At 70.1% G+C, this 53619-nt stretch carries 60 protein-coding genes and 1 pseudogene (2 of these 61 cut by a window edge); 18 read left to right on the top strand and 43 right to left on the bottom strand.

The annotated features are described in order from the left end of the window. On the bottom strand, window positions 1-60 hold the 5' portion of the coding sequence (locus IEY89_RS09390) for a hypothetical protein (protein WP_189146825.1). 195 nt of this gene lie to the left of the window's left edge; the window shows 60 of its 255 coding nt (coding positions 1-60); it begins with the start codon at window positions 58-60; the stop codon falls past the left edge of the window. Between the two features lie 123 nt (window positions 61-183). Between IEY89_RS09390 and IEY89_RS09385 the strand changes: the two genes are divergently transcribed. Beyond that, a complete protein-coding gene (locus IEY89_RS09385; RefSeq protein ID WP_189146824.1) occupies window positions 184-396 on the top strand; it encodes a hypothetical protein in 213 nt (70 codons plus the stop codon). 118 nt (window positions 397-514) lie between these two features. Here the strand turns inward: IEY89_RS09385 and IEY89_RS09380 are convergent, their stop codons facing one another. The 20 genes from IEY89_RS09380 to IEY89_RS09285 all read right to left on the bottom strand — a co-directional run bounded on the left by IEY89_RS09380 (window position 515) and on the right by IEY89_RS09285 (window position 12474). After that, complete coding sequence (locus tag IEY89_RS09380; RefSeq protein ID WP_189146823.1) at window positions 515-883, bottom strand: hypothetical protein; 369 nt, start codon at window positions 881-883, stop codon at window positions 515-517. Next, complete coding sequence (locus IEY89_RS09375; RefSeq protein WP_189146822.1) at window positions 883-1398, bottom strand: hypothetical protein; 516 nt, start codon at window positions 1396-1398, stop codon at window positions 883-885. Before IEY89_RS09375 ends, IEY89_RS09380 begins: the two co-directional genes overlap by 1 nt. Before the next feature lie 8 nt (window positions 1399-1406). After that, a complete protein-coding gene (locus IEY89_RS09370; RefSeq protein ID WP_189146821.1) occupies window positions 1407-1553 on the bottom strand; it encodes a hypothetical protein in 147 nt (48 codons plus the stop codon). Continuing rightward, on the bottom strand, window positions 1550-2350 hold the full coding sequence (locus IEY89_RS09365) for a hypothetical protein (RefSeq protein WP_189146820.1): 801 nt from the start codon (window positions 2348-2350) through the stop codon (window positions 1550-1552). The genes IEY89_RS09370 and IEY89_RS09365 overlap by 4 nt, the downstream gene beginning before the upstream one ends. Further along, window positions 2347-2712 carry a DUF6907 domain-containing protein gene (locus tag IEY89_RS09360; protein ID WP_189146819.1) on the bottom strand — a complete coding sequence of 122 codons (366 nt, stop codon included), beginning with the start codon at window positions 2710-2712 and terminating at the stop codon, window positions 2347-2349. The genes IEY89_RS09365 and IEY89_RS09360 overlap by 4 nt, the downstream gene beginning before the upstream one ends. Further along, complete coding sequence (locus IEY89_RS09355; protein WP_189146818.1) at window positions 2709-3041, bottom strand: hypothetical protein; 333 nt, start codon at window positions 3039-3041, stop codon at window positions 2709-2711. Before IEY89_RS09355 ends, IEY89_RS09360 begins: the two co-directional genes overlap by 4 nt. Then, the gene (locus IEY89_RS09350) at window positions 3038-3529 is read right to left on the bottom strand and encodes a sigma-70 family RNA polymerase sigma factor (RefSeq protein ID WP_189146817.1); all 492 of its coding nucleotides are present in this window, start codon (window positions 3527-3529) and stop codon (window positions 3038-3040) included. Before IEY89_RS09350 ends, IEY89_RS09355 begins: the two co-directional genes overlap by 4 nt. A 96-nt stretch (window positions 3530-3625) precedes the next feature. After that, window positions 3626-3835 (bottom strand): hypothetical protein, encoded by a 210-nt coding sequence (locus tag IEY89_RS09345; RefSeq protein WP_189146816.1) that lies wholly within the window; start codon window positions 3833-3835, stop codon window positions 3626-3628. Between the two features lie 68 nt (window positions 3836-3903). Continuing rightward, window positions 3904-4521 carry a hypothetical protein gene (locus IEY89_RS09340; protein WP_189146815.1) on the bottom strand — a complete coding sequence of 206 codons (618 nt, stop codon included), beginning with the start codon at window positions 4519-4521 and terminating at the stop codon, window positions 3904-3906. Then, the gene (locus IEY89_RS09335) at window positions 4518-4718 is read right to left on the bottom strand and encodes a hypothetical protein (RefSeq protein WP_189146814.1); all 201 of its coding nucleotides are present in this window, start codon (window positions 4716-4718) and stop codon (window positions 4518-4520) included. The genes IEY89_RS09340 and IEY89_RS09335 overlap by 4 nt, the downstream gene beginning before the upstream one ends. A 9-nt stretch (window positions 4719-4727) precedes the next feature. Further along, the gene (locus IEY89_RS09330) at window positions 4728-5249 is read right to left on the bottom strand and encodes a single-stranded DNA-binding protein (protein WP_189146813.1); all 522 of its coding nucleotides are present in this window, start codon (window positions 5247-5249) and stop codon (window positions 4728-4730) included. A gap of 431 nt (window positions 5250-5680) precedes the next feature. Next, a complete protein-coding gene (locus IEY89_RS09325; protein WP_189146812.1) occupies window positions 5681-7792 on the bottom strand; it encodes a hypothetical protein in 2112 nt (703 codons plus the stop codon). Beyond that, a complete protein-coding gene (locus IEY89_RS09320) occupies window positions 7789-9267 on the bottom strand; it encodes a hypothetical protein (protein ID WP_189146811.1) in 1479 nt (492 codons plus the stop codon). Before IEY89_RS09320 ends, IEY89_RS09325 begins: the two co-directional genes overlap by 4 nt. A 79-nt stretch (window positions 9268-9346) precedes the next feature. Beyond that, window positions 9347-9772, bottom strand: coding sequence for a hypothetical protein (locus tag IEY89_RS09315; protein WP_189146810.1), 426 nt, complete (start codon window positions 9770-9772; stop codon window positions 9347-9349). Further along, entirely contained in the window at window positions 9769-10086 is a 318-nt protein-coding gene (locus tag IEY89_RS09310; protein ID WP_189146809.1) for a hypothetical protein, read from the bottom strand. Before IEY89_RS09310 ends, IEY89_RS09315 begins: the two co-directional genes overlap by 4 nt. Further along, window positions 10083-10718 (bottom strand): hypothetical protein, encoded by a 636-nt coding sequence (locus IEY89_RS09305; RefSeq protein ID WP_189146808.1) that lies wholly within the window; start codon window positions 10716-10718, stop codon window positions 10083-10085. Before IEY89_RS09305 ends, IEY89_RS09310 begins: the two co-directional genes overlap by 4 nt. Continuing rightward, entirely contained in the window at window positions 10715-10936 is a 222-nt protein-coding gene (locus IEY89_RS09300) for a hypothetical protein (protein WP_189146807.1), read from the bottom strand. The genes IEY89_RS09305 and IEY89_RS09300 overlap by 4 nt, the downstream gene beginning before the upstream one ends. Next, window positions 10933-11532 (bottom strand): hypothetical protein, encoded by a 600-nt coding sequence (locus IEY89_RS09295; protein ID WP_189146806.1) that lies wholly within the window; start codon window positions 11530-11532, stop codon window positions 10933-10935. Before IEY89_RS09295 ends, IEY89_RS09300 begins: the two co-directional genes overlap by 4 nt. Further along, complete coding sequence (locus IEY89_RS09290) at window positions 11529-12116, bottom strand: GIY-YIG nuclease family protein (protein ID WP_189146805.1); 588 nt, start codon at window positions 12114-12116, stop codon at window positions 11529-11531. Before IEY89_RS09290 ends, IEY89_RS09295 begins: the two co-directional genes overlap by 4 nt. A 67-nt stretch (window positions 12117-12183) precedes the next feature. Next, on the bottom strand, window positions 12184-12474 hold the full coding sequence (locus IEY89_RS09285) for a helix-turn-helix domain-containing protein (protein WP_189146804.1): 291 nt from the start codon (window positions 12472-12474) through the stop codon (window positions 12184-12186). A gap of 221 nt (window positions 12475-12695) precedes the next feature. Here IEY89_RS09285 and IEY89_RS09280 point away from each other — a divergent pair, with 221 nt between their 5' ends. The 5 genes from IEY89_RS09280 to IEY89_RS09260 all read left to right on the top strand — a co-directional run bounded on the left by IEY89_RS09280 (window position 12696) and on the right by IEY89_RS09260 (window position 18272). After that, complete coding sequence (locus IEY89_RS09280) at window positions 12696-13580, top strand: helix-turn-helix domain-containing protein (protein WP_268240725.1); 885 nt, start codon at window positions 12696-12698, stop codon at window positions 13578-13580. Between the two features lie 3 nt (window positions 13581-13583). After that, window positions 13584-15143, top strand: a complete 1560-nt coding sequence (locus tag IEY89_RS09275; RefSeq protein WP_189146802.1) for a site-specific integrase — start codon at window positions 13584-13586, stop codon at window positions 15141-15143. 868 nt (window positions 15144-16011) lie between these two features. Continuing rightward, the gene (locus IEY89_RS09270; protein WP_229695118.1) at window positions 16012-16416 is read left to right on the top strand and encodes a hypothetical protein; all 405 of its coding nucleotides are present in this window, start codon (window positions 16012-16014) and stop codon (window positions 16414-16416) included. Between the two features lie 41 nt (window positions 16417-16457). Next, window positions 16458-17297: a hypothetical protein gene (locus IEY89_RS09265; protein WP_229695117.1), complete on the top strand. Its 840-nt coding sequence runs from the start codon at window positions 16458-16460 to the stop codon at window positions 17295-17297. A gap of 117 nt (window positions 17298-17414) precedes the next feature. Then, on the top strand, window positions 17415-18272 hold the full coding sequence (locus IEY89_RS09260) for a hypothetical protein (RefSeq protein ID WP_189146800.1): 858 nt from the start codon (window positions 17415-17417) through the stop codon (window positions 18270-18272). A gap of 806 nt (window positions 18273-19078) precedes the next feature. Here the strand turns inward: IEY89_RS09260 and IEY89_RS09255 are convergent. The 15 genes from IEY89_RS09255 to IEY89_RS09185 form a co-directional block, all read right to left on the bottom strand. Then, window positions 19079-21925, bottom strand: coding sequence for a helix-turn-helix transcriptional regulator (locus IEY89_RS09255; protein ID WP_189146799.1), 2847 nt, complete (start codon window positions 21923-21925; stop codon window positions 19079-19081). A gap of 82 nt (window positions 21926-22007) precedes the next feature. Then, window positions 22008-22226, bottom strand: a complete 219-nt coding sequence (locus IEY89_RS40495) for an NmrA family NAD(P)-binding protein (RefSeq protein WP_229695116.1) — start codon at window positions 22224-22226, stop codon at window positions 22008-22010. A 452-nt stretch (window positions 22227-22678) separates the two neighbouring features. Further along, window positions 22679-23155 carry a MarR family winged helix-turn-helix transcriptional regulator gene (locus tag IEY89_RS09245; RefSeq protein ID WP_189146798.1) on the bottom strand — a complete coding sequence of 159 codons (477 nt, stop codon included), beginning with the start codon at window positions 23153-23155 and terminating at the stop codon, window positions 22679-22681. A gap of 11 nt (window positions 23156-23166) precedes the next feature. Next, window positions 23167-24228 (bottom strand): alkene reductase, encoded by a 1062-nt coding sequence (locus IEY89_RS09240; protein WP_189146797.1) that lies wholly within the window; start codon window positions 24226-24228, stop codon window positions 23167-23169. 92 nt (window positions 24229-24320) lie between these two features. Continuing rightward, a complete protein-coding gene (locus IEY89_RS09235; RefSeq protein ID WP_189146796.1) occupies window positions 24321-25226 on the bottom strand; it encodes an NADP-dependent oxidoreductase in 906 nt (301 codons plus the stop codon). A 170-nt stretch (window positions 25227-25396) separates the two neighbouring features. Next, entirely contained in the window at window positions 25397-26536 is a 1140-nt protein-coding gene (locus IEY89_RS09230; RefSeq protein WP_189146795.1) for an XdhC family protein, read from the bottom strand. A gap of 154 nt (window positions 26537-26690) precedes the next feature. Then, window positions 26691-28886, bottom strand: coding sequence for a xanthine dehydrogenase family protein molybdopterin-binding subunit (locus IEY89_RS09225; RefSeq protein WP_189146794.1), 2196 nt, complete (start codon window positions 28884-28886; stop codon window positions 26691-26693). Further along, window positions 28883-29863, bottom strand: coding sequence for an FAD binding domain-containing protein (locus IEY89_RS09220; RefSeq protein ID WP_189146793.1), 981 nt, complete (start codon window positions 29861-29863; stop codon window positions 28883-28885). The genes IEY89_RS09225 and IEY89_RS09220 overlap by 4 nt, the downstream gene beginning before the upstream one ends. Window positions 29864-29876: 13 nt before the next feature. Beyond that, complete coding sequence (locus IEY89_RS09215) at window positions 29877-30527, bottom strand: (2Fe-2S)-binding protein (RefSeq protein ID WP_189146792.1); 651 nt, start codon at window positions 30525-30527, stop codon at window positions 29877-29879. 336 nt (window positions 30528-30863) lie between these two features. Further along, on the bottom strand, window positions 30864-31277 hold the full coding sequence (locus IEY89_RS09210) for a (R)-mandelonitrile lyase (protein ID WP_189146791.1): 414 nt from the start codon (window positions 31275-31277) through the stop codon (window positions 30864-30866). Window positions 31278-31479: 202 nt separating this feature from the next. Next, window positions 31480-32247, bottom strand: a complete 768-nt coding sequence (locus tag IEY89_RS09205) for an SDR family oxidoreductase (RefSeq protein ID WP_189146790.1) — start codon at window positions 32245-32247, stop codon at window positions 31480-31482. Window positions 32248-32338: 91 nt separating this feature from the next. Then, the gene (locus IEY89_RS09200; RefSeq protein ID WP_229695115.1) at window positions 32339-32551 is read right to left on the bottom strand and encodes a hypothetical protein; all 213 of its coding nucleotides are present in this window, start codon (window positions 32549-32551) and stop codon (window positions 32339-32341) included. A 20-nt stretch (window positions 32552-32571) separates the two neighbouring features. Continuing rightward, window positions 32572-33081: a cyclophilin-like fold protein gene (locus IEY89_RS09195; protein WP_229695114.1), complete on the bottom strand. Its 510-nt coding sequence runs from the start codon at window positions 33079-33081 to the stop codon at window positions 32572-32574. Window positions 33082-33097: 16 nt separating this feature from the next. After that, on the bottom strand, window positions 33098-33763 hold the full coding sequence (locus IEY89_RS09190; RefSeq protein ID WP_189146789.1) for an SDR family oxidoreductase: 666 nt from the start codon (window positions 33761-33763) through the stop codon (window positions 33098-33100). An 84-nt stretch (window positions 33764-33847) separates the two neighbouring features. Beyond that, on the bottom strand, window positions 33848-34864 hold the full coding sequence (locus IEY89_RS09185; RefSeq protein WP_189146788.1) for a zinc-dependent alcohol dehydrogenase family protein: 1017 nt from the start codon (window positions 34862-34864) through the stop codon (window positions 33848-33850). Window positions 34865-35035: 171 nt separating this feature from the next. Between IEY89_RS09185 and IEY89_RS09180 the strand changes: the two genes are divergently transcribed. The 5 genes from IEY89_RS09180 to IEY89_RS09160 all read left to right on the top strand — a co-directional run bounded on the left by IEY89_RS09180 (window position 35036) and on the right by IEY89_RS09160 (window position 41049). Then, window positions 35036-35917: a helix-turn-helix domain-containing protein gene (locus tag IEY89_RS09180; protein WP_189146787.1), complete on the top strand. Its 882-nt coding sequence runs from the start codon at window positions 35036-35038 to the stop codon at window positions 35915-35917. 164 nt (window positions 35918-36081) lie between these two features. Beyond that, window positions 36082-37068, top strand: coding sequence for an aldo/keto reductase (locus tag IEY89_RS09175; RefSeq protein ID WP_189146786.1), 987 nt, complete (start codon window positions 36082-36084; stop codon window positions 37066-37068). A gap of 139 nt (window positions 37069-37207) precedes the next feature. Beyond that, a complete protein-coding gene (locus tag IEY89_RS09170; protein ID WP_189146785.1) occupies window positions 37208-37429 on the top strand; it encodes a hypothetical protein in 222 nt (73 codons plus the stop codon). A gap of 222 nt (window positions 37430-37651) precedes the next feature. After that, window positions 37652-37939 carry a hypothetical protein gene (locus tag IEY89_RS09165; RefSeq protein WP_308437425.1) on the top strand — a complete coding sequence of 96 codons (288 nt, stop codon included), beginning with the start codon at window positions 37652-37654 and terminating at the stop codon, window positions 37937-37939. A 548-nt stretch (window positions 37940-38487) separates the two neighbouring features. Then, complete coding sequence (locus IEY89_RS09160; protein WP_189146784.1) at window positions 38488-41049, top strand: GH32 C-terminal domain-containing protein; 2562 nt, start codon at window positions 38488-38490, stop codon at window positions 41047-41049. Between the two features lie 274 nt (window positions 41050-41323). Here the strand turns inward: IEY89_RS09160 and IEY89_RS09155 are convergent, their stop codons facing one another. Next, entirely contained in the window at window positions 41324-42205 is an 882-nt protein-coding gene (locus tag IEY89_RS09155; RefSeq protein ID WP_189146783.1) for an SPL family radical SAM protein, read from the bottom strand. Window positions 42206-42525: 320 nt separating this feature from the next. Between IEY89_RS09155 and IEY89_RS09150 the strand changes: the two genes are divergently transcribed. The 4 genes and pseudogenes from IEY89_RS09150 to IEY89_RS09135 all read left to right on the top strand — a co-directional run bounded on the left by IEY89_RS09150 (window position 42526) and on the right by IEY89_RS09135 (window position 44777). Beyond that, entirely contained in the window at window positions 42526-42909 is a 384-nt protein-coding gene (locus IEY89_RS09150) for a VOC family protein (protein ID WP_189146782.1), read from the top strand. Window positions 42910-43053: 144 nt separating this feature from the next. After that, a complete protein-coding gene (locus tag IEY89_RS09145) occupies window positions 43054-43836 on the top strand; it encodes an MBL fold metallo-hydrolase (protein WP_189146781.1) in 783 nt (260 codons plus the stop codon). Window positions 43837-43886: 50 nt separating this feature from the next. Further along, window positions 43887-44279: a nuclear transport factor 2 family protein gene (locus IEY89_RS09140; RefSeq protein WP_189146780.1), complete on the top strand. Its 393-nt coding sequence runs from the start codon at window positions 43887-43889 to the stop codon at window positions 44277-44279. Window positions 44280-44352: 73 nt separating this feature from the next. Continuing rightward, a pseudogene (locus IEY89_RS09135) lies at window positions 44353-44777 on the top strand (PPOX class F420-dependent oxidoreductase). A gap of 86 nt (window positions 44778-44863) precedes the next feature. On the opposite strand, the gene IEY89_RS09130 reads toward IEY89_RS09135, so the two are convergent. Next, a complete protein-coding gene (locus tag IEY89_RS09130; RefSeq protein WP_189146779.1) occupies window positions 44864-45379 on the bottom strand; it encodes a MarR family winged helix-turn-helix transcriptional regulator in 516 nt (171 codons plus the stop codon). Between the two features lie 606 nt (window positions 45380-45985). Between IEY89_RS09130 and IEY89_RS41885 the strand changes: the two genes are divergently transcribed. Further along, window positions 45986-46294 (top strand): TetR family transcriptional regulator, encoded by a 309-nt coding sequence (locus tag IEY89_RS41885; RefSeq protein WP_373287212.1) that lies wholly within the window; start codon window positions 45986-45988, stop codon window positions 46292-46294. Beyond that, window positions 46291-47607, top strand: coding sequence for a cation:proton antiporter domain-containing protein (locus IEY89_RS09120; RefSeq protein ID WP_189146778.1), 1317 nt, complete (start codon window positions 46291-46293; stop codon window positions 47605-47607). Before IEY89_RS41885 ends, IEY89_RS09120 begins: the two co-directional genes overlap by 4 nt. A gap of 36 nt (window positions 47608-47643) precedes the next feature. Here IEY89_RS09120 and IEY89_RS09115 read toward each other — a convergent pair whose 3' ends face one another. Beyond that, on the bottom strand, window positions 47644-48054 hold the full coding sequence (locus tag IEY89_RS09115) for an SHOCT domain-containing protein (RefSeq protein ID WP_189146777.1): 411 nt from the start codon (window positions 48052-48054) through the stop codon (window positions 47644-47646). Window positions 48055-48117: 63 nt separating this feature from the next. Next, on the bottom strand, window positions 48118-49518 hold the full coding sequence (locus tag IEY89_RS09110; protein ID WP_189146776.1) for a DUF2252 domain-containing protein: 1401 nt from the start codon (window positions 49516-49518) through the stop codon (window positions 48118-48120). Between the two features lie 204 nt (window positions 49519-49722). On the opposite strand from IEY89_RS09110, the gene IEY89_RS09105 reads away from it, so the two are divergent. Then, a complete protein-coding gene (locus IEY89_RS09105) occupies window positions 49723-50163 on the top strand; it encodes a DUF7144 family membrane protein (protein ID WP_373287211.1) in 441 nt (146 codons plus the stop codon). Window positions 50164-50424: 261 nt separating this feature from the next. Here IEY89_RS09105 and IEY89_RS09100 read toward each other — a convergent pair whose 3' ends face one another. From IEY89_RS09100 to IEY89_RS09090, 3 genes are all read right to left on the bottom strand, one after another. Beyond that, window positions 50425-51204, bottom strand: a complete 780-nt coding sequence (locus IEY89_RS09100) for an expansin EXLX1 family cellulose-binding protein (protein WP_229695113.1) — start codon at window positions 51202-51204, stop codon at window positions 50425-50427. Window positions 51205-51357: 153 nt separating this feature from the next. Then, window positions 51358-52014 (bottom strand): helix-turn-helix transcriptional regulator, encoded by a 657-nt coding sequence (locus tag IEY89_RS09095; protein ID WP_189146774.1) that lies wholly within the window; start codon window positions 52012-52014, stop codon window positions 51358-51360. Window positions 52015-52136: 122 nt separating this feature from the next. Further along, window positions 52137-53619: the 3' portion of an MMPL family transporter gene (locus IEY89_RS09090; protein ID WP_189146773.1), read on the bottom strand. The gene runs 815 nt beyond the window's last position; the window shows 1483 of its 2298 coding nt (coding positions 816-2298); its start codon lies beyond the right edge, outside the window; its stop codon occupies window positions 52137-52139.

The raw sequence follows: 53619 nt of genomic DNA, 5'->3' as shown, positions 1-53619 counted from the left end.
GATGCCAGCCGGGAGGGGGACGCGGCGCTCATGCTTCGTTCGTCGAGCAGGATTGTCCATGAGGACATGGCTGTCCTCTTGGTGCGTGGGTTGCTCCACCTGATCGCGTGGTTTGTCCGGCGTCCGTTGCCCGCGTAGAGGTATGCGGGTGCGGGTTGCTACGGCCTGGGTGAGGCTGTCCCCATGGCTTCCGTGATGCCCGTGGTCGTGTATCCGCCCGACGAGGATGGCGGCCGGCGCGTGCGTGTCGACGGCGAGATCCTCGGCCGGGCGTACGGGCTGGGGGACATTGCCGAGTTCCTGCGCCGGGCGGGGATCGAGGACGTAGACGAGGCGTACGTCGAGGAGTCCGGGCTGATCGAGTGGCGGGGCGGCGGGCCGGACGTGTGGGCATGACGACGGCCCCCGGCTTCCAGATGCCGGGGGCCGTTCTGTCACTGGGGGTGGCCGCAGTCCTTGACCCACCATCCGCACGTCTTGCAGTAGTCGTAGGCGTGGGCGAGGAGGCGCCGGATCATGGTGCGTTCACCTCCCCGGCGATGTGGATGTGGGTGTGGTTGGGGCGGTCCGGGACGGCTGTTGTGTAGATCAACATCCCCTTCTGGCCTTCGAGAGGGGTGACGCTGACGAGATCGTGACCTGCGCATTCGTCGCAGGAGGGGCGGTCCTCCTGCGGTGGGGGAGTGGCGGACGAATCGGACATCCGCCGGGCCGAGCGCCACAGCAGCAGTGCGCCCACCACCCACAGCGCGAGCACTCCGACCGTGGGCGAGACGGCGAACAGTGCGGCGGTCGCGATGCCCGCGAGGACGACCAGTACGCATGCGCCGGCCGTCCGGCTCGGCTCCTCCGAGGGTTCCTCGGACTGCTTCTTCGCCGCCATCACACGACCGCCGTGTACACGGTGCCGCCGAGCCAGTTCGCGGCCTGCGCGAGAGGCACCGCGGCGAACCCTGCGACGCCTGCCGAGGTGCCGAGGGTGATGCCGCACCAGGCGCCCCGCTTCAGTTGGCCGCTCGTCTCCTCGCCGGCCTTCTTTACCGCGGCGACGAACACGACTGTGGCGATGAGCACCAGGGCCGCCCCGGGGCTGGACAGCGGTACGAATGTCTTGGCCCCGGCCTGCTGGCCGACTGACTCTCCGACACCCCAGACGAGAGCCGCGTCGCCGAGCCAGTTGGACAGGCCGAGGACGCTGCTGGACGCGGTGCCGATGAGGCCGCCGATACCGAGGGCGGTGAGGCAGCCGTAGCACCAGGCCGCGAGCCAGGGCAGCAGCTTGGATGCGTGCTTGACCGGGTCTTTCATGAGCGGTTTGCGGCCGGGCCACCAGGTCATCAGCTGGTAGCCGAGGATGCACAGGCCGACGGTCACGCCGCCGAACGTCACGTAGTTCATGGGGTCCTTCAGCGGTACATGGCCACGCCGAGCGCGGCGAGGGTGATGATCAGGGCGACGGTCCCGGAGATCTTGGGGACGTCGTGCAGCGCGATGGCGCAGAGGCCGAACAGCGCGAGGAGAGCGGCGGCGGCGAAGCAAGCCGCGGCGATCACGTGTCGTCTCGTGCGGTCCGCAGGAGGCGCCGGCCGTATCCGTCGGAGACGCGGAACTTGGTTCCGATCTCGGTTCCGGTGAGGTCCGGTTCGGTGAGCAGCCAGGTGCGGACGAGGGCGACGCGGGCCTCGAAGGTGGTGTTCTGGCTGTCGGTGGTCTCGATGTCGTCCGCGCCGGTTCCGGTGTCGGTTCTGTTCGCCGGAACTGGTTCCGGTGCCGGTTCCGCCTCGGTTCCGGTGAGGGTCGGGACTGACGCGTATCCCTCGGGAAGCCGCAGGTCGAAGGCTGTTCCGCTGGTTCCGCTCGCGAGTTCCGCCACGGGTGTCCAGGGGCCGAGGACAGGCCCGATGGGGGCAGCGTCAACCATGGCCGTCTGAGCAACGGTTGGCCGCTCAATGGTGATCGGTTCCGCTGGTTCCGCCGGGGCGGAACTCGGTTCCGGTGGGAGTTCCGTCGCGGCCTCTGACGGTTCCGGTGCGGCCTCGCTGAGCCGGTGGACGCGCCACAGCACGAGCGGGGCGATGGCCGAGACGGAGACGACGAGCTGGACGTTCACGGGAAGCAACCCGACCTCGACGAGGTGCGAGGCCGCGTTCACCGCGATGAGGACGACGACGACCGCGAGGACGTCCCGGCGGGCCCGTAGCGCGGCGAGGGCGTACACGTCCAGTGCGGCCGGCACTCCGGCGGCGACGTACGTTCCGAAGCCGCATGCGACGGCGAGTTGGTACTCGGCGGACGCGAGGACGACGAGGACCGCGACGAGCGCGGCCCACAGAAGCGGGTCGCGCTTCACTGGCCCTCCCTGTCGATGATCTCGGCGAGCTGGCGGCCGAGGGCGCGCAGCTGCTCGGCGGCCTCGATGAGGTCGTCGGCGAGCTGGTTCACGTCGTCGGGCGTGCACGTCTGCGGTTCCAGGTCGGGCTCGACGTACAGGCCGATGGCCCGGTCGGTGCTGGCGAACGGGGCCTGCGAGATGAACGCCTTGAACATCGCCTGTCCCCTGGGGGCGATGACGTGCTCGGGTCCGTCGTGGCTGATGTCGACCTTGTAGCCGGCGCGGGGGTCAGGGTGTCCGGTGCACCAGTCGGGTTCGTCGATCTCCAGCGGCTTGCGGATGAAGATGTTCACGATGGCGGTGCGGGGGTCGGTGCTCACTCGCCACCGCCTGCAGGAAGGGTGACGGCCTCGGCCCAGGTCTTGCCGGCGTCGAGGGCGGCGTGCGCCTGGTCGCTGGTGACGTACCCGGTGACGGGGTGCTCGGCGAGCCGCTCGCGAAGGTACGCGGCGTCCCATGCCGGGCCCATGCCGGTGCCGTTGTCGTCGAGGAGGCTGCGCAGGGCGATCCGGGCGTGACTGACGCGGGTGACGAGGAGCCGGTCGTGCACCTCGCTCCCGCCGATGGTGGCCGGGTGCGGGAGGTCGAAGGCTTCGAGGACGGCCGCGAGGAGGTCGCGGACGGGCTCGGGGATGGTGATGTCCGTCATCGGGTGCCACCGCCCTGGCGGATCGGGGCGGGCCTGCCCTGGACGCGGCGCAGCGCCTCGTCGGGGTCCGGGTCGGAGTCGCCGGGGCGGGGCGCAATGGTGGCGGTGCGGAAGCCGGTCGCGGCCGGGGTGTAGTAGCCGGCGCCGGGCTCCATCTCGCGGTTCGCGAACGAGTAGTGGCCGGTGTCGGCGGCCCGCTCGTGGGTGTGCCGCATGACGCGGAAGTGGTGGCTGATGGACTGGCGGGCCATGACGCGGAGGAGGCCGCCGAAGTCGCGGCCGGTGTCGAGGCGGCCGAGGTAGCGGTAGAACGCGAGGAACGTGTTCTGCGCGAGGTCGTCGACGAGGTGCTTGTCGCTGACGTCGAGACGGCGGCTGATGGTCGCGCGGACCATCGGGAGGTGCTGGGTGTAGATGGCGGTGAAGCGCTCGTTGAGCTGCTGCGCCGGGGTGCCGCGGCGGGCCGCGGGCATGGCAAGATCGGCCATAGCCGTGTCTCCTCCTGGTTGTGTCAGGTAGGCGGTGCGGTCAGGCCCTTGGCTGGGACGGGAATCCCGGCCTTGGGCCGTCTTCAGTTGTGGGTGCTACTCGGTCTTCTTCTGGTAGGCGCGGATGGCCTGGTTGACGCTGGGGGTCTTGACCCCCAGCTCTCGGGCGACGGCCGCTTGGCTGCCGAGTTCTTCAGCGCCGGCGATGAGGGCGAGGGCCCGTTCGTCGGTGGCTGCTTGGTAGGCGTCGAGTGCGGCCTTCTGGTTGCGGACGGCAGCGTCGTGCCGTTCCTTCCACGTAGTCACGTCCCTCCTTGTACCGGAGGTGACTGCCTGACCTATGTAAGCACCCCTGCTTATCTGCGTCAAGCAGGTCACGCCGACGCCTTCGGCTGGTAGTGCTTCAGCAACAACAGGTCCGTCTCGCCCTTGTACTCGCAGCCGCACCACCGGCAGCGCACCGGCCCGCCGGGCAGCCGGGAGATCACCGCGCCGCACGCCGTACCGTCGTCCACCGCGTTCACGCACAGGCCGAGCCGCTGCCGTCGGGGCACAGGATCCCCGACGATGGACCGGAGTTCGGACTCCAGGCCGCGCACCTCGCGCGCCAGATCCCCGGCAGCCGGGTAGTGGGCGACGATCCACTCCAGCTCCATGCCGAGCCACCGGCAGTCCGCAGCCAGCCCGGCCGGGGGCGGCGCCCCGTGGTCCGGCCACCGCTCCCGCTGTACGTCGACCCGCCACGAGTGGACGACCTCGCCGACGTGGTTGCTCTGCATCAGGTCGAGGACGTCCTCGTTGATCGGCGACCGCGGCCCGGCCGTGCGCGCCGTGACCAACTCGCCGAACCCGGAGCGGCTCGGCACCAGGAAGTCGACCAGCTCGTTGGCCAGGTCGGGCAGCTCTTCGAGACGCGCGGCCAGCCGTACCGCGTCCCTCGTGCAGAGGTAGCCGGCCGCGATCGGGTCCTCGCACAGGCCGCACTGGTTCATACCCGGCTCCGGTGCTGGAGCCGGTACAGGCGGAGGCTGCTGAGGTACAGGTCGCCCGCGGCGCGCTTGCGGGCGGCTTCGGCTGCGGTGTGGCCACGGCGTGCGTCACGCGCGTTCCAGAAGACATGCAGCAGGCTCACGCCCTGCGCGCCGAGGGCGACTCCCACGAACAGCATCTGGATCTCGTTGTCGGTCATCTCGGCCTCCTAGAAGGGAGGAGTCTCGTCGTACCCGGCGCCCTGCGCGGCGGGCTGCTGCTGTCCGCCGCCCCATCCGCCGCTCTGGGTCTGGCCGTTGGCGGGCTGGGCGGTGGACCACGGATCATCCGCCGCCTTCTGGGAGGCAGTTCCCTGGCCGCCGCCCGCCGGGTTCTTCTCGACCTTCGCCGTCGCTCGGGCGAGGGTCGGGCCGACCTCGTCGACGTCCAGCTCGTACACCGTGCGCTTCTCGCCCTGCGTGGTCTCGTAGGACCGTTGCTTCAGTCGGCCCTGGACGATGACGCGCACGCCCTTGGCGAGGGACTCGGCGACGTTCTCGGCGGCCTTGCGCCACACCGAGCAGGTGAGGAACAGGGCGTCACCGTCCTTCCACTCGTTGGCCTGCTTGTCGAAGACGCGCGGCGTGGACGCGATACGGAACTTGGCGACGGCGACGCCGGACGGGGTGAAGCGCAGCTCGGGGTCGTCGACCAGGTTGCCGACGACAGTGATGACGGTCTCGCCTGACATGAAGGCTCCTTCGGGATCGGGGCGGCTTGTCGCAGATCTGCGACAAGCACAGGCACTCAGGGCGGGCAGCGCCCCGCTTTTTTCGGGGCACCGCCCCGAACTTGAAAAGGGATCGGGGCAGGCCTGAAAGGCGCCTGATCTGGGCTCTCTTCTGGCGCGGGGGGCGCCTGCCCCGAAAGCCCCGCTTTTCTGGAGGCACAGGGGGGTGCCGAGAGGGGACACCTTTACGCGCTCCCCATGAGTCGCTTCGGAAGGGTGTCGGCCCCTGCGCGAGTGTCTAGGTAGGGAAATAGGGGCTTTCGGGGCAGGAGATAGAGAAATAAGAAGAAACCCCAGTTCAGGACGTGTTTCCCCCTGCCCCGATTCGTTTTCAGAATCGGGGCGGTGCCCCGAAAAAAGCGGGGCAGCCAGCTCAGAACCGGGCCAGACGTTCAGGACCATCGGGTCAGCGCCTCCGACTTCAGGTGCAGCACCCGCGGCCTCGCGCCGCCCGCGCTCACCTTCGTTGTGAGGTGGCCAGGGTCTGCGGACGGCAGCAGCTCGGCGGCCAGGAGCGCCTTGTGGACCCGACCCCGGCTTGTCTGCAACGGAGTCCGCATACGGTCCGCCTGGGCGACCGCCACCGTGTACGCCGCGCCCGGGTCCAGATAGACGTCCGTGCCGGACAGCCAGCCGATCTTTTCTCCGCGCGCGGACAGCCGATCCATGTCGTCCTGGGTCCAGCCCCATCGCGTCGCCTCCGTCCGGGGAGGGACTCCGTCGGAGTTCAGGTCGGCGAGGTAGGCGCGGCCGGACGTGAGCGCCGTACGGATGGCGATCAGGTAGATCGCTTCCGCCGACATCGCCTTCGTCTCTGCGGACTGGACCGCCGAGCCGTCGAGCAGCGCCGTACGACACCGCTTGTACAGCTCCTCCTTCTCCTCCTCCGAGACGGCGCCGATCTCCTGCGCGTACCGCAGGAACCAGCGCATCCCGAGCAGAAGGCCGGCCACGGCCTCCGGGGCGCGCGCGTGGCCGTTCAGCTCCGTCGCGAGGACGTCCCGCACCTTGCCCAACTCGGCCTTCAGGTCGCCCGGCCAGTCCTCGCCGTCCTCGTACCGGGCGGCGAGCCACTGCACGTACCCGGCCATGGCCTGCGCGTACACGCCCTCATCGCCGGTCTTCTGCGCGGGGGTCAGCCGCTCGCTGGTCACGTCGTCCTTGACGATCTCAACGAGGTTGGTACGGGCCTGGAGGGACTGCCCGGGGGGCACGTCCTCCCCGGTGCACACCACCTGCGCCCGCGGGTACAACTCCGGCCGTACGGTGCCGTCGACGCGCATTCTGGAGCGGCCCGCGCTGTTCGCCGAGCCGCGCACCAGGCGTTCGACCTTCTCGTTCAGCTTCGCCAGGTCTGTCTTGGTGGCGGCGGCCTGGGGCACGTAGTCGTCGACGACCATCAGTACGTTCGCGAGCTGGAAGGCGATCCCCTCGATGGCGTTCGCCGTCGACTGCCACCCGGTAGGGAAGCCCCGGACTGTCAGCTCGGGCCCGAAGTGCTGCGCGCAAAGGGCCGCGATGTGGCTCTTGAACGCGCCTGTCCCTCCGAACGTCCACAGCGTGGTTTCCGGCTGGAGCGGTAGCGGCGCGCGGTAGGTGGCGCACAGCTGAGGCGCCATCACCTTGTCCGGGCCCAGGTCGAACAGGGCCAGCGACGCCTTGACCGCGCCGACGGCCTGCTCCTTATCCGGGGCGGGCAGCGCGTACCTGTTCAGCTTCTCGGTGCCCAGGTCGACGGCGGTGGTCTCGTCCATGCCGTCTGCGCCGAGCGCGCCGGTCGACGTGAGGAACACGCGCCGGCCGTCGATCTCGGCCCAACCGGTGAACGCGTAGGTGGTGCGCTCCTCGACCATTCCGAGGCTCAGGTACTGGGCGGCGGCCACTACATGCGCTTCGTCGCGGGAGCACGGGTGGATGATGGCCCGGCCGCCGATCGCGTCGTATGCCCAGTCGCGGGCCCCCTTCAGCCCGGCCTTCGTCACTTGGACGGTCCCTTCCGCACCGTTGACGCTGCTGGCGACCTTGATGGTGAACAGCTTCTGCGTTTCGCTCCCGGTGTACCGGGTGATCTCCTCGGTGATCATCGGGACGAAGTTCGCCAGGTGTACCGGGCCGAAGTGGCCGTTGAAGTGCAGCCCCTCGCCGTCGGTGTAGTACGGCGCGGGTGGCGCCTCCGGGAGGCCATCGAACATGTCGTCGCGCTCGGCGCGCGCTGCTGCGGACAGGGCCGCGCGCGCTTCCTTGACTGCGTCGTTCCAGTCGGCCGGCTTTACGGCCTTCGCGGTGACCAGCGCGTTCTTGTAGATACGGAGCTTGATGTCTCCGAGAGGGATCACCCACAGGGCAATGCTGTAGATGAGGTTCTGCCGCGCCTCTTCGTTCTCGACCTTGTCGAACAGTGCGACGGTGGCGGCGAGGTCGCTGTAGTCGTACTGCTGCTCCTCGCCGTCGTCGTCCGTCGGTGCCTCGTTGGCCGTGTCCGCGGCCGTGTCGCTGGTGGTCACTTCCCGGCCTCCCGGTAGGAGGCGCGGATGATGGCCATGGCCTGGTCGTTGTCGAGTCCGGCGCGGATGGCGGCCTTGCGGAAGGCGTCGGCGATGGCCTTCGGCTCGACCTTGGCCTCACGGCCGGCCGTGAACCCGTTGCGTGCGGCCCATTGGAGGAGCCCTGCAACCCCGTCTCCCGATGCCCCGGCGACCTTGGTCACCAGCGTCCTCAGGCGCTTCGCGGGGTGCATGTAGGTGCGAGGGCGCGGCGCGGTCGTGGCGCTCTGCTGTAGCCCGGCCTCCTCGCCCTCGTGGCGCCCGGTGGCTTGCCGGACGTCGTCGAGGACGACGGCAGGCAGGGCGAGTGCGGCGGCGGTCGCACCGTCGCGGCCGTGGGCGGCGCGGATGATGTCGCGGCAGGCCTCGGACTCGTCGCCACCGTGATGGAGCGCCGCGAACAGCTGGCCCGGGGAGAGGACATGGCCGATGGCGGCTGCGGTGATGCCGGGGAAGTTGTCGCTGCGGATGGTGACGGCGGCGCCGTCCTTGTGGACGGCGATGCCGTCCTTGGAGCAGGTGTCGTCCCAGCCGGGCCGGTTCCAGCGTTGGCAGCTGCCGCAGTACGAGCAGTTGCCCGGGAGTTGCTCGGCGTAGGTGGCGCCGACGTGCATGAGGATCTCGCCGCAGCATGCGTGATCGCCGAGGATCTCCATCGGTCCCCGTCCGCTGCGCGTCGGGCCGGTGCGTGACGTATTGCCGCGCGGTGCGGAGGGCTTCGGGGCCGCGCGCTCCTTCGGCTTCGGCTTCAGGTCGGCGGCCAGTTTGCGGATGTCGTCCAGGGAGTAGCGGATGCCGGTGTCCTCGACGACCTTGCACAGGGTGGGGACGCGGCCCAGCTTGCGGTTGACGGTGCCGGGCAGGCGCAGCACCCGCGCCAAGTCCCTCACGCCGGTGCCGTAGCCGAAGCCCATCGTCTTCGCGCCGGCGAGCAGGATGTTCTGCCAGTCCCCGGCGAGCCCGGCGGCCTCCTCGAAGTCCAGGTCCTCGCCGATGACGAGCGGCCGGTCGAACTCGGTCCAGACGTACAGCCCGGCGCCCGAGTTCTCGACTCGGGTGGGCGGGGGCAGCTTCGCGAAGCGCTGGACGTCGCGTGCCTCGTCGGCGTTGCCGGGCAGGTCGGTCGCCTTGTGGAGGTCGTTGCCGAAGTCGATGTCGGACCACATGCCGAAGAGGGCGCGGGAGTCTCGGGCGCTGCCTCGGGTCCCGGCGGGGAACCGGGACGTGACGGTGGTGACGCGGCGGTAGATGCCCTCCGCCCCCGCGCGGTCCTCCGCCATGACCCAGGCGACAGCGCGGTCCAGGTCGTCGGTCTGGATGCCGGTCCAGTTGTTCTTGGAGCAGAGCGAGACGAGGCCCGGCGCCTCGAAACGGGGGGCGAGCGAGGCCCGGATGATGTCCGGGTCTGCGGCCAGCGACTCGGTGTTGGTGTTCACGAACGTGTCTCTCGATTCCCGTGATGCCGATGGTGTTCGTGATGGCGCGGCGCTACCCCCCGGCGGCGCCGCGCTCGCGTCACCGGGCGGGCTGGATCTTGGCCTTGTCGCGGGCGGCGTTGAGCTGCTGCATACAGACGGTGTCGCCGCCGCGGTCGGGATGGAGGACAGGGACGAGCGCCTTGTACGCCTTGTTTCCGAGGTCGCTGCCGAGCGCCTTGTACATGGAGTCGGCCCACGTGTCCGGGTTGCGCTCGGCCCGGGGCGGCGGGGCGCTGTACTGCCGACCGGCCCCGCCCTGGTGGGTGGTGCGGATGGTGAAGCCGGCCAGGCGAAGCGTGGATTCCAGAAGGTCGATGGCATGGAGCTCGACGACCCAGCACTTCTCCGTCTTGTCCCAGCGGCGCCAGCCGTGGGGCAGGTCCTTGATGTAGTCCTTGGCCTCGAAGGGGCTGTGCACCTTGGCGTCGAACGCGCCGACCTCGATGTGGACGACGTTGCTCACCGGGCACCTCCTACGACCTGGGCGACGGACGCCACGATGTCGGTGGTGTGCCGCTCGCAGGCCGGGAAGTCGTAGCGGATGTCGGGCCCCGTGAAGGTGCTGACGACGTTCTTCGCGGTGGCCTGGCAGCCGGGGCAGCGGTAGCCGCGCTGGTTGTGCGGCGAGTTCGGCCCGTCGGGGCAGTCGCACCAGGTGCACTGTTCGCCGTTGGCGGGCGTGATCGCGACCGGTACGAGGCTCGGGTCGGCGGCGGCGTCCCGTGCGGCGGCCAAGGTCTGGTCGGAGCGGAACGTGTCCTGCGGAGTGCGGGTCACCACCCCTCCTCCCGGTCTTCCTGGCGCTGGATCCGGACGAGTTCGACGTACGCGCCGAGCACCTCGTTCGTGTAGCGGGCCTGCTGGTCGCGGTCGAGGAGCGCCCACATCCGCACGCCGGCCACGACGGGCAGCTCGTCGGGGTAGCGCTGCTCGACCTGGAGGAACGCCGCGTACAGGTCGGACTGCTGGAACCCGTCGACGACGTCCGCGAACTGGGTCTCGCCGTCGGCGGGCAGGCGCCGTTCGATGGCGGTGTCGCCGTGGACGCGCTGGCAGTCTGGGGTCTCGGGGACCGTGGTAGCCGTGCCGACGAGCCGGAGCAGGTTGCGGACGATGGCCTTTGTCTCGGTGTTGTTGAACCGGGACGGCGCGCGCTCCAGTTGCTGGGCGAGGGCGAGCCACGCCTGATCGGGGCTGGTGGTGCGGAGGTAGGCGGTACCGCAGGTGGCGTGCCACCAGGTTCCGGAGATCTTCGTGATCTTCTGTCCGGCCGCAGGGACCGCGCCACAGCCCGGGCATGTGCTGCCCCATGCGGTGGTCTCGAAAACGTTTCCACCGGTCGAGACGACCGGGCCACCGGGGATGGGGCCCTTCGACTCGGAGAGGCTGATACGGATCGGCTCGTTCACGCCGCCACCTCCTTGATCGTGGGCTGGAAAAAGGCGGCCCTGATACGGGCCCGCTGATCATCTGAGAGCGGGGGAGCGGCGGCCACGATGCGGTCGACGCGCGCCCAGTAGGCGTCGTTGAGGGCGTCGTCGTCGAAGCGGCGGGGACGGTCGGGCCGGGCCGGGCGGCCGGAGAGGGTGTCCCCCCAGGCCGCCACGGTGTTGGTCTCGGCGCTCACGCGGTCGCCCACTCGGACTCGTCCCGGCCGAGGGCGCGACCGAGTGCGCGGGTGAGTGTGTCCCACACCCGGTCGGGGTCCCCGGTCTCCAGGATCATCCCGACTGCCACGTCCAGCGCCCTGTCGATGATCCCGCCGCTCTTCCCCTTCTCCTCGGCGATCATCCGCAAGGCGCGGACGACCTTCGGCCGGGCCGCCGCGTGCGCGTCGGGCAGCCGGTCAGCCGCGTCCGCCAGGTCCCAGCCCTTAGGGACCAGGTACGAGGCCGGGCTGTCGTCGCGGGTGACGACCCTGGGGACGCCGCTGCCGCTGCCCAGTTCGACGTCCAGACGGAGCCGGGACGCTTCCCGGAACAGGGCGGTGATGTCCGGCCCCATCCCGTCGAGGATCACCTCGCGGACGGTGTACCCGTGCTGCCGCAGCGAGTAGCGGGCGAGCCAGACGGCGGTGCCGGGGTTGGCGAGGTGCCGGTCGTAGACGAGGGTGGCCGTGCCGTCGGTGCGGCGGACGTCGCGGATTTCGGCGGCCTTGTCGGGGGAGGCGACGGAGCCTCGGCGGACCGTGAGCGTGAGGTCCCAGGGGATGGTGATCGTCATGCCGTCACCACCGTCAGCTCGGAGTACCGGGCGCGCAGCTCGGCGACCATGTTCTGGGTGAACCGCGCGGCCAGCTCGGGGGTGTACCGGTGCGGGAGGGCGGTCCGCATGGACTGGTCGACGGCGTCGGGAAGAGCGGCGATGAGCCTGTCGCGCGCGAATCCCTCGAACCCGGCTCGCAGTACTGACTCTCCGATGTCGGCGGGCAGCGTGTTGGCTGCCTGCCGGAGCCCTGCGACGAGGTCGGCCGGCATGTCGGCCGGGGGGACGCGCGGGTCCACGGCCTGCTGGGCGGCCGGGTTGTGGTCGATGTTGTAGGCCGGGGCCTCGGCCTTGATGGCCGTGGCTTCTTCGGCGAGAGCGTGGTCCCGGCTCGGGTGCCATTCGATGGTCTTCTGTCCGACCAGCGGCCACCACGGCTTGGAGTCGCGGTGCTGCTTGAAGCGCCGGTCGGGGTCGGTCGAGATGCCGATGTACAGGAGGGTCGTCCCGTCGGCGCCGTACAGGCGGTAAAGGGCGGTGGGCTCGCACTGCGCTCTCGGGTCCGGCATCGTCGCTGACACCAGGAGTTGTACCTTGGTCATTGAGACGTCTCTTTCCGGCGGCGGCACTGATGGGGTGGCTAGACCCCGGGTGCCGCCGTCTTGCTGGTTAGTGCTGGTTGGTGAGGGCGTTCTCGTCAGACGGCGTCGGGCGGCTAGGCCCGGCGCCGTCGCTGTTTTCCGGCGCGATGTGGAGGACCCGAAGCAGGTCCTCGGTGATCACGCGGTACGCCTTGCCGGCGCGGAGCACCTTGCAGGGGAACTGATCGGTCCTGGCCAGGGCATAAGCCGTGGTTCGACCGATCCCGAAGGCCCGTGCGGCGGTCTCCACGTCAACGGCGGCGGGAAGCGCGAGCAGCTCACTCCGGGTGAGCGGGCCGCGCAGGGTGGCCGTTGTCATTATTCGTGGCACTCCTTGCGGAAGTTGTTTCCTGGGGAAGTGGTGCCGAGTCTGGACCCCTCATTCCGGCCGTGTCAAGCGCTGCTGTCTTGTGCGCTCACAGAAGTCGTGACACCGTTGCTGAATCCTGACAACGCGTCTGGGCTCGCTGGCGTACGTGCCGCATAGTCCAAGTCCGTTCGGCTGGTCCGAGCCATCAATGCCGTGGGAGTCTCGCCGACATGACCCAACCCCCCGCCCCTGACTGGTCCACTCGTCTCGCCCTGTCGGTTGCTCGCGAGGTTCGGCGGCACCGGCAGAGCCAAGGGTTGAGCGCGCAGCAGCTCGCCGATCGCTGCACCGAGGTCGGCATGCCGATCCAGCGATCGGTGTTGGCCAACCTTGAGAGCGGCCGACGCACGACAGTGACGATCGCGGAGGTTCTCGTGCTTGCTGCCGCCCTGAATGTCCCTCCCGCCGCCTTGGTTTTTCCTGTGGGGCGAACGGACGTGGTGGAGGCTCTACCAGGAAAGGAAATTGACCCGCTGAATGCTGTGGAATGGTTCAGCGGCGTTAGGTCGATTGACTCAAAGGTTCCGTTCTCCAGGAACGCATTGTTCCTTTATCGGAGGCATCGAGCCCTGGTGAAGGATCTACGCGCGCGTCTCGCTCAGAGGGAAGAGCTCCGGGCGCATTATGCCCGTGCCGACGATGCAATCGCGGCTGAACGGTTGCAAGCTGCGACGGAACACTTGATTCAAGCTCAGGCGGAAGAAGCTGCTGCTCAGGATCGACTCGACCGGGCGATCTCGGAAGGTGACGAAAGCTCGCTACCTCGCGCTCATCTTCTACGGTCCGTAGTTGCAGTTAATGAGGCAATGGCTGAAAGGCGGAGAGCGGAGATGGAGGCCGGGAACGCTACGTACATTAAGATGAGTTTGGATAGTGCTGATGAGCTTATCCGTGAACGTGCGATGGACTTGGAAAAAGCCCGAATCGACATGCGGGACTGGGGCCTGCTTCTTCCTCGCCTGAGGGATGATCTACACGGAATTGTTCGCGAACTGCCGGAGGCTGAGGTGTCAGGTGTGCTGGCCGATGGCCCATTGGGCGTCGAAGGGGAGTAGTACATGCCTGCATCTCGCCGCGCTGGCGGCATCAGTAAACGCTGCGAGTGCCGCGGCCCGGACGGCAAACGGCTCGGGACGACGTGCCCACAGTTGACGAAGCGCAGCCACGGCAACCACGAGCTGCACCAGGAACTCCCCGTCGACTCCGACGGGCAGCGCCGGCGCTTCCGCCGCACCGGCTACCCCCTGGCGAAGGACGCGCAGACCGACCTCGACCGCATCCGCGCCATCCTCGAACTCGCCGGGGACGACGAGGACGGGCAATGCCGTGTCGGCGACCTCCTCGCGGGCCTGATGGCGGCGCGACGACCGATACCCGAACCGGTCGAGGTGTCCCGCAAGCTCGGCGTGGGCGTGCCCCTCGACGGGAAGATGACCATCACCGAGTGGCTCGACACGTGGGTGGCGTCCAAGAAGACCAAGGGCACCACCACCGACGGCTACAAGTCCCACATCCGCGTGCACCTCGCGCCAGGCCTGGGCCACTACCGGGTCGACAAGCTCACCGTCGCCCACGTCCAGGAGTTCTTCGACCGGATCGACGAGACCAACGAGACCATCGCCGCCGAGAACGCCGCCCGGCGTGAGCAGGAAGCGCGCGCCAAGTGGGGGAAGGCTTCCCGCCCGCCAGCCGCCGAGTCGGAGCGCTTGGCCGTCGAGCGGGAGAAGCTCGCCGCGATGCCGCCCTACCGGACCATCACCGGTCCGGCGACGAAGCAGCGGATCCGGGCGACGCTCCGTACCGCGCTGAACGCGGCGATCCGGCGGCAGCTCATCACCTTCAATCCGGCGTCCTGGGTGGAGCTCGACTCCGGGAAACGGCCCAAGGCCGCGCTGTGGGCTGAGCAGCATGTCGAGCACTGGCGCGCGACGGGGGAGAAGCCGTCGGCGGTCATGGTGTGGACGCCCGCGCAGATCGGCGCGTTCCTCGACGAGGCCGAGTCGAGCCGCCTCTACGCCCTGTTCCACCTCGTCGCGTTCCGGGGCCTGCGCCGTGGTGAGGCGGTCGGGCAGGACTGGCGGGACGTCGACCTCGACGGGCAGGCGATCACGATCGCCAAGAACATCGTGGTGCGCCAGTGGACGCCCGAGGAAGGCGTGCCGAAGACGGACAGCAGCGCGGCCACGATCGCCCTCGACTCCCTGAACGTGACTGTGCTGCGCGAGCACAAGGCCCGGCAGCCGGCCGAGCGGGTCGCCTGGAACGAGTACGCGGCCAAGGAGCGGGCCAAGGGCAAGAAGGTGGACGACTGGACGGACACGGGGAAGGCGTTCGTCGATGTCGACGGCCGGTGGCTGCACCCGGAGAAGGTGTCGGACGAGTTCCGCCGCGTCTGCCAGCGGGCAGACCTGCCGCCGATCAACCTCCGGGATCTGAGGCACTGTGCGGCGACGCTGATCCATGCGGGCGGGGGAGACCTGCACGCGATCAAGGAGACGCTGCGGCACGACGACATCCGGCTGACGTCCAACACGTACACGAGCCTGCTGAAGGAAGTCGACCTGGAGATCGCGGAGAAGGCGGCGCTGGTCGTACCGCGTGCCCGGAAGGCGAGCTGAGGCGCGGGGCAGCACTGACAACGGGCCGTCGTAGGAGTACCGTTGGGGGGACGAGGCAAGGCCTCCGACCTGCGGGTCGGGGGCCTTTCTGCTCGGCCATTGCTCGGCCGAACGCTCCGGAAGTGCCCGAAAGAAGGCGACAGAAGACGGCACGGGGAGGCGACGGAAGCGCCCCGGATCATGCCCGTGACCAGCACTAAGTGAACGACTCCGACAGCGACCGGCACAAGACGTAATTAGGCGTATCAACGTCACCGGAGACTCATAATCCGTCGGCCGTGGGTTCGAGTCCCACCCGCCCCACCTGCGCAGGATCTGACCTGCGGAAACGTTCGTTTTTGGGTGTCGGGGCGTCAAGTTTGGCTGGACGGGCTGGATCCGCTGCTCGTGGGTTGACGGTGCGGCGGTGCTCGGGGGAGATCCAACCCGTCTGATCTGCGGCTGAGTAGATGATTGAGGCTGTCGCTCGGGGCGGCTGCCTTGAGGCCGATGAGAAAACCCAGGGGCCGTACCGGGGCCGGGACCGCGGAGCCGTGGCCAAGGCGACGGTGTCTCCAGGCTGGTTCGTGTCGTTCCAACGGCAGGTTGCACAGCAAGGGCTGCTGTCCCCGACGCGGCAGTCGTCCCGGGCGGGCATGCCGGTGCCCGGCCGCGTCCAGGGGCGCGTCGGCCGTGCGGTCGGCGGGGTTGGCCCGGCGCTCGCATCCTGGTCTCGCCTGTGGACCTCGTCGCGGAGAGCAGCAGGCGTGTTTCCGCGCGCCGAAACGACGGCGGAGGAGATGCGGCGGCCGGGCGGCGATGGCATCCGTACATGGACTACGTATTCCTACCGATGTGTCCCTGGCATGTGTGCCGTTTGCTTGGATTCATGACGACACCGAGCGTGAAAGCGCAGATGCCGAAGAGTGTCGGGCCGGCGTTGGTGGGGGTATGGGTCCAGGCCGTGCTGAACCTGGCGGTGGGATTCCTGTTGCTGGCCTTGGTGAACGACGCGGCGGACCACGGTCAGGAGGAAGGGGCCGGGCTGCTCCGGTTCCTGGCGGTGCTGTCGCTGCTGATGGCCGGGGCGCTTCTGCTGTGCGGCGTGTTCGCGGGCAAGCGGTCGAACGGGATACGTGTCACGGTCGTCGTCATCGAGGCGCTGAGCCTGCTGAGCGGTGTGCTGGGACTGCTTCAGGGAGGCGGCGTCCCGGTTCTCCCGGGCATCGCCTTCGCCCTCGCCGTGCTGCGGGGCTTCAGCTCCGCGGAAGCCAGGAACTGGTTCGACCGATGAGGTACGTACCGAGGTACGTACCCAGGCGGAACGACTCCGTCGTGCCTGTCGTCGCGGCCCTCGCCGTGGCCGTCCTGTTCACCGGGGGTTGTTCGAGCGCCCAGGGCACCTCCCTTTCCGGGGATCCGTCCGAGAGCGCGACGGGGGTGTCCGAGTCGCCGAGCCCTTCGCCGACCCCGTCCATCACTCCCCCGTATCCGACCGGGGCGTCCGGTTGCCACGACAACGAGGGGTGGACGGTCGAGGAATCCAGGGACTGGGTCCGGCGCTTCGTCGACATGCCCGAGGAGAACCATGCGGACGACGGGCTGAGGGTTGTCAGCCTGCCGGGATACAACGGACCGCTCTGCCGGAAGATCACCGTGCAGGTCGAGTTCTGGAAACTGGTGTACGGAGTCGCGAACGGCGCAGACGGCGAACGCCTCTCGGACGGGACGCGATCCGACTATTACGACTATTACTTCGACATCCGCCGGGAGAAACGCGTCGAACTCCATGCGGACGCGAGCGTCGAGCGGAAGATCGCCCTGCCTGCGTCCCTCTACGCGACGGACCGCAGTCCCTGCGAGGGCGCCCTCCTCTCGATCACCGTGGGCAAGCCGCTGACGAGCAAGGAACTGCCCAAGGAGGTCGAGGCCGGCGCCGGAGAGGGCGTCTGGGGTCGCGCCACCGTGGACTTCCGGTCCCAGCGGGTCGCCGACTACGAACTGTCCGAGCCCTCGGCACCGCAGGTGTGCAGCTCGGACGGCAAGCCCACCGCCGACCCGGCCGATGTGCCCCCACCGAGTTCCCAGCCGACGGACCTCTACCCGACAAACCTCTACCCGACGCCCGACCGCAGCTTCGACATCGACGACGTCCTCCGCTCTCCCACGCCCTGAGCCCCTTCCGCGGGATCTGGCGGGATCTGAGCGTGCACCGACCTTTTCACCACATCAACGGGCCCTGGCGCAATGCCAGTTCGGCAGGGCCACCCGACCTCACCCTGGGGGAATCACATGCGTATACGCACTGCGGCTGCCGTCCTTTCCGGCGCCGTCGTACTCTCGGCGCTCGTTCTTCCGGGCGCCGCCCAGGCAGCGGAGCACCCTGGGGCGGCGACGGGTCTCAGAGCCTTCGCCTCGCAGAGCGTCCAGCCGAAGGACTCGCTGGGCGGCACCACATTCAAGAACGGAGTCGTCAACAACGGCAAAGACATCGTTCTCGGTGTAACGGGCAAGAAGGCCGTTCCCGTCACGTTCACCGCCTTCGACGAGGAAGGCGTAGCCATCACCCAGGCGTTCCTGTGGCAGGGCACCGACAGTTCGAGCACGGACACCATCACCGGCGGCCTGGAGTCGGACGAGTACCCCACCTGCACGGAGACGCCGGTCCAGGGCGGCTACAGCTACAGCTGCAAGACGGTCTTCACCATCGACCCCGCGGTCGCCTTCAAGGCCGGCAACGGCACCGCGGGGACCTGGAAACTCTTCCTGGGCGCCTACGACCTCTACGCGAACGCCAGTTACGACGACGACGTCGCCAGGACCAGCATCAAGCGTGCCGCCAAGCTGACCGCCAACGCCTCCCCGGAGCCGGTGAAGAAGGGCAAGACCATCACGGTCACCGGCAAGCTGACCCGCGCCGACTGGACCACAGGGAAGTCCTCGGGGTACTCGACCCAGCCGGTGAGGCTGCAGTTCCGCAAGAAGGGCAGCAGCACCTACAGCACCCTCAAGACGGTCAGGACCAGCCGCACCGGCGCCCTGAGCACCACCACCAAGGCCGGCTCCGACGGCGACTACCGCTTCGTCTTCGCCGGCACCGCCACGACCGGCTCCGCGACGGCGCCCGGCGACTTCGTCGACGTCAGGTAGGCGGCTTCCCGGCCGAGACCGCGGTGGCAGGTTCGCAGGGGCTCACCGGTCACCGCCGAGGGCACTTGGACCGGGCTCGGTCCTGTGCGTGCAGGTCTTCGCCGAGTACGGCACCGTGAAGCTGGACACGGCAGTCGTCCGGCACCTCGACTCCGCGCACGACTGATCCCGGCACGAGGGCACGGAGGAGGAGGGGACTGAGGATGAGGCCGACCGCCTGATCCTCAGTACAGCCAGGACGCGCGCGAGGAGTACGCCTCCGTTCCGACCTCCCTTGATCCCGTGATGTCGACCGTGGCCGGCCCGCCGCGCGGGCCGGCCGTCACCCGCTGAGCCGTACGGGCATACGGGCATAAGGGCGGACACGTTCCGTGGACGAGAGATGCGGAGAACCCCCCTTCATAGGGGCCCGTCTCTCCCCGGCCCGGAACGCTTCATCACATGGACGGCCCAGCGTCAGAAGAGATCATCCGTGGTCATGGCCGAGGAGTCGAAGAGCGGTGACCATGCCCGGACAGCACGCGAGCGCAGGGAGCGTGGCGCGGCGCAGCGCGCCGGATCACCTCCGCTCGCACGAGAGCACACCGGCGAGAGCACACCGGTGTCGGCGTATACCTGAATGTCCCCAGTCACGCACAACTGACAGTGCCCAGGCTGTCGCACCGGATTCAGCTCAGGTCGGGTCGGGCGGGGCAGTTGACCGGTCTGACACACCAACAACGCCGCTCGCTCACGCAGTCCCGCCCCTTGTGACTTGTGGCTGACGCACAGGACCCCCGGTATCCGCGGCTCGAACCGTGCGTGGCTCATCCTCTCGAGGAGGGCCTCGGCGTGCGCCCCGCCATCAGGCTCGCCAGAGCTGCCCGCGATGAGACTCCCGTCTTGCGGTAGATCCGGGAGATGTGGGTCTCGACCGTGCGGCGGCTCAGGCAGAGTCGTTCGGCGATCGCCGGGCTGGTGAGGCCGTCAGCGACGAGGTGGGCGATCTCCCGTTCGCGGGCGGTCAGTTCGGCGAGGCGACGCTCGGGTCCGTCGGCCCCGGCGGCCACCGCCGGGCCGACCGCCTCAGCAAAACCGGTCAGCATCCCGCAACCCCCGGCCGCGGCGAGCCGCCGCCCCCGGTGCCAGGCCGCCTGCCCCCGCTGCGAACCGTCCGGGTCCGCCGCCAGCAGGGAGGCGCCGAAGAGCAGGGAGAACGCCTCCCAGAACACCCCTCCGCTGCGGGCGCTCTCGTCGGCCGCCGCCACGAACAGGTCCGCCGCCGCCCTGTCGTCACCGAGACCGAGGCGTATCTGCGCGGCGCTGCGCATGGCCGAGGCGCGCTGCACGGGCAGATCGAGCCGCTCGGCCTCCTCGTGGGCCCGCTCGGCCCAGTCCTTCGCCGCGTCCAGGTCACCCATGGTGACGGCGGCGGTCACCAGGACCTCCAGGAACAGGGGACGCATGGAGGGCTGCATCCGCCGCAGCCCGGGTCCGCCGGCACGCAGCACCGCCTCCCGGGCACGGGCCGGGTCGCCGGCGGTGAGCGCCGCGTAGCCGAGTACGCACCAGGCGATGGACGCCCACCAGTTGACGCCCAGACCCGCCGCGGCCACCGCCTCCTCGGCGGTGGCCAGTGGCCGCGGATCGCCGGGTGGGCAGGCGTCAACCAGGGCGTGGGCTCTGGTCGCGAGGACGAAGGCGAGCAGTTCGTCACTGCCGATGCCGCGGGCGATGTCCTCGGCTTCCTCGGACAGTTCCACTGCTGATGCGAGCCGACAGGTCTGGGTGCGCACGTGTGTCTTGCACAGCAGAAGGTGGGGCAGGAGGTAGAGCTGGCCGGTGCGGCGGGCTATGGCCATGCCGCGATCGGCGTGCCGCTCGGCGTCGGCGAAGCGCTCCAGGAACGCCTCCGCCCAGGCCAGCCGTACCAGCGGCTCGCACAGGCCGGTCAGATCGCCGTCCGGCAGCGAGTCCACGAGGGCCGCCGCCCGGCGGGTGAAGTCGTCCGCCGCGGCCGTCTCCCCCTCGTACGCCTCTCCCAGCGCCGCGACGCTCAGCGCACCGGCCACCCCCGTCTCGTCCCCGAGGGAGCGGGCCACCTCCAGGGTGTGTGCCACCTCGGAGCGCACCGCCGGGTACGAGGTGTCGTGCGGGGCCGAGGAGCCCAGCTCCAGGCCCAGCGCCACCTGGTCGGCGAGCGACGGCGCGGGATCAGTGCGGTGCAATTCGCGGCGGAGCAGGGCGACCGCCTCCGAGTAACGCCCCAGATGGCGCTCCATGACGGCGCACAGCACGACAGCAGACGCCCGTGACCCCGTCCCGTCGCCCGGGTCGGGCAGGTCGATCACCTGGTGCAACAGGTCCCGGCTCTCCCGGAGCCGGCCGCCGACGCCCAGCGCCCGGGCCCGCCGCAGCATCAACTCGCGCCGTCTGCCCGCGTGTTCCGGCGTGTGTGGAAGATGCCGCAGCACCATTTCAAGCCAGTGCGCGCTGCTCGCGGGCGCCGTCTGTGCGGCCTGCTCGGCGGCCTCGTCCAGCACTGCCGCCGCCCGCGGGTCCCAGCCGGACAGCGACTGCTCGGCATGGTGCGCCCGCTCGGCCAACGGGGCGCCGGCCCGGGCGAGTTCGGCGCTGACGAGCCGGTGGGTCTCTGTTCGCAGCCAGGGGTCGGTGCCGTCGCGGACGAGGCTGCGCAGCACGGGGTGGCGCAGCGCGATCCGCCCGTGCGTGCCGGTGCGCAGCAGGTCGCGCCCGATCAGTACGCCGAGATCCTCGGTCAGTTGCCCCGGCTCCTGGCCGGTCACCGGCCCGAGCAGCGCGGGCGTGGCGTGGTCGCCCAGAGCTGCCACCACTTGGACGAGCCGGCCCTGCGACGGCGTCAGCGGGGTCAGCTCGTCGAGCAGCAGCGCCCCGAGGCCGGTCGTGGACAGTCGGCTCACCGATGCGCCCTCGCGGTGCGCCTGGAGCAGGGTCAGCAGGTACAGCGGGTTGCCCTCGCTCGCCGTGAAGAGCCGTACGGCCTGGTCGCGGGCCAGGTCGGGGGTGAGCAGTTCGATGCACTCCCGCTCGCCGAGCGGGCCGAGGACTGTCCGCCGTACCGTGCCGGTCTCCGTGCCGCGGGTGAGGGTCGCGGCGAGCGGCCCGGGGCTCTGCCGGTCTCGGCGGGCGAGGACCAGCAGGACGCGGGCGCGCACGGGGTGCCGTACGAGATGGTCGAGGAGTTCCAGCGACGCGGCGTCCGCCCAGTGCATGTCGTCCAGGACCACGACCAGCGGAGACGTCGCGGTGTGGGTCAACAGGGCGGCGGTGGCCCGGTGCAGGTGGAAGCGGTCCGTGCTGCGGGGAGTGCCGCTGAGCACCGGAGCGACCTCGGCAGCCGCCGGGAAGGATTCGACGGCCTCCGGGGCGAGGTCGGAGAAGGCGTCGGTGAACGGCTGGAACGGGATGTGGCGTTCGTACTCCGTCGCCCGGCCGCGCAGCACCGCCGCCCCGCGCCGCGTCGCGGCCAGGCACAGCTCGTGGACCAGTCGGCTCTTGCCGATGCCCGCCTCACCGCCGACGTCCAGCACCGCCGGGCGGCCGGGCACGTCCCCCACCAGATCCGCCAGCAGCCGGTCCAGTCGCGCGAGTTCCGCCTCTCTGCCGACCAGCGGTGTCCGTTCCGTCGTCATGCCCTCACGCCCCCACGGCAGTTGGTGCCCCAGCACATCGTGCCGTACCCCACTGACAACCTGTGGGTTCGTGTTCTCGATCTCACACCGCGTCGACGGCCACGCGCCGACGGCGAGCCTCCGGCCCGCGCGGGCGAGCGTCGGTCAGCGCGGGACGGGCAACCCTCGCCCGGGTGGTCGGCCGGACCAGAGCGTGGACGTTCCTGCCGCGCTTGAGCAGTTCGTCGACGACCTTGCCCCCGAGGGAGCCGGTCGCGCCGACCACGAGGACGGGGAGGGTGGTGGAGCCGGTGGTGGCCATGGGGGCCTCGTTTCCATCAGGCGGAGGAAGAGGTGGGCGGGGCAGCGGTGGCCGCAGTCGTGAGCGTCTTCGGCCCGGATCGCTCAGGGGCCGGTCTGAGGTGGGTGGGTCCAGGGCGCCGGTCACAGCAGGCCTGCGGGAGCTTGCAGAGGTCGAAGGCGCCCCGGACGAGGGTGACGCGGCGGTCCTCGATGGGCGGCCGGACGGCGACGGGGAAGGGCACTGCGGCCCCGCAGGGGGTGTTGCCCTGCGCCCCGAGTGAGTCCGTCCTGATTTCACCGGGACAGCTCGCGTTCGCGCCGGACGCTGGGGCCCCGCTCACCCCGTTCTCCTGGCTCCGTTCGGCACGGGTCTTCCTGAGCTGAGCGCGCTGGAGCACTGTCCACTTCGCGGGAACGCCGGAAACGAGGCGTATTCCAGGCCGGAACCGGGGCGCGGGCCGAGGGGAGTCACTAGGACTCTTCCCGGGGAAGGGCGTGGCTGTTGATCGCGTCGGTGATGGCGTAGGCGGTGCGGACGAAGGACTCTGCCTGCTGCGCCGACAGGTTCAGCGCGGAGGTCTCCTCCAGGGCCCGCCACATGGCTGCCAGGGGCTCGCGCAGGGCACGGCCCTTGTCGGTGAGGTGGACGACCATGACGCGCCGGTCGTGTTCGGCCGGCTCGCGGATGAGCAGGCCGGCGTCCTGCATGCGGCGCAGGGACTTGGAGACGGTGGAGTGGTCCAGGCCGACGCTTTCGAGCAGCTCGGACTGGGTCTGGCCGTCCCGGTCCAGGAGGTGCATCAGCAGCAGTTCCTGTCCGGGATGCAGGTCCATCTCGCGGAGCATGGCGGCGGCGCGGGCCCGGTGGGCGCGGGCGAGCTGGAAGATCGCGTAGCTCATCGGCCCCTCGTCGGCCGTCGCGGGGATATGGGGTGTGGGAGCGGCCATGATGCGGTTCCTCAGACGGTGTGGGTGGGGTAGTCGGTGTAGCCGGCCACTCCGCCGCCGTAGAAGGTCGCCGGGTCGGGGGTGTTCAGCGGCGCGTCAGAGCGTAGCCGCTCGACCGGGTCCGGGTTGGCCAGCGCGAGGGCGCCGACGGAGACGAGGTCGGCCATGCCGTTGTCGATGTCCTTCGCGCGGGTGGGCAGGTCGGTACCGCCCCGGTTGAGGATCAGCGTGGTCGGCCACAGTGCGCGCAGGGTGCCCAGCAGCTCCTCGTCGCCCGCGTGGAGGACGTGGAGGTAGGCGAGGCCGAGCGGGCCGAGGGCGCGCAGGAGCGCCGGATACAGCTCGGCGGTGTCGGACTCGGCGATGTCGTTGTAGGGGTTGCCGGGGGAGATGCGCAGGCCGGTGCGGTCGGCGCCGATCTCGTCCGCCACGGCAGCGGCGACCTCGACGGCGAAGCGGATGCGGTTGTCGAGGGAACCGCCGTAGCGGTCGGTGCGCTGGTTGGTGCTGTCGGACAGGAACTGGTGCACCAGGTAGCCGTTGGCGCCGTGGATCTCCACGCCGTCGGCGCCTGCCGCGACGGCGGCCGCTGCGGCGCGGCGGAAGTCGTCGGCGGTCGCCGCGACCTCCTGCGTCGACAGGGCTCGGGGTGTCGGCATCTCCTGGGGCCCGGACGCGGTGAACATCGTGCCCTGCGGCCGGATCGCCGAAGGGGCGACCGGCCGGCGCCCGTGGGGGGTGTTGTCGGGGTGGGCGATGCGTCCGGTGTGCATCAGCTGGATGATGATCCGGCCGTCGGCCGCGTGCACGGCGTCGGTGACCTTGCGCCACCCGGCGATCTGCTCGTCGTGGTGGATACCGGGGGTCAGGAGGTAGCCCTGGCCGTCGGCGGAGGGCTGGGTTCCCTCGGTGATGATGAGCGCGTGCGAGGCCCGCTGGGCGTAGTACTCGGCGTTCAGCTCGGTCGGTACGCCTTCAGGCGTGGAGCGGTCACGGGTCATGGGGGCCATGACCAGGCGGTGCGGCAGAGGGATGCCGCCAAGAATGGTCGGCGTCCACAGGGAATCCAGCATGAGGGGGTCCTTCGACAGGGCGGTGACACGGTCGGTCACCGCAAAGGCAGCGGGTGGTCGTGGGGAGGCGGAAAGGCGGTGGGCGGGCGTGCTCAGTCGACGGTCAGGACGAGCTTGCCCCGCACGTGCCCGGCGTCGCTGACCTGCTGGGCCGTGGCCGCCTGGTCGAGCGGGTAGGCGGTGACGGTGGTGACGAGCTTGCCGGCGGCGGCGTCCTGGGCCAGGGCGGCCAAGCGGGTGGTCGAGCGTTCCTGGGATCCCTGGGAGAAGGTGATGCCCAGCTGCCGTGCACCGAAGTCGGCGATGGTGACGATGCGCTCGGTGCCGCCCCGCAGGGTGATGGAGTCCTCCAGGGCTCCCTTCCCGGCCAGATCGAACACCGCGTCCACGCCGTCGGGGGCCAGCGCCTGCACCCGCTCGACCAGGCCCTCGCCGTACACGGTCGCGGTGGCGCCGAGCGAGGTGAGGTAGTCCTGGTTGGAGGGGCCTGCGGTGGCGATCACGCGTGCTCCGCGGGCCGTGGCGAGCTGGACCGCCAGGGTGCCCACCGCTCCGGACGCACCGTGCATCAGCACGGTCTCCCCGGCGACGACCCCCAGCAGGTCCAGGACCCGCTCGGCCGTCTCGCCGGCCACCGGCAGCGCGACCGCGTGCTGCCAGTCGAGGTCGGCGGGCTTGGGGGCCACGGTGGTGGCCAGCGCGTACTGGGCGTACGAGCCCGTGTCCGACCAGCCCAGCACCTCATCACCGACCTGCACGTCGCTCACGCCCTCACCCAGGGCGTCCACCACGCCGGCGAGCTCGCCACCGGGGACGGCGGGCAGCGGCGTCGGGAACTTGGCCTCCATTGCCCCGGAGCGGATCTTGCCGTCCAGCGCGTTCAGCCCGGCCGCCCTGACGCGGACGCGGATCTGCCCGGGGCCGGGCTGCGGGACCTCGATGTCCGCCTCGCGCAGCGCTTCCGTGCCTCCGAAGCGGTCGAACAGGATGGCTTTCATGACGACTCCTCTCGCGCCACCACCCATTTAGGTGGCTAGACACATAATGAACATAACAGTAAACGTGTGGCTAGCCAAGTATTTGCTGCCGCTCGGGCCGCTCGGGCCGCTCGGGCCGCTCAAGATCGGTCGTGGTCGCGTCGATCTCCTCGGGGCTCACCTGTCTGTGCTCACCTGGCCAAAACAGGCTGCCTTGGCCGGTCGGGTCGGTGGATGGGTCCGGTGATCTGGGTCAAAGGTCGACCCGTGCCCTGATGGGTGTGGGCGACGATCTCCGCGGTGATCGACAGAGCCGTCTCCTCGGGCGTGCGGGCGCCGAGGTCAAGCCCGATCGGGGAGCGCAGCCGGGCCAGTTGCTCGTCCGACGCCCCGGCTTCACGCAGGAGTCGCAGGCGTTGGTCATGGGTGCGGCGGGAGCCCATGGCGCCGACGTAGCCGACGGCCAGTTCGAGCGCCTGTCGCAGGAGAGGGATGTCGAACTTGGCGTCGTGGGTGAGGACGCAGACGGCGGTTCGCTCGTCCACCTCGGTGCGTTCCAGGTAGCGGTGGGGCCAGTCGACCACCACCTCGTCCGCGTGCGGGAAGCGAGCCGCCGTGGCGAAGACGGGGCGGGCGTCGCAGACGGTGACCCGGTAGCCGAGGAAGCGTCCCGACTGGCTGAGGGCGGCGGCGAAGTCGACGGCGCCGAAGATCAGCATGCGGGGGCGGGCCGCCGCCACGTGGACGAGGACGGACAGGCGATCTGGGCACTCCTCCCCTGCCCCGCCGATGTCGACACGGGCGGTGCGGCCGGCTCGCAGCAGGGCTCTGGCCCGGTCGGCCACTAGCCGGTCCGTCTGCCCGCCGCCCACGCTCCCGCAGGCGGCACGGTCATCGCCGTGGACGCCGAGAGTGGAGCCGAGGAAGTCGTCGGGGCCGTCGACGATCTGCGCCACGGCAGCCGGTCGGCCCTGAACGACGGCGTCGAGGACGTCGGTCAGGTGCGGCTGAGCTGCGGGGTCGATGAGCTGCACGAGGACGTCGAGTTCACCGCCGCAGGTCAGCCCGACGGCGAAGGCGTCGTCGTCGGAGTAGCCGAACCAGGCGCGCTGGGGTGGACCCTGGTCGTGCAGGACCTGTCGGCACAGTTCGTAGACGGCTCCCTCGACGCAGCCGCCGGAGATGCTGCCGACCGCGTTGCCGTCCTCGTCCACCGCGACCGAGCTGCCGACCGGCAGGGGTGCGCTGCCGGTGACGTCGACGACGGTGGCCAGGGCGAAGGGGCGTGCCTCACGGCACCAGCGGTGCAGTGTGTCCGCGATGTTCAGCATGGGTCGTTCTCCGTGGTTCGCCGTGGGGGTGGGGCGGGCCGCCGCCACGCCGACGGGGAGCGTGTACGCGGCGGCGGCCCTCGGGGGCCGGTAACCCGGCGGGGGACAGGTCGCCGGACCGGTCGGTGGCCCTTCACTGGCAGGAAAGCCAGGGCTAGAGCAACGCCTCAGCAGTGATGGGCAGTTCGCGGACGCGACGGCCGGTGGCGTTGAAGACCGCGTTGGCGATCGCGGGCGCCACGCCGATCATCACGAGCTCTCCGAGGCCCTTGACGCCGAGCGGGTCGGCCTCGCGGTCCTCTCCGTCCAGGTAGATGGCCTTGAGGTCGGGGACGTCGGCGTTGACGGGCACGAGGTAGTCGGCGAGGTTGGCGTTGACGATCCGGCCGTCGCGGTGGTCGGTGACCGTGCGCTCCAGCAGGGCCGTGCCGATGCCGCCGACCATGCCGCCGAGCGCCTGGCTGTCGGCGAGCTTGGGGCTGATGATGCGGCCCGCGTCGTACACGCCGAGCACGCGCCGCACCCGCACCAGGCCGAGCGTCGCGTCGACGGCCACCTCGGCGAAGGTGGCGTTGTAGCCGTAGAAGGAGTGCCGCTCCGGCCCCGACGGGGGCGCGAAGGACCCGTCCGCTTCCAGGTGGGTGCGGTCGTTGCGGGCCAGCAGCCGCCGGTAGGTCTCCCCGCGCGTGGGATCGTTCTTCACGTGCAGTCGGCCGCCCCGGACCACGACGTCGTCGGCCGCCACCCCGTACAGCGGTGATTCGCGGTCCTCGACGGCCATGTTGATCGCCTGGCGGCGGACGTTGTTGCAGGCGTCGAGGGTGGCGGAGCCGACGCTGGCCATGGTCATCGAGCCGCCGTGCGGCGGGGTCGGCGGGTAGAGGGAGTCCCCCAGCCGGAACGTGACCGAGCGAACGGTCAGTCCGAGGGCGTCGGCGGCGACCTGGGTCTGGGAGGTGTACGTACCCGGGCCCATGTCGGTGGCGGCGGCCTCGACCAGCGCGGTGCCGTCGGCGTCCAGGCGGGCCCGGGCCTGGGCGGGCATGCGCGCGGTGTCGTAGACGCCGGCGGCCATGCCCCTGCCGATCAGCCAGTCCCCCTCACGCGTCGAGCGGGGCCTGGGGGCGCGGCGGTGCCAGCCGAACTCGCGGGCACCGACGGTGTAGCACTCGCGCAGCCGGCGGGTGGAGAACGGCAGCCCGGACGACTCGTCCTCGTTCGGTTCGTTGCGCCGGCGCAGCTCGATCGGGTCGACGCCGAGCTTGTGGGCGAGTTCGTCCATGGCCGACTCGATGACGAAGGAGGCCGTCTGGAAGCCGGGGCCGCGCATGTACAGCGGCGTGGGCAGATCCAGCGGCACCGTCCGGTACGCCTGGCTCACGTTGGGCATGCTGTAGAGCATCTGCCCGGCCGCGAGGATGGACTCGGTGAACTTCTCGTAGGAGGAGGTCTCGGCGTCCAGGTCGTGCACCGCGGCGGACAGACGGCCGCGCCGGTCGCTGCCGAGGCGCAGGCGGTACTCGTAGGACGGCCGGAATCCGGTCCCGAGGTACATCTGCTTGCGGCTCAGCACGAGCTTGACCGGACGCTTCGTCTCACGGGCGGCCAGCGCGGCGACGACCACGTGCGGCCAGCAGCGCAGCGACGTACCGAAACCGCCTCCGACGAACGGCGAGATGACGCGCACCGCGTCCGTCTCCAGACCGAACACCGCCGCGAGCTCGGTCTGCGTGCCCACCACCCACTGCGTCTTGTCCCACACGGTGAGCTTGCCGCCGTCCCAGCGGGCGATGGTGGCGTGCGGCTCCATCGGATTGTGGTGGTTGCGCGCCGTGCGGTAGGTCAGGTCCAGCCGTACGGTTGCCGAGCGCAGGGCCGCTTCGGCGTCGCCGCGCGCGTAGTTCGTCGGCCTGTCCGGCTCGGCCTTGGTGAGGTCGGTCGAGGGCTGCTCGGCGTCGTAACGGACCTTCACCAGGCTTGCGCCGTGCTGCGCGGCCTCCAGGGTGGTGGCCACCACGACGGCGACCGGCTGACCGTGGAAGCGGACCCGGTCGTCCTGGAAGACCCGCAGCCGTCGGCCCTCGGGGTTGTTCGACCCGCTGTTGTCACGGTACGGCAGCTTCGGCGCGTTGCGGTGATGGATCACCTTCAGCACGCCCGGGTGGGTTTCGGCGGAGCGGGTGTCGATGCCGGTGATACGGCCGCGCCCGATGCCCGCGTCGACGATCACGGCGTGTACGGCCCCATCGACATCGTGCTCGGCGGCGTACAGCGCCTTGCCCGTCACCTTCAGCCGGCCGTCCACCCGGGACAGTGGCGCGCCGACGGCTGCCTGCGGCTGGGGGCTCACTTGGTACCTCCTACGATGCGCAGCTGACGCTCGACGGTCCGCCTGAGCAGCTCGACCTTGAAGCGGTTGTGCTCAAGGGGCCGGGTGCCGGCCGTCGCCTTCGCGGCAGCGGCCTCCCACAACGACTCCGAGGGACGTTCGCCGAGAAGGTGCTGCTCGACCGCGGGCAGCTTCCACGGCACGGTGCCGACCCCGCCGACAGCGACCTTCGCCTCGCGGATCAGCCCGCCGCGGAGGTGCAGTGCGACGGCCGCCGAGGTCAGGGCGAACTCGTACGACTGCCGGTCGCGCACCTTCAGGTAGCCGGACTTCAGCGGACGCGGAAGTGCCGGGATCTCGACCGCTGTGATCAACTCGCCTCGTCGTAGCGCCTGTTCACGATCCGGGGTGTTACCCGGTCGCAGCAGAAAGTCGGCGAAGGGGATTCGGCGCCCCCCGCCCGGGCCCAGCAGGTGCACCTGCGCCTCCAGCGCCGCGAACGCCACGGCGGCGTCGGAGGGGTGGGTGGCCACACAGGACTCGGAGGTCCCGAGGATCGCGTGGGAGCGGTTGAAGCCGTGCAGCGCGGCACAACCCGAGCCGGGCTCACGCTTGTTGCAGGCGGCGGTCACGTCCCGGAAGTAGGTGCAGCGGGTGCGCTGCATGATGTTCCCGCCGACGGTCGCCATGTTGCGCAGCTGGGCCGAGGCACTCAGCTCCAGCGCCTCGGAGATGACGGGGTACAGGGTGCGCACCTTGGGGTGGGCGGCGGCCTCGGCCATCGTCACCAGGGCACCGATGCGCAGGCCCCCGCGCTCGGTGACGGTCACCTCGCGCAACGGCAGGCCGGATATGTCGACCAGGCTCTCGGGGTGCTCGACGGTCTCGCGCATCAGGTCGACCAGGGTGGTGCCGCCGGCGATGTAACGCCCGCCACGGTGACCGGCGTTGACGGCCTCGCCGGTGTCGGACACCCGGGTGTAGGTGAAGGGATGCATGAAGGGCCGCTCCTTACTTCCGGCCCGCGGTCGAATGGACCGCGCGCACGATTTTCACGTAGCAGCCGCAGCGGCAGATGTTGCCGCTCATCCACTCCCGGATCTCCTCCGGCGAACCGGTGTGACCCTCCTGGATGCAGCCCACGCCGGACAGGATCTGGCCGGGGGTGCAGTAGCCGCACTGGAAGGCGTCCTCGTCGATGAACGCCTGCTGCAGAGGGTGCAGTTGATCGCCGTCGGCCAAGCCCTCGATCGTGGTGACCTCTACGCCCTCCAGCCGCACGGCCAGCGTCAGACAGGAGTTGACCCGCCGCCCGTCGACCAGCACCGTGCACGCACCACAAGCACCCGCATTGCAGCCCTTCTTCGAACCGGTCAAACCGAAGTGCTCACGCAGCAGATCCAGCAGGGAGGTGCGGTTGTCGACCGTCACGGTCCGACGGGTGCCGTTGACCGTCAACGAGACCCGGCTGGACGGCAACGCGTCAGCGGCGCTCGCCTCCTCCGGGCCGAGGAGGGACGGGCCCCCGATCACACCGCCCGCGACGACCGCGCCGCCCAGGACGGTACTGGTGGCGATGAAACCGCGCCGACTGGGCGCCGGAGAGGACTCGCTGGATCCGGTGGGGGGAGAAACTTCGCATTGAGGGAGTTCGTCAGACATACATACGCCTTCGCATCACGGACGGATCCGTCGTGCACGACAGAGGGACATCAGGCGGGATCGTCACCACCACGGGCAATCGGTGACCGCTCGCCTCCACAGGAGGGCTGGTCTCGCGGGAAGTCTCGCACCACCGGCAACGCCCGTGGCAGGGAGACTTTCCTCCCCCTTTGCCCTCGCCGTTTCGATTGGACACGGCGGCTGTTGAGGCGGAAATACGAAAATGCCTTCCTGGCCTGGGGCGATGGGCAGCCCACCGGGGACGCCGCCGGGACCGGTGGTCCGAACGCCCTGATGCCCTGGGTGAGCCCGGGCCGCGTGATCGATCGGCCGGGGCTACTGGTTGCGGCTGCGGGGGCCGTTGTACTGCTGGTCGGTGACAGGCTCGGCCCAGGTGGTCTCGGGGGTGGCGTCGCCTGTGCCCTCCCACAGGGCGATGTGCTCCATGAACCGGTCGGGGGCGGCGCCGTGCCAATGGTCCTCGTTCGGCGGGCAGGCGACGGTCTCTCCGGGGTGGGCCTCGAAGATCGTGGCGTCGCGGGTGCCGATCAGGGCGACGCCGGATACGACGTGCAGGGTCTGGCCCAGGGCGTGGGAGTGCCAGTTGGTGTGGGCGCCGGGGGAGAAGCGGACCAGGTTGGCGCGTATCCGGGACGGCGCCCGGCCGGCCACGATGACGTCCCACCACACGTCGCCGGTGAACCAGTCCGCCGGGGCCTTGCTGCTGGGCTGCCGCGTGATGAATTCCATGGTGTCTCTCTTTCCTGCGTGGGCTGCCTCTGGCCGGCGACGCAGCCACCGTCCGCGGCGGACGCCGATGACGAAGCCGGCTCCAGGGCTGCACCGCCACAGCGCCGCCTGGACGATGTCCGCTGCGGCGTCGAGTGGTCGCTGGGCCGGTTGGCCTCCGCCTTGCTGTGGCGGCGCGGCGCGGCGCCGTGGCCGGCCGCCGTCAGACGGTTTGGCCGCCGTCGACGACCAGGGCGTGGCCGGTGGTGAAGGACGAGGCGTCCGAGCAGAGCCAGAGCACGGCGCCGGCGATCTCGTCCGGTGTGCCGAGACGTCCGACCGGCTCGTCCGCGATCAGGGCGTCCCGTCCGCCGGGGGTGCTTTCGGCGAAGCGTTGGATCATCTCGGTGTCGATGATGCCGGGGCAGACGGCGTTGACGCGGACGTTGGAGGACGCGTAGTCGAGGGCGGTCGAGCGGGTCAGGCCGATGACACCGTGCTTGGCCGCGGCATAGGCGGCCTGTCCCTTGAAGCCCTTGACGCCGGCGCCCGACGAGGCGTTGACGATCGCGCCGCCTCCCTGCTGGAGCATCAGGGGGATCTGGTGCCTCATGCACAGGAACATCCCGGTCAGGCTGACGCCGATGACGCGGTCCCACTCGTCCTTCTCGATGTCCACGGCCGGCTTGACCGGCTGCTCGACGCCGGCGTTGTTGAAGGCGACGTCCAGTCGTCCGAACGCCTGGACGGTGGCGTCCAGTGCGGACCGCACGTCGTCTTCGCTGGTGACGTCGCAGGTGAGGGCCAGGGCCTGGCCGCCCGCTTGCTCGATGAGCCGCGCTGTCTCCCGCAGGCCGTCCGGGGACAGGTCGGCGAGCGCGACGCGGGCGCCCTCGCGGGCGAAGGCGACGGCTGTGGCACGGCCGATGCCGGAGCCGGCTCCGGTCACGAAGGCCACCTTCCCGGTGAAACCCATGGTGTTCACAGTCATGTGTGGAGTCCTCTCGCTTGCTGGTATGCCGTCGGGTGAGTGTCGTGTCGGCAGTACGCGGATCGGGCTTGAGGCGGAGTTGCGTTCAGTGCTACGTGGGCGCCTGCGCGGGTTCGTCGTGTCGCGCATGGGTGCAGGCGGTGCGCTGGGCCGCGATGACGGTGCCCACCAGGGGCGAGCCGGTCAGGCCGAGGGAGGAGTCCAGAGCCGTACCGGCGATCACCGACCCTGCTCCGATGCCCGTGTTGAAGGCGGAGATGGTCAGCGCCGAGGTGAGAGTGGGAGCGTCGCCCGCGAAGCGCATGGCGAGGGCGGTGAGGTTCTTCAGGAAGCGGCTTCGATGGTGACCTCCTCGGCGGTGGCAAGCTGCTCGGCGCCGCCGTCGGCCAGCTGCCCGATGGGCACCACACCGGCGGCGTAGGGGGCGTCGCCGTAGTAGGCGGCCAGGGTGCCCCAGGGCTCGTAGTACGCCAGATCGCCGGCCTTGGGGTCGGCACCTTCCGGGGCGCCGGAGGTGGACAGTTTTCGCGGCAGGTCGGCCACCTTCTCGACCTGGTTGAGGTCGCGCAGGGACAGGGTGAGCGGGAGCTGGGCGGCGAAGTCGCGGGCGGTGGCGCTGTCGTTCAGGGCGGCGGCGATGTGGTGGCCGTCGAGGGTGAGCCGGATGTTCATGGCGGTGGTTTCGCGTGACGGTGAGGGGGCGGTTGGGGATGTCGAAGCCCGCAACGCGGGTTCGGACGAGGTGGGGGAATCGTCGGTGCAGGCGGTCACGACCAGCAGCAGGGCGGCGGCCGGGACCAGGCGGGCGAGAGCCCGAAGGGGTGCCGGGTTCACGAGGTCGTCCAGGGTCTCAGTCGGGCAGGGGCTCGGCGTAGTGGCGGAAGCCGTTCCGCTGCTGGTGGATGTCGTACAGGCGCCGGGCCAGGACGTCGGGGCTGCTGTGCTCGGCGTCGGGCCGGATGGCTCCGGGGACGATCAGCTGGGCGGCGTGGATGTTCTCCGGGGCCAGGGCGTCGTGGAGCATGCGGGTGTAGGCGCTTTCGGCGGCGAACGCGATCGAGGTGCCGGCGACGTTCGGGTTGGGGCGTACGGCGCTGGAGCCGTTGACGAACAGCAGGGTGCCGCGGCCGAGTTCGCGCATGCCGGGCAGGACGGCGTTCACGCCGGCGACGGGGCCCTTGAGGGAGAAGGCCAGCGGGGCGTCGAGGTCGTCGGTGCTCGTTTCGAGCACCGGCTTCATGAAGCCGGCGTGGGGCACGGGGCTGTACTGGAGGATCTGGATGGGCCCCAGGGCGTCGGCGGCCGCGTTCAGGGCCGTGGTCATCGCTGCCGCGTCGAGGACGTCGGCGGGGAAGCCGCGAGCCTGGATGTCGTCACGGGCGAGTTCGGCGGTCAGGCCGTCCAGCTTCTCCGCGTTGCGGGCGATGAGGGCGACGGCGTGGCCTGCGGTTCCGAAGCGGCGGGCGGTGGCGAGCCCGAGGCCCGGGCCGGCACCGACGAGGGCGAAGGTCGTCATGGTCAGTCCTTGGGTGAGCGGGGGTGGTTCCCGGCCTCGGGCTCGCATCGACCTGGTGCGGCCTCCGAGGGTGGACGCGTGCGGTCAGGGCTTCAGCAGGGCCTTGACGGAGCGTCGCTCGTCCATTGCCTTGTAGCCCTCGGCGACCTGGTCCAGCGGCAGGGTGAGGTCGAAGACCCTGCCGGGGCTGATGCGTCCGGACAGGACCCGGTCGATCAGGTCGGGCAGGTAGGCGCGTACGGGGGCGGGGCCGCCGCGCAGGCCGACGTGGGAGAAGAACAGCTCCTGGCCGTCGACCCGCACGTCGTGGGGTACGCCGACGAAGCCGACGTTGCCGCCGGGCCGGGTGGAGTGCAGTGCCTGCCGCATGGACTCGGCGGTGCCGACGCACTCCAGGACCGAGTCGGCGCCGATGCCGCCGGTGAGGTCCTTGACGCGGGCGACGCCCTCCTCGCCGCGTTCGCTGACGATGTCGGTGGCACCGAACTCCAGGGCCAGCGTCTGCCGGGAGGCATGGCGGCTCATCGCGATGATCCGCTCGGCGCCCAGTTCCTTCGCGGCGATGACGCCGCACAGGCCGACCGCTCCGTCACCGACCACGACGGCCGTCGAGCCGGGCTTCACCTCGGCGGCCAGGGCGGCATACCAGCCGGTGCCCATGACGTCGGACACGGCGAGCAGGCCGGGCACGGCCTCGGCGTCCGGGTGTTCATCGGTGGCGACGAGGGTGCCGTGAGCGTTGGGGATACGGACGTAGTCGGCCTGACAGGTGGACATGAACTCGCGGTGCAGGCAGTTGGACTGCCAGCCGTTGCGGCAGTTCGGACAGGTGTTGTCGGAGGTGGCGAAGGAGCCGACCACGAACTGGCCCGGCTTGACGTTGGTGACCTCGGCTCCGACCTCCTCGACGATGCCGACGTATTCGTGCCCCATCGGGTGCGGGTCACCAATAGGCTCCGCGCCCCGATAGGGCCACAGGTCCGAGCCGCACACACAGGTGGCGACCGTGCGGATGATCGCGTCGGTCGGGTTGATGATCTCGGGGTCGTCGAGGTTCTCGAATCGCACGTCGCCGGGGGCGTAGATGACTGCTCCGCGCATGGGGGTGCTTCCTTCGGTGCGAGGGCCGGTGTGCGCAGCCGGTAGCCGTGATCGGCTGCTCGACACCGAGCCTCACACGCGAAGGCAGGCGCGAAAAGCGGAGGAACCCATCCTGGGAGGGGAACATCCTGGGAGTAGATTCTCCCCCCTTCCCCACGTGCGACCGATGTCATGCTGGAAAGCATGACCAGCAACGTTCCCCTCAATGAGCTGGGAGAATTCCTCAAGAAGCGCCGCTCGGAGCTGAGGCCGCGCACGGTCGGCCTGCCGGAGAGCGACAGGCCCCGCCGGGTTGCCGGGCTGCGCCGCGAGGAGGTCGCCCAGCTCGCCAACATCAGCACCGACTACTACACCCGGCTCGAACAGGGCCGCATGCAGGCATCGGCGCCCGTGCTGGACGTCCTCGCCCGGGTGCTCCACCTGGACGACGACGAGCGCGGCTACCTCTTCCAGCTCGCGGGCAAGACCACCACCCGCACCCGGCGGCCCAGCAGGCAGAAGGTCCAGCCGCAACTGCAACGGGTCCTGGACGACCTCACCGCCACCCCCGCCGTCGTACAGGGCCGGCGCGGCGACATCCTGGCCTGGAACGCCCTGGCCGCAGCCCTGGTCACCGACTTCTCCCGGATCCCGGAGAAGCAACGCAACTACCCCCGGATCCAGTTCACCGAACCCGCCATGCGCACCCTGTACGCCGACTGGGAGACCTCGGCGCAGATCTCGGTCGCCCAGCTGCGCATGGAGGCCGCCAAGTACCCCGAGGATCCCCGCCTGATCGAGCTGGTCGGCGAACTGTCTTTGCGTGACAAGCAGTTCGCCCGCTGGTGGGGCGAGCACCACGTCGCCTCCCGCACCGTCGGCACCAAGACCCTCAACCATCCCGTCGTCGGCGAACTCGTCCTCGACTGGGACACCCTCACCGCCAACACCGACCCCGACCAGCACCTCACCGTCTGGACCGCCGCACCCGGCTCACCCACCCACGAACGGCTCCGCATCCTCGCCTCCTGGGCCGCCGACCAGCACCTGCCCGCGTCACCACCAGCCACCTGACCCCTTCGGCCGCCTCTACGACTCCGGCGGTGGACGGCCGATGGCGTTCACCGTGTCAGCCGTTCTGACTCTCGCGCCATGAACGGCCTCCCCGCGCCTGAAGCCAGGCTTCTGTTCGCTGCCACCAGCCACCAGCCACCAGCCACCGCACAAGGAGCACCACGATGCACACCCGCGCACTCGGCCAGGGCCTTGAGGTCTCGGCGATCGGTCTGGGCTGCATGGGCATGTCCCAGAGCTACGGCCCCAACCCCGGAGACCGGCAGGACATGATCGGTGTGCTCCGCGCGGCCGTCGACCGGGGCGTCACCTTCTTCGACACGGCCGAGGTGTACGGCCCCTACGTCAACGAAGAACTCGTGGGGGAGGCGCTCGCTCCGGTGCGTGACCAGGTCGTCGTCGCCACCAAGTTCGGCTGGCGCATCGAGGACGGCACGTCGGTCGGGCTCGACAGCCGGCCCGAACAGATCACGAAGGTCGCCGACGCCTCGCTGCGCCGGCTGCGCACGGACACGATCGACCTCTTCTACCAGCACCGGGTCGACCCCGACGTGCCCGTCGAGGACGTCGCGGGCGCGGTCGCGGAACTCGTACAGGCGGGCAAGGTACGCCACTTCGGCCTGTCCGAGGCCGCCGCGGCGACGATCCGCAGGGCCCACGCCGTCCACCCCGTGACCGCCGTGCAGAGCGAGTACTCCCTGTGGACCCGCGACCCCGAATCCGAGGTACTGCCCACGCTCGCCGAACTCGGCATCGGGTTCGTACCGTTCAGCCCGCTCGGCAAGGGCTTCCTCACCGGCGCCGTCGACACCACGACCGCCTTCACCGAAGGCGACATCCGCGCCTCCATCCCGCGGTTCGACCAGGACAACCTCGCCGCCAACCAGGCCCTGGTCGACCACGTCGTCACGCTCGCCCGCGCCAGGAACGCCACTCCCGGGCAGATCGCCCTGGCCTGGCTCCTCGCCCAGCAGCCCTGGATCGCCCCGATCCCCGGCACCCGCCGGATCGAACGTCTGGAGGAGAACGCCGGTTCCACCCAGGTCGCTCTGTCCGCCGACGACATGGCCGATCTCGACGCCACGGCGGCCCGCATCGGTGTGCACGGCGACCGTTACAACCCCCAGCACATGCGCCTTGTCGGCAAGTGAGACGACCGTCTGCTCTTCTCCGACGGTTGGACGAGTTGGCGTCGCCCCTTGCTGTCCCGCCCACCCCGTCCGCCAGGGTGCACGGTCTCGGCGGACATGAGCGCAGACTGCCGACCTGTTCGGCGCATGCGCTTCTCCCATGAACGCGGTGAACATCGCCTTCGGATCCCGCAGCGTCGCGGACTACGAGGCCGTGACAGAACAAGTCAGGCGCGGCGGTTACCGGCTCCACAGTGAGGTCACGGTCGCCCCGGCCCGCGCCCGCTATCTCCTCGGCCCGGACGACCTCAGCGTCGAACTGCTGACCATCCCGGACGGGGACCTGGAAAAGGCACACGGATACGAGCCGACCTCCGCCTGACAACGGACCACGCGGTCGCCCCCTCACACCGGCGCCGCACCCAGCCGCCGTCACCCCGGCCCCGCCGAGCAGACGCCGACCGCCCCCGCCGCTGCGGGCGAGGCGGTCACGCGCGAGGCCGGGACGGACATCACCTCGCGCCCGGCCGCCGCCGGCGACACAGCAACAACCCGATCAACAGGTCCCCGCCTGCGAAGGACCACGTCCAAGAAGAGGCCCACCATGCCCACCCAGCACAGCCACCCCGGCACCGACGCCGTGCCGAACACCGTCGACACCCTTCCGCACCTGCCCCCAGGATTCACCGACACCTTCACCAGCCGCATCGTCGACGTCGACGGTGTCGCGGTGCACGCCGTCGTCGGCGGAGAAGGCCCGCCGCTGCTCCTGCTCCCCGCCTGGCCCCAGTTCTGGTACGGCTGGCGCCTGGTGATGCCCGCACTCGCCGAACACTTCACCGAGGAAGCCCCGGACGCCATCGCGAAGGCACTCCTCAACTTCTTCCGCTGATGAACGACACGCACGCCGGTTGCGCGGTACGGGGACTTTGGGCGAGGTGGGAGGCGTGTGACGGCACGATGTGATCAATCGTGCTCGGTAAGGACCTCCTGGAACGTGTCTGAGGCTGTCTGGCGGCTTCCGACCGACCTCCGGGAGGTCCTCATGTCGACTGACGAACCCGCGCGCCCGCCTATGGCAGGCGCATCCGATCGCCGACGAGGGCGCGGAATCCTTCCCGGTTCGACGTTCGGGTCGCGGCCTGACCTGCTCGGTCGCCGGTCCCCACCTGCCGTGGTGGAAGCCGTTGGCACAACTGGCCAGGTGACAATGGCGCTTGACGGAGGGACAGGAGGTGGCGGGCGGTTCCGCCCGAACCGTTGACGCCTTGGGGAGGTTCAGCCCATCATCGGGCCACTCGATGTCATCGATGACACAAGTCAACGATGACATCCCGGTTCGGCGCAGTGGGACGACTGCGCCGCCCGGGCATCACTTTTGGTCGGCCACGCCAGAACCGCAGGCTCCGCGTCGTGGACGTCCGAGACACAGGAGACACCATGAGCTCTGGACGTGCATCCCGGCATGCCCATATACGAATGATCGCTGCGGTGGCAACCGTCTGCGCCCTGTCCGCAGCCCCACTGACACCCCGAGCCGTAGCCGCCGACACCCCGCCGTACTCCGAGACCTACCGGCCCCAGTTCCACTTCACTCCGGAGAAGAACTGGATGAACGACCCCAACGGCCTCGTGTATTACGAGGGCGAGTACCACCTCTTCTACCAGTACAACCCGAACGGGAACTCCTGGGGCGACATGTCCTGGGGGCACGCGGTGAGCGAGGACCTCGTGCACTGGAAGGAGCTGCCGCTCGCCCTGTCGCACGACGACGAGGAGATGGTGTTCTCCGGCAGCGCGGTCGTCGACCGGGACAACACCACCGGCTTCGGCACGAAGGAGAACCCGGCCATGGTGGCGATCTACACGAGCCACGCCAAGGACACAGGCATCCAGGCCCAGTCGCTCGCCTACAGCACCGACCGCGGCCGGACCTGGACCAAGTACCAGGGCAACCCCGTCCTCGACATCGGCTCCAGGGAGTTCCGCGACCCCAAGGTCCAGTGGTACGCGCCGACCAAGAGCTGGCTGATGACGGTGTCACTGTCCACAGAGCACAAGGTGCGGTTCTACTCGTCGAAGAACCTCAAGGACTGGGAGCTGCGGAGCGAGTTCGGGCCGGCCGGCGCGACGGGCGGGGTGTGGGAGTGCCCCGACCTGTTCCCCCTCGCGGTCGACGGGGACGAGAACAACATCAAGTGGGTCCTGGTCGTCAACATCAACCCCGGGGGTATCGCGGGCGGTTCGGCCGCCCAGTACTTCGTCGGCGACTTCGACGGCAAGAAGTTCACCGCCGACGACAGGGGCACCTACACCCCGCCCACCGGCACGGTGACGCAGGACTTCGAGGGCACCGACTTCGGTGCGTGGGCCACGACCGGCACCGCCTTCGGCGACGGACCGGCGGCCGGGGCGCTGGCCGGGCAGCAGACCGTCGACGGCTTTGACGGCAAGGGTCTCGCCAACAGCTTCCACTCGGGCGACGGCACCACCGGCACCCTCACCTCACCCGAATTCACGGTCGACAGCTCCTACCTGAACTTCAAGGTCGGCGGCGGACGCCACCCGCACGAGCCCGGAACCCTCCTGGAACAGGGCCCGCCGCCTGCGGGGACGGTTCTCGCCGACTTCGAGGGCGGCAGCTACGGCGGCTGGACGACGACCGGAGAAGCCTTCGGCTCGGCCCCGGCCGCCGGCACCCTCCCCCACCAGCAGGAAGTCTCCGGGTTCCTGGGCGGCGGCCTGGTCAACAGCTACCTGGACGGCGACGCCACCACCGGCACCCTCACCTCGCCCGAGTTCACCGTCGACAAGGAGCACATCAACTTCCTCATCGGCGGCGGCAACCACCCCACCGGCTACGCCGACCCCACCGCCATGGAACTCGTCGTCGACGGCGAAGTGGTGCGCAGCGCCACCGGAAAGGACGCCGAGGTTCTCGACTGGGCTTCCTGGGACGTGGGTGATCTCGCCGGCAGGCAGGCGCGGATCAGGATCGTCGACGACAACACCGGCGGCTGGGGCCACCTCAACGTCGACCACATCATGCTCTCCGACACCAAGGCCCAGCCCGTCTCCCGGGAGACGTCCGTCAACCTCATCGTCGACGGCCAGGTCGTCCGCAGCGCCACCGGCGCCAACAGCGAGACCCTGGACTGGGCCTCCTTCGACCTGCGCCCCTACGCGGGCAGGAGGGCGAAGATCCAGCTCGTCGACCTGAACAGCGCCGGCTGGGGCCACATCCTGGCCGACCGGTTCACCGAAGCCGACACCGCCGCGAAGTCCGTCGTGCAGCGCGCCGACTGGGCCGACTACGGCAAGGACTACTACGCGGCCGTGTCGTGGGAGGACGCCCCGGACGGCAAGCGGTACATGGTCGGCTGGATGAACAACTGGGACTACAGCGGCGCCGTCCCCACCTCGCCCTGGCGCGGCGCGCAGAGCGTCCCCCGGGAGATGGCCCTGCGCACGGTCGACGGCCGGATCCGCCTGATCAGCAAGCCGGTCGACGGCCTGGAGTCCCTCCGGCAGCCGCACGCGGTGTCCGCGTCCGGCGTCGCCGTCAGGGACACCTCCGAGCCCCTGATCGGCCCCGCGGCCGAGGGCGGAGCCCTCGACATCGAGGCGACCTTCTCCCTTGAGGACGCCGACCGCTTCGGCCTCAAGGTCCGTACGGGCGCGAACGGCGAGGAGACCGTCATCGGCTACGACACCACGACCGAGGAGCTGTACGTCGACCGCACCCGTTCCGGCGCCGTGGACTTCAACAGCACCTTCCCCGGCGTCCAGACAGCGCCGCTGAAGGCCGAGAACGGCAAGGTCGAGCTGCGGATCCTCGTCGACTGGTCGTCCGTCGAGGTCTTCGGCGGCAGCGGCGAGGCCGTGATCACCGACCAGCTCTTCCCCGACCCCGCCAGCCAGGGCGTGCAGGTCTTCGCCGAGAACGGCACCGTGAAGCTGGACAAGGCCGTCGTCTGGCACCTCGACTCCGCCCACGACTGATCCCGACACGAGGGCACGGAGGACGAGGCCGACCGCCTGATCCTCAGCACACCCAGGACACGCGCGAGGAGTACGTCTCCGTTCCGGCCCCCCCTTGATCCCGTGATGTCGACCGTGGCCGGCCCACCTCGCGGGCCGGCCATCACCCGCTGAGCCGTACGGGCATACGGGCATACGGGCAGACACGTTCCTTGGACGAGAGACGCGGAAAACCGGCTTCACAAGGGCCCGTCGATCCCCGGCCCGGAACGCTTCGTCACAGGGACAGCCCCGCTCACGCCGGGCCGGACAGTCTCTGCCGCAGGGTGTCGTTGTCGTCGTGATGGACGACCTCGTCGAAGCGCAGCCGCAGCCCGTGCTTGGCCAGCAGGGCGGCCACGATCGCGTCGAGCTGTTCGCGGTGTTCCCGGGTGCGGGCCTGTACGTACGCCTCGCGCACCTCGTCGGGTTCGTCGGCGAGGACCTGGTCCATGCGCTCGCGGATGTACCGCTTGAGGTTGATGTGCTCCATGAACACCTCGGTGATGCCGGCCTCGACGAGCTGCCCGAAGAGGTGGTCCAGGAGTTCGGGCTGGGTGGCGAAGTGGGGCAGGAGCGGGCCGACGAAGGCGAAGGTGGGGATGCCGGCCTCGCGTAGTTCCGTGAGGGTGCGCAGGCGGCGGGAGGCGAGCGGGGCGCGTACCTCCAGCCAGCGGCTGACCTTGTCGTCGGCGGTGGTCACGGTCATGCCGACCTCGGCCCGGGGCAGGCCGGTGAGCAGGTCGATGTCGCGGGTGACGACGGGCGACTTGGTCAGGATGCGGACCAGGCCCGGGTACTCGACGGTCTTCAGTTCGCGCAGGATGCCGCGGGTGAGACGGTACTTCGTCTCGTGGCCCTGGTAGGGGTCGGTGACCGAGCTGAGCAGCATCGTGCCGCGGCGCTTGTGCTCGGGCATCCGGGCCAGCTCTTCGCGGGCCAGGTCGACGGCGTTCTTCTTCACGTACAGGTAGTCGCCCCACTCCTTGGCCGACCGGCCGAACCGCCGCCCGGCGAAGGAGGCGAAGCAGTACGCGCAGCCCAGAACACAGCCGGTGTAGGGGTTGATCACGTAGTCGTTCGACGGGGTCTTCGACTTCTGGATCAGGGTCCTGGCCTCGATCTCGACCGGTTCCATGACGGGCTTCCTCTCTGCTGTCGGCCGCCCGTGCCCGGGGCGGCCTCGTTCCTGTGCCGTGTGTGGGGCGAGGCGACTGAACGCCAGACCTGTATCACGGGGAACAATAATCCGCAGAAGTTGATTCCATGGAATCTAAATGGTTTGCTGGGTGCGCGGTCGATCCGGGGCCTCGCCCGCCCGTCCGTCCGCCTGTCTGCCCCCTCCGGGAGGCGGGCCCTGTGGACCGTTCCAGTGGGGCGCGGTAATCGCCCTCCGGATCAAGTGCGTCCTGAAGAGTCACGTTTGTTCTGATATTGGACTGGCAAGGAGTGAGTGTCATGACCGTTCCCGCCTTCAACTCGGTCGCCTGGTTCGAGTTCGGCACCGACCAGCCGGAGAAGGTCAAGGAGTTCTACGGCGAGCTCTTCGACTGGAACTACGTCCCCAACACCAACACCCCGGGTGTCACCTATCACTCGGTGATGCCGCCCGGTGCCCAGCGACCGGCGGGCGGCGTGTGGGAGTCCGAGGGCGGGTTTCCCGACTACGCGATCTTCTACGTCCTCGTGCAGGACGTCACCGCGACCGTCGAGCGCGCCGGCGAACTCGGCGCCGAGGTGCTCATGGAGCCGGTCTCCGACTCCGCGGGCTTCCGCTTCGCCCGGCTGCGGGACACGGCCGGCAACCACTTCGGCGTGTTCTCCGCACCCGCCGCGCCCTGACCGGCCGCGCGGACCGCCGCACCGCACAGCCGCCGGACGGTCTGTGCCGCAGCACGGCCGACCGCCCTTCTCCTTCCGCCCCTTCCCCTGCCGGATCCACTCGCAGGGCTCGCGTACTCACTGTTCCCGACCGGGAGGCCCCCGATGTCCGCCACCAGCGCCACCAGCGAAAAGATCCCCGTCCGCGTCTACGGCGGCCCGACCACCCTGATCGAGTACGGCGGGCTCAGGTTCGTCACCGACCCCACCTTCGACCCGCCCGGCGAGTACCCCATGCCCCTCCCCGGCGACCACAAGCTCGTCAAGACCGACCCGTCGCCCGTCACCGCCGCCGATCTGGGCGGCGTCGACGCCATCCTGCTCTCCCACGACACGCACGACGACAACCTCGACCACGCCGGCCGCGCCTTCCTGTCCGAGGTCCCCGTCGTCTTCACCACGGAAAGCGGCGCCGGTCGCCTCGGAGGCAACGCGCACGGCCTCGCCTTCTGGGAGACCGCCGAGCTCTGGCGGCCCGACGGCGGCACCGTGACCGTCACGGGCGTGCCCGCCCGGCATGGCCCCGTCGGCTGCGAACCGGTCACCGGCGACGTCGTCGGCTTCGTGCTCACCTCCGACGACCTGCCCCCGGTCTACGTCAGCGGCGACAACGCCGCCCTGGAGCACGTCAAGGAGATCGCCGGAAGGTTCGCTGCCGTCGACACCGCGGTCCTCTTCCTCGGCGGCGCCCGCATGGACTTCGCCTTCGACAACGCCCTGCTCACCCTCGACAGCGCCCAGGGCGCCGAGGCCGCGCAGATACTCGGCGCCCGCCGGGTCGTCCCCGCCCACTTCGACAGCTGGGCCCACTTCAAGGAAGGCCGAAGCGACATCGAGGCCGCGTTCACCGAAGCAGGCCTCACCGACCGCCTCGACTTCGCCCGATAGACACCGACCCCCCTTTCCGCCCTCCGCACAAAGATCCAGGAGCACACGACATGACCAGCGTGAACATCGACATCGCCCGTACCTACTTCCAGGCCGTCCAGACCGGAGACATGGCCGCTCTCGGCGAACTCCTCGACGCCGACATCGTCTGGCACCAGCCCGGCGCCAACCAGTTCTCCGGCGAACACAAGGGACAGGGCGCCGTCTTCCAGATGCTCGGCAGCATGATGGAGACCAGCCGGGGCACCTTCGCCATCGAGAAGATCCACACCCTCATGGGCAACGGTGACCTGGTCGCCGCCACCATCCACTTCACCGGCCGACAGGGTGACGCGTCGATGAGCATGGACGGCGTCGACCTCCTGCGCATCGAGAACGGCAAGATCACCGAGATGTGGCTCTTCTCCGCCGATCCGGCCGCCGAAGACGCCTTCTGGGGCTAGAACCCGTGGTGCCCGGGGCCGACTCGCCCCGGGCGCCCACGAGTCGATCCGTACCCACACGAAAGGCGCTCGCATGCGGAAGATGGCCGAGGAGCAGTGGCGGACGTTCGTCGCGCACGGCACCCGCACCGGCAAGCTGTCGACCGTCCGCGCCGACGGCAGCCCCCACGTGACACCGGTCTGGTTCCTTGTCGACGGCGACGACATCGTGCTCACCACGGAGAAGGACGGGGTCAAGGGCCGCAACCTCGCCCGCGACGGACGGTTCGCCCTCTGCGTCGACGAGGACCGGCCCCCGTACGCGTTCGTCCTCCTCCAGGGGCGCGCGACGATCTCCGAGGACCCGGATGGCATGCTGCGCTGGGGCGGTCTCCTGGGTGCCCGATACATGGGTGACGACCGTACCGAGGAGTACGCCGCACGCACGGCGGCCCCGGCAACCTCCTCGTCCGGGGCCGCATCGACAAGGTCATCGCCTTCGCCGGTATCGCCGACTGAACAGTGGGCTGCTGGGCCGGGGCCGGGGGGCCGTGTTCATCCGGCCCCGGCCGGTCAACCCACGGGCACTGCCGAGCCGTCGCGGCTCACGATGCCGGCCGGCCGGGCTGCTTCGGCGCCCGCACGGCCGGCACCGGCGTCTGCGCGGCGGCCTTCCGCTCCGCGTCCAGGGCACGTCCGGCCGCCCGCAGGGTGCTGAGGACCGCCGTCACCTCGCGTACGGACTTCTCGGGAATCACCGACCCGATACGCAGTTCCAGCTCCTCCTCGAAGACCTTCAGAGCCCCGTCCACCAGCTTCCGTCCCTCGGGCGTCAGCTCGACGATCGAGGAACGGCGGTCGTTCGGATTGGCCCGCCGCTCACACAGGCCCGCCGCCTCAAGGCGATCGACCACCTTGCTCGTGCCGCCCACCGTGATCGAGAACTTCTCCGCGATGTCCTGGATCCGTCGCCCGGGCTGCCGCAGCAGCAGGTGCAGCACCTCGAACGAGGTCAGCGGCAGGTCGTACTCCGCCCGCAAACGCCCCTCGATGCCGTCCCACAGCTCGATCTCCAGCGAGATCAGCTCCCGGTACAGCAGCTTCAGGTCGGCGTCGGCCATCACTCGTCTTCCGAAGAATCATCTTCCATGGACAGTTAATTGTAGGCTACTGCCAACTCCAGCTCTGAGGATCGGAGTTGGCATCCCTCCCGTCCTCGGCGCGTCGGCCCGCAACTTGAGCGTACTGGGCCATGGCCGCACCGGCCGGAAGGCTCCCGACCCGTTGGCCTGGCACACCTGTCGGAACGGGATGCCGCCTGAACGGGAATCGTCTCTCCGGACCGGCATGATCGGCATACCTTCGATCGCACTGTGTCTGGGACCCTGACCGGCGGTGTCGATGTCGACCTACCGCGCGGTGGCACCTTCGGGATCGGGAGACCTTGGAGCTCAGGCCTGAGCAGTCGGGGGTCTGGTTCGAAGGCCGCCGAGACAGCTGGGGCTGAGCCAGGCGCGGCTCGCGGAGCCGGCCCGGGTCGGCACGCGAAGCATCCGCGACATCGAGCACGGCCGGGCACGCCCGCCGCGCAGCCCCTCGGTGCTCAGACTGATCGCCGCACTCAGGCCGGAGGCCGAACCGGAGCCGCGCGGTCGGCGCGCAACCGTGCCGCCGTACGGGAAGCCGCCGCCGGCCTCTTCGCCGAGCACGGGGTGGAAGCGGTCTCCATGGATCAGGTGGCCGAGGTCGCCGGCGTCGGCAAGGGCACCCTGTACCGACGCTTCGGCGACAAGTCCGGGCCGGCCGCCGCGCTGCTCGACACCCGGGAACGCGTACCGCAGGAGGCGGATTTCCGCCGCTTCACGGCAGGACGGCCCGCCCGGGTGGGCCGTACGGGCCGGAGTGCGGCGTGTCCGCGTCGGTGTCGGGGGGCAGCCCTCGGCGGCCTGTATAAGGAGGCCACCGGCGCGATCATGCGGAGAGCGGGGCTGCCGCGGCAGCGCGGAAGCGGATGGATCCGGAGGTCGGGAACATGAGCGGTGGCGCCTGGACCATTGTGGCGGTGGCGGGTGTCACCGCCGCCTACGCACTGGGCTCGCGTCGGCTGTCCTCGACGCCGCTGTCGTCGGCGATCGTGTTCGTCGGCTCCGGGATCCTCCTCGGCCCGGCCGCGCTCGACATCGTCGACCTGGAGCAGGACGCCGCCCCGATCATCGCGCTCCTCGAAACCGCCCTGGCGCTCGTGCTGTTCACCGACGCCATGACCGTCCGCAGGCGTGACCTGGTGACCGGCGGCTTTCTGCCGGGCCGTCTGCTGGGCATCGGGCTGCCGCTGAGCATCGGGGCGGGCTGGCTGCTCGCCTGGCTCCTGCTGCCGGGGCTGACGGTGTGGGAGCTCGCACTGGTCGCCGCCATCCTCGCCCCCACCGACGCGGCTCTCGGAAGCACCGCCCTCTCCCATCCACGCGTCCCGGCGCTGGTCCGGCACGGCCTGAACGTCGAGAGCGGCCTGAACGACGGCATGGTGCTGCCCTTCTTCGTCCTGTTCCTGGCGGCCATCCCGGGCACGCACTACGCGGAGGAGGGCGTCGCGGGTGTCTTCTGGCGCGCACTCGTCCTGAGCACCGTGCTGGGTCTCCTGGTCGGCGGGCTCGGTGGCCGGCTGCTGCAATGGTCCCGGGCCAGGGGATGGGTGACGGGGGAGTGGGGGCAGGCCTATCCGCTGGCCCTGGCGGCAGCGTCGTACGAACTCGCCGTCGTGACGGACGGCAGCGGCTTCATCGCCGCCTGGGTCGCCGGATTCGCCTTCGGGTTCGCCCTGCGCCGCCACCGGACCGGCCACGAGCGGGAAGACCCGGACCGCACAGCCGAGTTCGCCGAGAACCTCGGAGGGCTCCTGGCGTCGATCAGCCTTCTGGTCTTCGGGGCGGTGCTGCTCGGCCCCGCGCTGGAGCACCTGAGCTGGCGGATCGTCCTGTACGCGGTGCTCAGCCTCACCCTCGTCAGGATGCTTCCGGTGGCCCTGTCCCTCGCCGGGAGCGGGCTGCGGCTGCCCACGGTGGCGTACGTCGGGTGGTTCGGGCCGCGCGGCCTCGCGTCCGTCGTGCTGGCGCTGCTCGTGGTGGAGGAGCATGTCCCCGGAGTGCAACTGCTGGGCAGGGTGGTCGCGGTCACCGTAGGCCTCAGCGTCCTCCTGCACGGTGTCTCCGCCGTGGCCCTCGCCGAGCGGTACGGCCGCTGGCTCGGGAGGACCGCGGCGACCACGCGCGACCTGCGCGAGGGCGCACCCGTACCGACGAGTCCCGTGCGTCGTGGGCCGCCCGGTCCCCCCGACGAGCCCGGGAGATGAGGAGGCGGGGAAGCCGGTGGGGCGCCCGCGCCGAGGTCAGGAGGCCAGGACCTTCTGCTTGGCGTGCTGGAACTCCGTCTCGGTGAGGACACCCCTGCTCTTGAGTTCCGAGAGCTTGGTCAGCTCGTCCGCGGGGCCGTCGGTGCCCGCGCGTCCCTGGAAGTACGCGTCGAGCGATTCCTGCCGTGCCCTGGCGGCCTGGTGTTCCCGCTTGCCCATGTCACGGCCCCGGGCGACCAGGTACACGAAGATACCGAGGAACGGCATGATGATCATGAAGAAGGTCCACCCCGTCTTCCCCCAGCCGCTCAGCGAGTCGTCGCGGAAGACATCGCCGAGGACGCGGAACAGCAGGGTGATCCACATGATCCACAGGAAGATCCACATCATCGTCCAGAACGCGCCCAGGAGTGGGTAGTCGTATGCCAGGTACAGGTTGTCGCTCATGGTCGTCCTCCTGCTCGTGCCGTGCCTCGCGGCGCGACGGTCGTCCTTGGCCCCCTGCACGCGTTACGCGTTCAGGGCACGGACCCGGCCGGTGTGTACGGCGTCGGTGAGTGCTTGATGGTCGTGTTCGTTCTGGTCGGCGTAGCGTTCGGCGAAGACGGCGAGCGCGCGATCGAAGACGTCGCCGCCGCCGAGGTAGGCGCCGATGGCGACGCGGTCCCCGGATCTGGCGTGGGCGCGGGCGAGGGTGGCGCCGCACAGTTCACCGAAGGCGCGCATGTCCTTGGGGGTCATGAGCTGGGGTGCGGCGATGCCTTTCCAGTCCCGCAACTGGCGTACGTAGAAGTCGCGTCGGCGTCCGTCGATCCCGGTGACGCGTGCCCAGCCCAGGAAGATGTCACCGGCGGCCTGCATGAGACGCTGCCCCGCGACGACCCGATGGCCCTGGTTGTCGTAGGTGCTCGCCCCGGCGAACGGGGCCAGCACGGACCGGTCGGCCTCCTTGGCCTGGAGCAGCAGCGGATCCTCGTCGTCCCTGCCGAGCAGCAGGATGATCCAGCAGCGGGTGCCGACGCTGCCGACCCCGACCACCTTGCGGGCCATGTCGACGACCCGGTACTGCCGCAGCAGATGGCGCCGGTCGGACTCCAGGCTGTGACCGTAGCGCTGGATCAGCTCGCGCAACTGCTCCTCCAGGGCGTCGCGTTCGACGTCCGGCAGCAGATCCTGGAGCGGCACGATCAGGGGCGGGTCAGGGGTGATCCTGCGCTGGCCGTCGACCACCCGCGTGAGCTTTTCGAACGCCTGGAGGCTGTCGCGGCCCCGCGCCTTGGCCATGGCACGCCGGGCGCGCTCGCGGGCCCGCGCCCCCACCTTCCGGTCCGCCAGCTCCCACAGCACGTCCGTGTCGGCCTTGCTGTACCAGACGGCGAGGTGACCCAGGCCGGCGAAGTGGCGCATCCGCTCGCGGTAGGACCGTACGGCGGTCCGTACGACGGCGGACCGTTCGGCCTCCGTGTAGCCGTTCTCGCGTCCGGCGATGGCCAGGCTGGCGGCCAGCCGTTTGACGTCCCACTCCCAGGGGCCGGGCAGGGTCTCGTCGAAGTCGTTGATGTCGAACATCAGGTGCCGCTCGGGCGAGGCGAGCAGCCGGAAGTTCAGCAGATGCGCGTCACCGCACAGTTGCGCGGTGAATCCCGAGCGCGGAGTGTCGGCCAGGTCGCCGGCCATGATGGCGGCGGCACCCCGGTAGAACCGGAAGGGGGACTCCAGCATCCGGCCGTAGCGGATGGGCACGAGTTCCGGCAGCCGGGCGGCCGACTGCGCCTCGATGACGCCCACCGGGTCCGGCCGCTTCGCCGACGGCCGGTAGTCCGCGTGAGCGGAGCGCGGAGCGTCCGCCCGCGCCGCCCGGCCCAGCGCCGCTCGCTCCTTCGGATGCCCTTCGCCGACCTGGTCGGCCATGACGCCACCTCCTGAACGGAGCCGGCCCTGGGGCCTCTGCCCCGGCCCGGGCCCGTTTTCGGCCCTCCCACGGTTCCACAACCCGCACCGGGCGGCATCTCGAGGTGCGCGGCGCATCCCGCGGGACGAGATTGGAAGTAGCCCGACCGGCCCGACGACGCACGCACGATCGAGTTGGGGCCGTACGACACGAAGGAGCCTGCGATGGCCAGTCATGCGAGTGGGAACCGCTCAGGTGCGGCGGTACGGAGTTCGGCGAGGACCGGGATCGGGATCGGCAGCGGCTGGCTGGTCTTCGCGGGTGTCCTGATGATCTTCGGCGGCCTGATGACGCTTCTCGCGGGCATCGCCGCGATCGCCAAGGACGACGTGTTCGTCACCACCCGCAACTACGTGTACGAGTTCGACATCACCGGGTGGGGCTGGCTGCATCTGATCATGGGCGTGGTCATCACTCTCGCCGGTGTCGCCCTGTTCCAGGGAGCCACCTGGGCGAGGGTCGTCGGCGTGGGGCTGGCCGGCCTGGCCATGCTCGCGAACTTCCTCTGGATCCCGTACGCGCCCCTCTGGGCCGTCGTCCTGATCGCGATCAACGGCTTCGTGATCTGGGCACTGTGCACGGCTCCCAGCCCGTCGGAGCGATGAGGCGGGGACGGCTCGGTCCCGGCCGTTCTACGGCTACGGCTACGGCTACCGCTACCGCGCCTGCTGCCGCGACGAGTCCGTTGGCGGCAGGACGGTGTTCCGCGCACCGGCAGGACGACGCGCGCCTTCGCGGAACTCTCGGCAGTGCCTGCCGTGGGTGCCATGCGTGAATCGTCCCGGCGGGTTCTGTGGGGTGAACCGCGGCCTGCCGGGGAGTCCACCGACCGGTGGACTCCCCGGCAGACGGGCAGAGCGCCGAGGTCAGCGGTGTGCGAACTGGACCCGTGTCGGCTGTACGACATCCGGGCGCAGGGCGATTCCGTTGACGGTCAGTTGCTGACCGTAGATGTCGGTGAGCCTGAGCGCGCCGCCGCACCCGCTGCCATTCGGGGAGAGGAAGTAGTTGTAGCCGGTGCGGGCGAGCTTGCGCCAGCCGTTGCCGGAGCGGACCTCCAGACGGGCGAGCGGGTTGCGGTGGCCCAGTGCCTGGATGCCGCACCAGTAGCGGCTGGAGCCGTTCTTGTAACGGATCGAGACCTTGGGCGCCGCGCTGGGGCTCACCAGGCTCCAACTGATCGAGGTCCGGCCGGTCGAGACGGGGACCAGTTTGGCGAAGGCCTGTTCGCTCAGGTCGAGTTGCCGGGGTGCGCAGGGCAGGGGGCACTCGTTGGTGATCTTGACCGTGACGGATCTGCCGTTCGACGCGCGGACGAGCACGTACGCCCCGCAGGCCTTCGACGTCTCGTAGTCGGTGGTGTTCATGGCCGCGATCATCATGTTGGCGCTCGGGCCGTACGAGCAGGCGCCGTCCCCCACCCCGGCCCTGTAGACGGTGGCGACCCCCTTGTAGGTGACCTTGGGCCGGATCCGTCCGGCCAGCGGCGCCGTGGGAGCGGCCTTCTTCGGGGCCGGAGTCTTCTGGGCGGTGGCTGCGGGCGGGGCGGCGACCTGAGTGGCTTCGGCCCTGCTGCCGGGCTGCACGGCCACGATCAGCCAGACCAGAAGTCCCGTGACGGCCAATGCCGCGGTGGTGCCCATCATCAGCCCGCGCCCAGTCCTGCGGTGCCGCGCAGTCTGCCTTGTTTCCTGCATGTCCATCCGATCGGGAGGGGGTGTTGCGCTCCTCGGTCGCCGCAGGAGGCGGAAAGGTTGCCGCAGTCGGCCCAGGGATCTTCTCGGTCGGCCCCGGGCGACTCAGTACGCGAGCACGCGCCCGGCCGGCAGCCCGGGGCTGACGAGGCCGCTCTCGTAGGCGATCGTGACCAGATGGGCGCGGGAGGAGGCGCCGAGCTTTCGCAGGATCCGGTTCACATGGGACTTGACGGTGAGCGGGCTGATGCCGAGAAGCTGTGCCAGCGTCCTGGTGTCCGGCTGGGTGGCCATCAGGGCGAGGACCTGGCGCTCCCTCGTGGAGAGCTGGCCCAGCACCGGAGTCGGTGGGGCGGCGGGGATCCTCGTGGTGGTGGACGGCGAGGAGATGACCGTTCCGCCCTGGCTTATCAGTGCCAGTGCGGCCACGAAGGGGGCCGCCTCGATACGGGGGTCGAGGACGCCGGTGACTCCGACTCGCAGGAGGGAACCGGTCTCCTCGGCGGGGATGTCGCCGATGACGGCGACCGGGCTGTGGGCGGCGGCGCGGCCCAGGGACAGCAGTGTCGTGGTCCCGGGGGAGGGGGTCAGGGCCGCGGCGTCGATGAGGAGGATGTCGGGCCGCAGGGAAGGGAGTTGGGCCAGCGCGTGGGTGAGGTCGGGGATCTTGGCCTGGACGGTCAGGAGGGCGGAACCCTCGATGACGCGTGCGTAGGCGTCGCGCGTGAGAGCGGCGCCGGCCGTCAGGAGTACCCGGTGCATTCGTTCGTCCCTTGGGTCGCCGTGGGGAGGGAGGGCGGGGATCCGGTCGGCCGGGGCGCCGCTCGGGCGGGTGGGCGCGCGACGGGGTGATGCCGCGGGCCCGCCCGATGGACTCGACGGATTCAGGAGACCGGCTGAGGGTCCTTCTGTTCCTGTTCCTGCTTCTGCCCGTGGTCCTGGTCCTGGTCCTGCTCCTGGCTCTGCTCCGTCGCCGGCGTCTTCTGGAGGCCGGCTCCTTCGATGTCGAGGTCGGGCAGGATCCTGTCCAGCCAGGCCGGCAGCCACCAGGCGCCCCGCCCGGCGAGGGCGAGCACCGCGGGTACGAGGGTCATCCGTACGGCGAAGGCGTCGATGGCCACGCCGACGGCCAGGGCGAACGCGATGGGTTTGATCAGGGAGTCGTCGAGGGGGAAGAACCCGGCGAAGACGGTGAACATGATCAGTGCCGCCGCGGTGACGACCCGCACGCTGTGCCGCGCGCCGTCGACGACCGACTGGCGGGCCCGGCCGGTGTGGGCCCATTCCTCGCGCATCCCGGAGACGAGGAACACCTCGTAGTCCATGGCCAGTCCGAAGAGCACGCCGATCAGGATGATCGGCAGGAAGCTGACGACCGGGCCGCTGTGCGGCACGTCGAGGACATCGGCCAGCCAGCCCCACTGGAAGACGGCGACGACCAGGCCGAGCGAGGCGCCCACCGAGAGCAGGAAGCCGACGGCGGCCTTGACGGGGATGACCAGTGACCGGAAGACGACCATCAGCAGGAGCAGGCTGAGACCGACGACGATGCCGACGAAGGGCAGCAGCGAGTCGCTGAGCCGGTTGGACACGTCGATGTTGACGGCGGTCGTGCCGGTGACAGAGACCGAGGCGCCGGTGGTCTCGCGGAGGTCGGGCGCTGCCTCGCGGATGTCGCGGACGAGTTGGCCGGTGCCGACACTGTCCGGGCCGGAGGCGGGCAGGACGGTGATGACGCTCTGCGTGGGGTCGCTGGTGGGCTCGGGTGCCAGGACGGCCTTGACGTTCTTGAGGGTGCGAAGCTTCTGGGCCACCTGCTCACCGGCCTGGGCGCTCGCGGCGGCGGTGCCGTTCTCCGTCTCGGCCAGGACGAGGAGCGGGCCGTTGAAGCCGGGGCCGAACTTGTCGCTGATCGTGTCGTAGGACCTGCGCTCGGTGGAGACGTGCGGGGCGGAGCCGTTGTCGGGAAGGGCCAGACGCATGTCCATGGCGGGCAGGGCGAGGGTGACGAGGATGCCCGCGACGGCGAGGACCGTCAGCAGCGGCTTGGCGATGACCCACTGCGTCCAGCGGGTGCCCATCGGGACGCGGCCGGTGGTTCCCCCGGAGCCGGAGCCGGAGCCGGAGCCGGAACTGGCGTCGGCGTCGGCGGCCCGCCGGGCGGCGCGGCTGCCGGGCTTGGGGGTGAGCCGGGAGCCGGCGAATCCCGCGACGGCGGGGACGAGGGTGATCGAGGCCAGGACGGCGATGAGTACGGCTCCGGCGGCCCCGAGGCCCATCGTGGTCAGGAACGGGATGCCGATGACGCTCAGTGCGGCGAGCGCGATGATCACGGTGGTGCCGGCGAAGACCACGGCGCTTCCGGCG

Source organism: Streptomyces lacrimifluminis (genome assembly GCF_014646095.1).
In the GTDB taxonomy this organism is placed as follows: Bacteria; Actinomycetota; Actinomycetes; order Streptomycetales; family Streptomycetaceae; genus Streptomyces; species Streptomyces lacrimifluminis.
This window is presented reverse-complemented; position numbering and strand designations above follow the sequence as displayed.

Coding starts and splice junctions, on each gene's coding strand:
- IEY89_RS09200 (WP_229695115.1), bottom strand. CDS start 32,551: ATGCGCTTCGCGGGCGACGCTCCCACTCTCACCTCGGCGCTGACCATC.
- IEY89_RS09100 (WP_229695113.1), bottom strand. CDS start 51,204: ATGATGGGCACCACCGCGGCATTGGCCGTCACGGGACTTCTGGTCTGG.
- IEY89_RS09155 (WP_189146783.1), bottom strand. CDS start 42,205: ATGGAACCGGTCGAGATCGAGGCCAGGACCCTGATCCAGAAGTCGAAG.
- IEY89_RS09380 (WP_189146823.1), bottom strand. CDS start 883: ATGGCGGCGAAGAAGCAGTCCGAGGAACCCTCGGAGGAGCCGAGCCGG.
- IEY89_RS09340 (WP_189146815.1), bottom strand. CDS start 4,521: ATGAACCAGTGCGGCCTGTGCGAGGACCCGATCGCGGCCGGCTACCTC.
- IEY89_RS09335 (WP_189146814.1), bottom strand. CDS start 4,718: ATGACCGACAACGAGATCCAGATGCTGTTCGTGGGAGTCGCCCTCGGC.
- IEY89_RS09095 (WP_189146774.1), bottom strand. CDS start 52,014: ATGCACCGGGTACTCCTGACGGCCGGCGCCGCTCTCACGCGCGACGCC.
- IEY89_RS09175 (WP_189146786.1), top strand. CDS start 36,082: ATGCACACCCGCGCACTCGGCCAGGGCCTTGAGGTCTCGGCGATCGGT.
- IEY89_RS09215 (WP_189146792.1), bottom strand. CDS start 30,527: ATGTCTGACGAACTCCCTCAATGCGAAGTTTCTCCCCCCACCGGATCC.
- IEY89_RS09280 (WP_268240725.1), top strand. CDS start 12,696: ATGACCCAACCCCCCGCCCCTGACTGGTCCACTCGTCTCGCCCTGTCG.
- IEY89_RS09275 (WP_189146802.1), top strand. CDS start 13,584: ATGCCTGCATCTCGCCGCGCTGGCGGCATCAGTAAACGCTGCGAGTGC.
- IEY89_RS09255 (WP_189146799.1), bottom strand. CDS start 21,925: ATGACGACGGAACGGACACCGCTGGTCGGCAGAGAGGCGGAACTCGCG.
- IEY89_RS40495 (WP_229695116.1), bottom strand. CDS start 22,226: ATGGCCACCACCGGCTCCACCACCCTCCCCGTCCTCGTGGTCGGCGCG.
- IEY89_RS09210 (WP_189146791.1), bottom strand. CDS start 31,277: ATGGAATTCATCACGCGGCAGCCCAGCAGCAAGGCCCCGGCGGACTGG.
- IEY89_RS09350 (WP_189146817.1), bottom strand. CDS start 3,529: ATGGCCGATCTTGCCATGCCCGCGGCCCGCCGCGGCACCCCGGCGCAG.
- IEY89_RS09355 (WP_189146818.1), bottom strand. CDS start 3,041: ATGACGGACATCACCATCCCCGAGCCCGTCCGCGACCTCCTCGCGGCC.
- IEY89_RS09165 (WP_308437425.1), top strand. CDS start 37,652: ATGCCCACCCAGCACAGCCACCCCGGCACCGACGCCGTGCCGAACACC.
- IEY89_RS09105 (WP_373287211.1), top strand. CDS start 49,723: ATGGCCAGTCATGCGAGTGGGAACCGCTCAGGTGCGGCGGTACGGAGT.
- IEY89_RS09295 (WP_189146806.1), bottom strand. CDS start 11,532: ATGACGATCACCATCCCCTGGGACCTCACGCTCACGGTCCGCCGAGGC.
- IEY89_RS41885 (WP_373287212.1), top strand. CDS start 45,986: ATGGATCAGGTGGCCGAGGTCGCCGGCGTCGGCAAGGGCACCCTGTAC.
- IEY89_RS09235 (WP_189146796.1), bottom strand. CDS start 25,226: ATGAAAGCCATCCTGTTCGACCGCTTCGGAGGCACGGAAGCGCTGCGC.
- IEY89_RS09115 (WP_189146777.1), bottom strand. CDS start 48,054: ATGAGCGACAACCTGTACCTGGCATACGACTACCCACTCCTGGGCGCG.
- IEY89_RS09240 (WP_189146797.1), bottom strand. CDS start 24,228: ATGCTGGATTCCCTGTGGACGCCGACCATTCTTGGCGGCATCCCTCTG.
- IEY89_RS09230 (WP_189146795.1), bottom strand. CDS start 26,536: ATGCTGAACATCGCGGACACACTGCACCGCTGGTGCCGTGAGGCACGC.
- IEY89_RS09185 (WP_189146788.1), bottom strand. CDS start 34,864: ATGCGCGGAGCAGTCATCTACGCCCCCGGCGACGTGCGATTCGAGAAC.
- IEY89_RS09170 (WP_189146785.1), top strand. CDS start 37,208: ATGAACGCGGTGAACATCGCCTTCGGATCCCGCAGCGTCGCGGACTAC.
- IEY89_RS09290 (WP_189146805.1), bottom strand. CDS start 12,116: ATGACCAAGGTACAACTCCTGGTGTCAGCGACGATGCCGGACCCGAGA.
- IEY89_RS09145 (WP_189146781.1), top strand. CDS start 43,054: ATGTCCGCCACCAGCGCCACCAGCGAAAAGATCCCCGTCCGCGTCTAC.
- IEY89_RS09190 (WP_189146789.1), bottom strand. CDS start 33,763: ATGACGACCTTCGCCCTCGTCGGTGCCGGCCCGGGCCTCGGGCTCGCC.
- IEY89_RS09260 (WP_189146800.1), top strand. CDS start 17,415: ATGCGTATACGCACTGCGGCTGCCGTCCTTTCCGGCGCCGTCGTACTC.
- IEY89_RS09150 (WP_189146782.1), top strand. CDS start 42,526: ATGACCGTTCCCGCCTTCAACTCGGTCGCCTGGTTCGAGTTCGGCACC.
- IEY89_RS09375 (WP_189146822.1), bottom strand. CDS start 1,398: ATGAACTACGTGACGTTCGGCGGCGTGACCGTCGGCCTGTGCATCCTC.
- IEY89_RS09270 (WP_229695118.1), top strand. CDS start 16,012: ATGACGACACCGAGCGTGAAAGCGCAGATGCCGAAGAGTGTCGGGCCG.
- IEY89_RS09180 (WP_189146787.1), top strand. CDS start 35,036: ATGCTGGAAAGCATGACCAGCAACGTTCCCCTCAATGAGCTGGGAGAA.
- IEY89_RS09285 (WP_189146804.1), bottom strand. CDS start 12,474: ATGACAACGGCCACCCTGCGCGGCCCGCTCACCCGGAGTGAGCTGCTC.
- IEY89_RS09130 (WP_189146779.1), bottom strand. CDS start 45,379: ATGGCCGACGCCGACCTGAAGCTGCTGTACCGGGAGCTGATCTCGCTG.
- IEY89_RS09330 (WP_189146813.1), bottom strand. CDS start 5,249: ATGTCAGGCGAGACCGTCATCACTGTCGTCGGCAACCTGGTCGACGAC.
- IEY89_RS09205 (WP_189146790.1), bottom strand. CDS start 32,247: ATGACTGTGAACACCATGGGTTTCACCGGGAAGGTGGCCTTCGTGACC.
- IEY89_RS09110 (WP_189146776.1), bottom strand. CDS start 49,518: ATGGCCGACCAGGTCGGCGAAGGGCATCCGAAGGAGCGAGCGGCGCTG.
- IEY89_RS09245 (WP_189146798.1), bottom strand. CDS start 23,155: ATGGCCGCTCCCACACCCCATATCCCCGCGACGGCCGACGAGGGGCCG.
- IEY89_RS09160 (WP_189146784.1), top strand. CDS start 38,488: ATGAGCTCTGGACGTGCATCCCGGCATGCCCATATACGAATGATCGCT.
- IEY89_RS09140 (WP_189146780.1), top strand. CDS start 43,887: ATGACCAGCGTGAACATCGACATCGCCCGTACCTACTTCCAGGCCGTC.
- IEY89_RS09220 (WP_189146793.1), bottom strand. CDS start 29,863: ATGCATCCCTTCACCTACACCCGGGTGTCCGACACCGGCGAGGCCGTC.
- IEY89_RS09385 (WP_189146824.1), top strand. CDS start 184: ATGGCTTCCGTGATGCCCGTGGTCGTGTATCCGCCCGACGAGGATGGC.
- IEY89_RS09120 (WP_189146778.1), top strand. CDS start 46,291: ATGAGCGGTGGCGCCTGGACCATTGTGGCGGTGGCGGGTGTCACCGCC.